The organism is Enterococcus sp. DIV0756 (assembly GCF_051710745.1).
Lineage (GTDB): Bacteria > Bacillota > Bacilli > Lactobacillales > Enterococcaceae > Enterococcus_A.
Genome location: NZ_JBIOLF010000002.1, coordinates 1 through 57,671, shown reverse-complemented (window position 1 = coordinate 57,671; position 57,671 = coordinate 1). Strand labels below are relative to the sequence as shown.

General features: G+C 39.6%; 50 protein-coding genes, 1 pseudogene and 2 other annotated features (1 of these 53 running past the window's edge). Of the genes and pseudogenes, 43 read left to right on the top strand and 8 right to left on the bottom strand.

Annotated elements, in window-relative coordinates; translation table 11 throughout:
- Window positions 1–615, bottom strand: the beginning of a protein-coding gene (locus IGI44_RS16640) for a M3 family oligoendopeptidase (protein WP_438789061.1). It extends 1,086 nt beyond the left edge of the window; only the first 615 of its 1,701 coding nucleotides appear in the window; the start codon lies at window positions 613–615; its stop codon lies beyond the left edge, outside the window.
- A gap of 79 nt (window positions 616–694) precedes the next feature.
- Entirely contained in the window at window positions 695–1,831 is a 1,137-nt protein-coding gene (ald, locus tag IGI44_RS16635; RefSeq protein WP_438789060.1) for an alanine dehydrogenase, read from the bottom strand.
- Between the two features lie 297 nt (window positions 1,832–2,128).
- Between ald and IGI44_RS16630 the strand changes: the two genes are divergently transcribed.
- Window positions 2,129–2,521, top strand: a complete 393-nt coding sequence (locus tag IGI44_RS16630) for a hypothetical protein (protein WP_438789059.1) — start codon at window positions 2,129–2,131, stop codon at window positions 2,519–2,521.
- Between the two features lie 20 nt (window positions 2,522–2,541).
- Here the strand turns inward: IGI44_RS16630 and IGI44_RS16625 are convergent, their stop codons facing one another.
- Entirely contained in the window at window positions 2,542–4,056 is a 1,515-nt protein-coding gene (locus IGI44_RS16625; protein WP_438789058.1) for a helix-turn-helix domain-containing protein, read from the bottom strand.
- The gene (locus tag IGI44_RS16620) at window positions 4,034–5,557 is read right to left on the bottom strand and encodes a helix-turn-helix domain-containing protein (protein ID WP_438789057.1); all 1,524 of its coding nucleotides are present in this window, start codon (window positions 5,555–5,557) and stop codon (window positions 4,034–4,036) included. The genes IGI44_RS16625 and IGI44_RS16620 overlap by 23 nt, the downstream gene beginning before the upstream one ends.
- A 324-nt stretch (window positions 5,558–5,881) precedes the next feature.
- Here IGI44_RS16620 and IGI44_RS16615 point away from each other — a divergent pair, with 324 nt between their 5' ends.
- The 7 genes from IGI44_RS16615 to IGI44_RS16585 all read left to right on the top strand — a co-directional run bounded on the left by IGI44_RS16615 (window position 5,882) and on the right by IGI44_RS16585 (window position 12,811).
- Window positions 5,882–6,157 (top strand): HU family DNA-binding protein, encoded by a 276-nt coding sequence (locus IGI44_RS16615; protein WP_316401541.1) that lies wholly within the window; start codon window positions 5,882–5,884, stop codon window positions 6,155–6,157.
- Window positions 6,158–6,311: 154 nt separating this feature from the next.
- Window positions 6,312–7,208 (top strand): permease, encoded by an 897-nt coding sequence (locus IGI44_RS16610; protein WP_438789056.1) that lies wholly within the window; start codon window positions 6,312–6,314, stop codon window positions 7,206–7,208.
- Between the two features lie 11 nt (window positions 7,209–7,219).
- Window positions 7,220–8,068 carry a TIGR03943 family putative permease subunit gene (locus tag IGI44_RS16605; protein ID WP_438789055.1) on the top strand — a complete coding sequence of 283 codons (849 nt, stop codon included), beginning with the start codon at window positions 7,220–7,222 and terminating at the stop codon, window positions 8,066–8,068.
- Between the two features lie 177 nt (window positions 8,069–8,245).
- Window positions 8,246–8,926, top strand: a complete 681-nt coding sequence (locus IGI44_RS16600; RefSeq protein ID WP_438789054.1) for a response regulator transcription factor — start codon at window positions 8,246–8,248, stop codon at window positions 8,924–8,926.
- Entirely contained in the window at window positions 8,923–9,912 is a 990-nt protein-coding gene (locus tag IGI44_RS16595) for a sensor histidine kinase (RefSeq protein ID WP_438789053.1), read from the top strand. Before IGI44_RS16600 ends, IGI44_RS16595 begins: the two co-directional genes overlap by 4 nt.
- Window positions 9,913–10,057: 145 nt before the next feature.
- On the top strand, window positions 10,058–10,819 hold the full coding sequence (locus IGI44_RS16590; RefSeq protein ID WP_438789052.1) for an ABC transporter ATP-binding protein: 762 nt from the start codon (window positions 10,058–10,060) through the stop codon (window positions 10,817–10,819).
- A gap of 3 nt (window positions 10,820–10,822) precedes the next feature.
- Window positions 10,823–12,811 carry an FtsX-like permease family protein gene (locus IGI44_RS16585; protein ID WP_438789051.1) on the top strand — a complete coding sequence of 663 codons (1,989 nt, stop codon included), beginning with the start codon at window positions 10,823–10,825 and terminating at the stop codon, window positions 12,809–12,811.
- A 36-nt stretch (window positions 12,812–12,847) separates the two neighbouring features.
- Here the strand turns inward: IGI44_RS16585 and IGI44_RS16580 are convergent, their stop codons facing one another.
- Window positions 12,848–14,008 carry a cation diffusion facilitator family transporter gene (locus IGI44_RS16580; protein ID WP_438789050.1) on the bottom strand — a complete coding sequence of 387 codons (1,161 nt, stop codon included), beginning with the start codon at window positions 14,006–14,008 and terminating at the stop codon, window positions 12,848–12,850.
- 230 nt (window positions 14,009–14,238) lie between these two features.
- On the opposite strand from IGI44_RS16580, the gene IGI44_RS16575 reads away from it, so the two are divergent.
- The 9 genes from IGI44_RS16575 to IGI44_RS16535 all read left to right on the top strand — a co-directional run bounded on the left by IGI44_RS16575 (window position 14,239) and on the right by IGI44_RS16535 (window position 24,247).
- On the top strand, window positions 14,239–14,592 hold the full coding sequence (locus IGI44_RS16575; protein ID WP_438789049.1) for a hypothetical protein: 354 nt from the start codon (window positions 14,239–14,241) through the stop codon (window positions 14,590–14,592).
- 598 nt (window positions 14,593–15,190) lie between these two features.
- A complete protein-coding gene (locus tag IGI44_RS16570; RefSeq protein ID WP_438789048.1) occupies window positions 15,191–17,125 on the top strand; it encodes a glucosaminidase domain-containing protein in 1,935 nt (644 codons plus the stop codon).
- Between the two features lie 139 nt (window positions 17,126–17,264).
- A complete protein-coding gene (locus IGI44_RS16565; protein WP_438789047.1) occupies window positions 17,265–17,927 on the top strand; it encodes a TetR/AcrR family transcriptional regulator in 663 nt (220 codons plus the stop codon).
- A gap of 142 nt (window positions 17,928–18,069) precedes the next feature.
- Window positions 18,070–19,410: an aldehyde dehydrogenase family protein gene (locus IGI44_RS16560; RefSeq protein ID WP_438789046.1), complete on the top strand. Its 1,341-nt coding sequence runs from the start codon at window positions 18,070–18,072 to the stop codon at window positions 19,408–19,410.
- 9 nt (window positions 19,411–19,419) lie between these two features.
- Window positions 19,420–20,310, top strand: a complete 891-nt coding sequence (locus IGI44_RS16555) for a phosphate acyltransferase (protein WP_438789045.1) — start codon at window positions 19,420–19,422, stop codon at window positions 20,308–20,310.
- Window positions 20,311–20,316: 6 nt separating this feature from the next.
- Window positions 20,317–21,387, top strand: coding sequence for a butyrate kinase (gene buk / locus IGI44_RS16550; protein ID WP_438789044.1), 1,071 nt, complete (start codon window positions 20,317–20,319; stop codon window positions 21,385–21,387).
- A 54-nt stretch (window positions 21,388–21,441) separates the two neighbouring features.
- Window positions 21,442–22,560 carry an NAD(P)-dependent alcohol dehydrogenase gene (locus IGI44_RS16545; RefSeq protein WP_438789043.1) on the top strand — a complete coding sequence of 373 codons (1,119 nt, stop codon included), beginning with the start codon at window positions 21,442–21,444 and terminating at the stop codon, window positions 22,558–22,560.
- A 15-nt stretch (window positions 22,561–22,575) separates the two neighbouring features.
- Window positions 22,576–23,250, top strand: a complete 675-nt coding sequence (locus IGI44_RS16540; protein ID WP_438789042.1) for a hypothetical protein — start codon at window positions 22,576–22,578, stop codon at window positions 23,248–23,250.
- Window positions 23,251–23,410: 160 nt separating this feature from the next.
- Window positions 23,411–24,247, top strand: a complete 837-nt coding sequence (locus IGI44_RS16535) for a GNAT family N-acetyltransferase (RefSeq protein WP_438789041.1) — start codon at window positions 23,411–23,413, stop codon at window positions 24,245–24,247.
- A gap of 120 nt (window positions 24,248–24,367) precedes the next feature.
- Here IGI44_RS16535 and IGI44_RS16530 read toward each other — a convergent pair whose 3' ends face one another.
- Complete coding sequence (locus tag IGI44_RS16530) at window positions 24,368–24,802, bottom strand: OsmC family protein (RefSeq protein ID WP_438789040.1); 435 nt, start codon at window positions 24,800–24,802, stop codon at window positions 24,368–24,370.
- 171 nt (window positions 24,803–24,973) lie between these two features.
- On the opposite strand from IGI44_RS16530, the gene IGI44_RS16525 reads away from it, so the two are divergent.
- A complete protein-coding gene (locus IGI44_RS16525; RefSeq protein WP_438789039.1) occupies window positions 24,974–25,831 on the top strand; it encodes a formate/nitrite transporter family protein in 858 nt (285 codons plus the stop codon).
- 95 nt (window positions 25,832–25,926) lie between these two features.
- Window positions 25,927–26,640, top strand: coding sequence for a nitroreductase family protein (locus tag IGI44_RS16520; protein ID WP_438789038.1), 714 nt, complete (start codon window positions 25,927–25,929; stop codon window positions 26,638–26,640).
- A 103-nt stretch (window positions 26,641–26,743) separates the two neighbouring features.
- On the opposite strand, the gene IGI44_RS16515 is transcribed toward IGI44_RS16520, so the two are convergent.
- The gene (locus IGI44_RS16515) at window positions 26,744–27,724 is read right to left on the bottom strand and encodes a YncE family protein (RefSeq protein WP_438789037.1); all 981 of its coding nucleotides are present in this window, start codon (window positions 27,722–27,724) and stop codon (window positions 26,744–26,746) included.
- A gap of 130 nt (window positions 27,725–27,854) precedes the next feature.
- Window positions 27,855–28,084, top strand: a binding site (T-box leader).
- A 223-nt stretch (window positions 28,085–28,307) separates the two neighbouring features.
- Window positions 28,308–28,534 (top strand) — a binding site (T-box leader).
- A gap of 92 nt (window positions 28,535–28,626) precedes the next feature.
- Here IGI44_RS16515 and trpE point away from each other — a divergent pair.
- From trpE to IGI44_RS16405, 22 genes and pseudogenes are all read left to right on the top strand, one after another.
- Entirely contained in the window at window positions 28,627–29,976 is a 1,350-nt protein-coding gene (gene trpE / locus IGI44_RS16510) for an anthranilate synthase component I (RefSeq protein WP_438789036.1), read from the top strand.
- Window positions 29,973–30,503 (top strand): anthranilate synthase component II, encoded by a 531-nt coding sequence (locus tag IGI44_RS16505; RefSeq protein ID WP_438789035.1) that lies wholly within the window; start codon window positions 29,973–29,975, stop codon window positions 30,501–30,503. Before trpE ends, IGI44_RS16505 begins: the two co-directional genes overlap by 4 nt.
- A complete protein-coding gene (trpD, locus tag IGI44_RS16500; protein ID WP_438789034.1) occupies window positions 30,504–31,517 on the top strand; it encodes an anthranilate phosphoribosyltransferase in 1,014 nt (337 codons plus the stop codon).
- Window positions 31,518–32,276: an indole-3-glycerol phosphate synthase TrpC gene (trpC, locus tag IGI44_RS16495; protein ID WP_438789033.1), complete on the top strand. Its 759-nt coding sequence runs from the start codon at window positions 31,518–31,520 to the stop codon at window positions 32,274–32,276. It abuts the gene before it with no gap.
- A complete protein-coding gene (locus IGI44_RS16490) occupies window positions 32,273–32,893 on the top strand; it encodes a phosphoribosylanthranilate isomerase (protein WP_438789032.1) in 621 nt (206 codons plus the stop codon). The genes trpC and IGI44_RS16490 overlap by 4 nt, the downstream gene beginning before the upstream one ends.
- 22 nt (window positions 32,894–32,915) lie before the next feature.
- Window positions 32,916–34,109, top strand: a complete 1,194-nt coding sequence (trpB, locus tag IGI44_RS16485; RefSeq protein ID WP_438789031.1) for a tryptophan synthase subunit beta — start codon at window positions 32,916–32,918, stop codon at window positions 34,107–34,109.
- Window positions 34,106–34,861, top strand: coding sequence for a tryptophan synthase subunit alpha (trpA, locus tag IGI44_RS16480; RefSeq protein ID WP_438789030.1), 756 nt, complete (start codon window positions 34,106–34,108; stop codon window positions 34,859–34,861). Before trpB ends, trpA begins: the two co-directional genes overlap by 4 nt.
- Before the next feature lie 70 nt (window positions 34,862–34,931).
- Entirely contained in the window at window positions 34,932–36,338 is a 1,407-nt protein-coding gene (locus IGI44_RS16475) for a C69 family dipeptidase (protein WP_438789029.1), read from the top strand.
- Between the two features lie 224 nt (window positions 36,339–36,562).
- Entirely contained in the window at window positions 36,563–37,510 is a 948-nt protein-coding gene (locus IGI44_RS16470) for a diacylglycerol/lipid kinase family protein (protein ID WP_438789028.1), read from the top strand.
- A gap of 117 nt (window positions 37,511–37,627) precedes the next feature.
- Window positions 37,628–39,068 (top strand): annotated as a pseudogene (locus IGI44_RS16465) (IS1182 family transposase).
- A gap of 302 nt (window positions 39,069–39,370) precedes the next feature.
- Window positions 39,371–40,786: a cytochrome ubiquinol oxidase subunit I gene (locus tag IGI44_RS16460; RefSeq protein WP_438789027.1), complete on the top strand. Its 1,416-nt coding sequence runs from the start codon at window positions 39,371–39,373 to the stop codon at window positions 40,784–40,786.
- Window positions 40,779–41,801, top strand: a complete 1,023-nt coding sequence (cydB, locus tag IGI44_RS16455) for a cytochrome d ubiquinol oxidase subunit II (protein ID WP_438789026.1) — start codon at window positions 40,779–40,781, stop codon at window positions 41,799–41,801. Before IGI44_RS16460 ends, cydB begins: the two co-directional genes overlap by 8 nt.
- Window positions 41,802–41,868: 67 nt before the next feature.
- On the top strand, window positions 41,869–43,581 hold the full coding sequence (gene cydD / locus IGI44_RS16450; RefSeq protein ID WP_438789025.1) for a thiol reductant ABC exporter subunit CydD: 1,713 nt from the start codon (window positions 41,869–41,871) through the stop codon (window positions 43,579–43,581).
- Window positions 43,578–45,326 (top strand): thiol reductant ABC exporter subunit CydC, encoded by a 1,749-nt coding sequence (gene cydC, locus IGI44_RS16445; RefSeq protein WP_438789024.1) that lies wholly within the window; start codon window positions 43,578–43,580, stop codon window positions 45,324–45,326. The genes cydD and cydC overlap by 4 nt, the downstream gene beginning before the upstream one ends.
- Before the next feature lie 201 nt (window positions 45,327–45,527).
- Window positions 45,528–46,058 carry a ClbS/DfsB family four-helix bundle protein gene (locus IGI44_RS16440; RefSeq protein WP_438789023.1) on the top strand — a complete coding sequence of 177 codons (531 nt, stop codon included), beginning with the start codon at window positions 45,528–45,530 and terminating at the stop codon, window positions 46,056–46,058.
- A gap of 160 nt (window positions 46,059–46,218) precedes the next feature.
- Entirely contained in the window at window positions 46,219–47,256 is a 1,038-nt protein-coding gene (locus IGI44_RS16435) for a peptidylprolyl isomerase (RefSeq protein WP_438789022.1), read from the top strand.
- 121 nt (window positions 47,257–47,377) lie between these two features.
- Complete coding sequence (locus IGI44_RS16430; RefSeq protein WP_438789021.1) at window positions 47,378–48,079, top strand: MurR/RpiR family transcriptional regulator; 702 nt, start codon at window positions 47,378–47,380, stop codon at window positions 48,077–48,079.
- 92 nt (window positions 48,080–48,171) lie between these two features.
- Entirely contained in the window at window positions 48,172–49,551 is a 1,380-nt protein-coding gene (locus IGI44_RS16425; protein WP_438789020.1) for a PTS transporter subunit EIIC, read from the top strand.
- A gap of 1 nt (window position 49,552) precedes the next feature.
- Window positions 49,553–51,013 (top strand): glycoside hydrolase family 1 protein, encoded by a 1,461-nt coding sequence (locus IGI44_RS16420; RefSeq protein ID WP_438789019.1) that lies wholly within the window; start codon window positions 49,553–49,555, stop codon window positions 51,011–51,013.
- Between the two features lie 228 nt (window positions 51,014–51,241).
- Entirely contained in the window at window positions 51,242–51,679 is a 438-nt protein-coding gene (locus tag IGI44_RS16415; RefSeq protein WP_438789018.1) for a DUF6323 family protein, read from the top strand.
- Window positions 51,676–52,866 carry a DUF6179 domain-containing protein gene (locus IGI44_RS16410; protein ID WP_438789017.1) on the top strand — a complete coding sequence of 397 codons (1,191 nt, stop codon included), beginning with the start codon at window positions 51,676–51,678 and terminating at the stop codon, window positions 52,864–52,866. Before IGI44_RS16415 ends, IGI44_RS16410 begins: the two co-directional genes overlap by 4 nt.
- 226 nt (window positions 52,867–53,092) lie before the next feature.
- Entirely contained in the window at window positions 53,093–53,923 is an 831-nt protein-coding gene (locus IGI44_RS16405; protein WP_438789016.1) for a sortase domain-containing protein, read from the top strand.
- 57 nt (window positions 53,924–53,980) lie between these two features.
- On the opposite strand, the gene IGI44_RS16400 is transcribed toward IGI44_RS16405, so the two are convergent.
- The gene (locus tag IGI44_RS16400; protein WP_438789015.1) at window positions 53,981–55,534 is read right to left on the bottom strand and encodes a helix-turn-helix domain-containing protein; all 1,554 of its coding nucleotides are present in this window, start codon (window positions 55,532–55,534) and stop codon (window positions 53,981–53,983) included.
- Window positions 55,535–55,655: 121 nt separating this feature from the next.
- Between IGI44_RS16400 and IGI44_RS16395 the strand changes: the two genes are divergently transcribed.
- Entirely contained in the window at window positions 55,656–57,029 is a 1,374-nt protein-coding gene (locus IGI44_RS16395) for a M24 family metallopeptidase (RefSeq protein WP_438789014.1), read from the top strand.
- A gap of 177 nt (window positions 57,030–57,206) precedes the next feature.
- On the top strand, window positions 57,207–57,671 hold a 465-nt coding region (locus tag IGI44_RS16390; RefSeq protein WP_438789013.1), incomplete at its 3' end, for a TetR/AcrR family transcriptional regulator.

The following is a 57,671-nucleotide window of genomic DNA, read 5'->3' as shown; positions in this document are numbered from 1 at the left end:
CTGATGACGTAGTTGCACCAGACGATCAAAAATTTCGTCAAATTCTCGTTCATGTTCGACAAAAAAGCCCTCGTAGACTTCTTGAGCTTCTTTCCGTATTTCCCGATCTGGATCAGTGAAAAAGGCGGATAACTCGGATAGGTTCCGTATTTTACCGTCAAATGCTAATTCAGCAGAGGCAATAAGTTGTGTGTATTGGCTGATTGCTTCGTTTTCCTGCTGTTTCAGTTCAATAACCGAATCATTTAAAAGACGCAGCTGATCTTCTGCAAAAAGAAAAAGTGTCGCTGGGAAATCTTTTTCTAATTGTTTCCGGTAAGGGGATGACAATAGACTTTTGTAAAAATGATTATGAATCTGATCAACTAAAGGGCTATGGTGATCCCAAAAATCGTTTTCCTCGCGGTAGAAGTCGTCCTTTGTATCGATTGAATGTCGAATATAGGCTAATTTCATGTTTTTAGCCATTGTTCCTCGTAAGTGATTGAGTTTTTCTAAGGCCTCTTTAGCGGTAGAATAATCTGATGCCTCAGCAAAGGCAAGATTAATTTGTTGGAAATGCTTTTCATATTGAGTGAGATCAGGTCGTTGATATGAAATTTCAGAAAAAAGCATAATGAACCTCCTAATTAAAAGAATCTCTCTTATTATAGCAAAAAACCTGCCAGCAGCATGCCGGCAGGTTCTTCCTGTTTTATGAATTCATCATTAATTCTTCGTTTAACAACTCATCAATTGGAGTGTATTCCATACTCAGATCATTAGCTACTGGTTCAATCGTTAGCTTGCCGTTGTAGGTATTGACGCCACGGCGAAGAGCCAAATTGTTCTTCAAGATTTCTTCTAGCGGGTTATTCGCTAATAGATTTGCATAGGCCATTGTGCTATTGCTTAAAGCATAAGTCGCTGTTTGTGGAACGGCACCAGGCATGTTGGCTACTGCATAATGAACGACCCCTTCAGTCACGTAAGTAGGATCATCATGAGTGGTTACACGATCTTCTGTTTCAAAGATTCCCCCTTGGTCAATTGCCACATCGACGATCACTCCATGATCCGGCATTTGAGCGACCATTTCTTTAGTAACTAATGTCGGCGCCTTGTGTCCAGGAATCAATACTGCACCGATAACCAAATCAGCAGTCTTTAAGGCTTCTTGAATATTGTAGCTGTTAGACATCATGGTTTGTACACTGTTGCCGAAGATGATATCTAATTCTTTCAAACGAGGAACACTAACATCCAGTAAGGTTACATTGGCTCCTAAACCTACAGCTAATTTTGCGGCGTTCAAACCAACGACTCCGCCGCCGATCACTACAACGTTTCCGCGACGCACACCAGGAACGCCAGATAGCAGGATACCTTTCCCGCCGTTAACGCGTTCTAAATAATTTGCGCCGATTTGTGCGGCCATACGGCCTGCAATCTCGCTCATCGGAGCAAGCAATGGCAGGGTGTTATCTGCTGGTTGGACATTTTCATAAGCGATCGCATTGACACCGCTTTCGACTAACGCTTCAGTCAATGGTTTGTTTGCTGCTAAATGCAAATAGGTAAATAGTAGTAACCCTTTGCGGAAATAGTGATATTCTTCAGGTAGCGGTTCTTTGACCTTCATAACCATTTCGGCCGCCCAAACGTCTGCTGCATTGTCGATGATCGTCGCACCTGCTGCAACGTATTCTTCGTCGGTAATGGCCGAACCTTTTCCAGCATCTTTTTCAACTAATACTTGATGACCACGATTGGTTAAATCAAATACTCCAGATGGGGGAAGGGCAACACGGTTTTCATTGTTCTTGATTTCTTTAGGAATTCCTATAATCATTTGACACACTCCTTCTTAACTATTCGTATACGAAGTGGATTCGCTTACAAAAACAATTGTACAGGAATTTCGAACAATTTCAAATAAGAATTTGCAAAGTTTTTACGCTCATTGAACTATTATGACCGAATGAAATCCTTTACATTTTCTAATCTTTTATCGAAAGTCCTTAGCTAGCTCTTAACAATAAGGGAAGCCTGATAAAAAGTTATTATTTCTATAATAAGAAATAAAATATTTGCGAAAATAGAGTCTACTAGTGATAATAGAATAAGGAGATTAAGGAGCGAAGTCATTATGCCAGATAAACAACGTATTGATCAATTAAAAGAGCAGGTTAGCTTTTTAGAAGCTCGTCTGACTCGTTATGAAGAATTATTGAATGGTTCAATTTTAAAACGAATGGTGTTCGGTGGAGGGAGACGAGCAAAACTCAGTATTGCTGAAATCGTAATTAGCATCATTGTATTACTATACACAGCCTTCAAAATGGAGTTAACTGCTATCTCCGCAGTGATTATCGTTTTGGCATTAATCGTTATTCTATTTTCAGCGCTCCAACTAAATGTGTTGCGAAAAAAGAATGGAATCGATAAATATCAACGGATGATTAATAGTTTATCCGCGGAAAAAGCGTCAATGGAAAAGGAATTAGCACGGTTAGTTAACAAAAAAAATGGACTTGAGTAAGGATACTCAAGTCCATTTTTTTATGAAAGTGCGAGTTGGCTGTTTTTTTCACTGATTTGATCGACCAGCGTTTGAATCTTGTTAAGAGAATGAAGACTAGGGCAAAGTTCCACAGCAATGATCGGTGTTTGACAATCAGGAACATCGAAGGTGGAGGTACTGATAACAATATCATGTTCTTCAAAAACTTCTAAATAACTCTTATTATGTAATTTTGTGACGTTTATTTGATGAATCGTATAATTTCCTCGAAGTGAAAAGCGCAAAAGTTCTGTAAGTAAGCTTTCCTGCATCACTGAATCAGTTGAAACAACTAAAAGATTAACAGGTTGATCAGATTGCTTCATTCCGTTTAAACAACTAGGAATAGTAGCCACTATCTGATAAATATAGTTATCAATAAACTCACTCGATTTAAACAGATGATAGTTGTCAGTGAACTCTATGACGAGCTTGCGCAATTGGTAAACACAATGTGCATGAAAAGTTTCCAGCAGTCGCAAGCAGTCTTTTTTTCGGTCTTGAAGGACGCTGATCAATTCCTTTGTTTCTGCATGAAAGAGATGCTGATTGATTAAGATGGTTGCCAGCTGGTCCTTTTGTTGTTCCGTTAAGGGCTCAGTAAGCATTTGACTCAACTTTCCTGCCAGTTCATAGTGTGTTTCATAATGATAGGCTAACGAAAAATTACTTTTCAATGCTTTTTTCTTTTGTTTACTACCTAGTAAGAATAAATCAGAGTAAAGCAACCAAAAACTATCTTTCATAACATCTACGGAATAGAGAATCTCTAGTTCTTCTTGCAGGTAGGGAGCAAAATTATTGATAGCCTCTTGTTTAGGAGGCTTAATTGCGGTGGATCTTAATTTTCGTGAAGCAATATAGTGCCCTCTTGAGACGCGTACAAGACTGATAAAAAAAGTTAAAGACAGACGATTATACTGAGCCAGAGAGACAGAGAGTTCATTTTCCTCAATCATGGAACGCACAATTTCATCACCAAAATGAAAAAATTCCAAGCTAAAACGCGTGTTTTCACGAGCCAATTTTTTTTCAGTGTAGTACAAGAAAAGTAAATGGCGAATGGCCACTTCATCTCCTGTTAAGCGAAAGGGACGACGCTGGATAGACATCTTCCAGCGTCCTAAGGTTTTTTGTAATTTCGTCATAGCAGCTTGAACAGCTGTTAAGCTACAAAACAGTCTTTTTGATAGCTCAACTAAAGTTAAACATTCTTCAAATAAGATGACTTCTAACAATCTAAAAGCCAAGGAATTAGTGATTAGTGTAGAATAAAGAACATCGATTGTGGCGTTGTCCTTGAGTTCTAGTTGATACAGACTATTTTCACGTACTATTTTATAATAATCACTTTGGTTGTTAATGGTAGTAATATCACTTAAAAATGCAGGCGTCGTACATTTAGTAATTGCTGATAATTCTTCGCTTGAACGAGGATATTGTGAATAGTAGAGTGTCTCGACCAAATGTAATTGGCGTTGACTGTCTCGTTTAAGCAGACGGCGTAAGTTCATGGTGGAGTTCCTTTCTTAATGGAAGTGAATCAAATTGATTAATACATTGTTGAATCCGATCAAAATCTTTTGCTGTTGGAAAGGCATTGATGGCAATCAATGGACAGGCCGATACTAAACCGATCATCGTGACATTCGTAACGATCAGATCGTATTGACGAGTTAAGGCTGTCAATTGTTCTTGAATAATAAAGGGTGTTTCAAAATATTCATATTGAACAGAGCCTTTAATGAAATCAGGAAAAACGGAATGCCAAAACCGTTCATGAGTCGTGGAAGTATCCGACAGTAGCAGAACTTTGATAGGTCTGACTGAATCTACCAAACGCTGCAACAGATCATCAATCATGGTTATCAAATGACTAATATAAAGCGGCATAAATTCTTTCTGTTGTGAGGAAGCAATAAATTTAGTGACGACATTTTCAAGTTTTTTAATTTCGCGATAATATTTTTTGTCAATCAAATTTAGCATGGTTTTCTCTGTTTCCTGAAGTATTTCGATTGAGTGTTTCCTAGACAAATGGCAAAATAACTCATTTCCTAACAATCGAACCGTTTCATCTACTTCACTTTTTGATAAAGGGACAGTCAGTAAGTCGCTGACTGCTTCTAATAGTGAATAATGAGTATCGTAAAATTTTGCTAGATGCCGATTTTTCTTTTGAGCAAACAACTGCTGTTGCTGATTCAATATTAATTGATGCGAGAATAACGGCCATAGGCATTCTCTTAATTTACTATTTGTAAATACGATTGAGGTTTCTCGTTTGATTGCATGGGCTAAGGAATCTAGTTCTTTCACATCGGGAATGAGTAATCCACTAGCCTTGGAAAGGCTTTGCATGCTATGGCCTTTCTTTTGACGATAAAGCCCAATCAAAAAGCAGTGCATCAACTGAAAGTGAACAGTCATATTGTTTTTAATCTGATTTTCTTTCAAGATACGTCGAATGAGTTCGTCAACAGAATTTACCAGTCGTTGTGAAAATTCATAGTCAGCAAACCTCATACGAGATTCCTTAAAGAAAAGATAGTATAAGTGACGGATCGCACCTTCATCGCCTTCCATTTGCAATGGGCGGTGAGTGACGGTGATCCCCCATTTCGTTACTTCCTTCTTAATGCTTATTAAATAGCGCTGCATGTTTGAAAAACTACAATTCAATCGATCAGCAATCGGCTGAATTCTGTGACTTTTTTCAAAGAAAAGACTGTTAATGGCTTGGTACTCCAAGCTAGTCCGTAAAACGTAAGCATAAAAAACATCAATCGTTGCGTTAAAATCAAAATCAATCGTGTATAGTCCTTTAATTTTAGTAATTCTAAATGGCAAGTTTTCTCCATTAAGAAATTTTATATCCGTGATTAATATCGGTAGTGAGCAATTCAAAAGCTCCAACAATTGTTCAGATGATAAGAAATCTTTTGCATAATATAACTCTTCAACTAACTGTAAACGACGAATTGTTTCTTTTTTCATTAAACTTCTCAAATTCATATTAAAACCCCTTGGATATTTTTTTATTTAATATAATCTCAAAAAACTTGTTAAAACAAGCGTGGGAGTCCTAATTATTTGTTATTTGCGTTATTTAACAAATTATCAATATAGAATATTATAATTTAGAATACCAATTTAGTAAGGAAAAACACAAATAATTTAAAAAAACTTCGAATAATTTTTTTAATTTTTAATTTCTAATAAATAAAAAAAGAAAAATCTAAAAAAGGAGAAAAAGGAGTGTTAACTGTTGCCTTTCCCCGCAAGAACGAATAGAATTATCTTTGGAATACATTAAAAAGATAGTGGAGGCTATACATTATGATCAATAAACAAAGTTTAGTTGAACAAGTAGCAGAAAAAACTGGATTGACCAAAAAGGACGCAACAGCAGCTGTAGACGCTTTATTTGACGGCATTCAATCTTCATTGAAAGACGGCGAGAAGGTTCAAGTAATCGGCTTTGGTAACTTTGAAGTACGTGAACGTGCAGCACGTAAAGGCCGTAACCCTCAAACAGGTGAAGAAATTACCATTGCAGCTAGCAAATCACCTGCTTTTAAAGCTGGTAAACAATTAAAAGACGCTGTAAAATAGTTAATGAACGCCCGCTCATATGAGTGGGCTTTTTTTGTTTGTCGTACGAAAACTATAAAAAAAGTGTAAAAAAAAGTTTGTGAATTGAAAATTTCTTGTGTCTTTTGGCGAAAAAGAGTATATCTTAAAACAGTAAAAAAGTTGGAGGAGTCACATGTTTAATTTTCTACCACATTCGATTCTGCAAATGGGCACGATTTTCCTGTCGATCATCATCGAAGCGATTCCTTTTGTTTTATTAGGATGTCTTATTTCCGGTGCCTTACAAGTTTTCTTAACACCTGAACGGGTACAGAGGATTTTGCCTAAAAATAAATTTTTAGCGATTCTAGTGGGTTCCTTCTTAGGATTCTTTTTTCCTTCTTGTGAATGTGGGATTGTGCCAATTGTCACGCAATTTATACGAAAGGGAGTCCCAGAACACACCGCGTTTGCTTTTATGGTAACCGCACCGATTATTAATCCGATCGTCCTGTTCTCGACGTATATCGCTTTTGGAAATAGCACGCACTTTGCGTTGTTGAGGGCTCTTGGCAGCTTTGTTGTTGCGTTAATTGTCGGATCGTGGATTGCTTACCTTAATCACTCACCGATTCTTAAAATGGAATTAACCGAGCAATTAGACCATCAACATGAAACAAAAATAAAGAAAAGTATTAAAAATGATAGTTGGTCAGTATTAGTTCACGGAATTGATGAATTCTTTGATACGGGAAGATACCTCATTATTGGCGCTTTGATTGCCAGCGGTATGCAAGTGTTTTTACCCACACAATTTATGCTGCAACTAACCTCATCAAAAATTGTCGGTATTCTAGTAATGCTGTTACTAGCCTTTACCATGTCCCTTTGTTCTGAGGCTGACGCTTTTGTTGGTTCGTCTTTATTGAGTCTATTTGGTATGAATGCGGTCGTCGCCTTTCTCGTTTTTGGTCCAATGGTGGACATTAAAAATTTAATGATGATGAAGCGCAGTTTCCACGGTAAGTTTATTTTACAGCTGATTGTTTTGATTAGTGTGATTGTAACGATCTATGCGCTAGTAATATAGGAGGAAGACGAATGATACGCTTTTTAATTTTATCTGGCTACTTTGAGTTAATGATGTATTTGCAGGTTTCCGGCAGATTGGATCAATATATCAATGTTCATTATCGGTATCTCATTTTCCTGACGATGGCGTTATCACTACTACTTGCTTTAGTTCAGTTGAAAATTTGGGCTGACGGCGGGAAAAAGGGCAGTCATGATCATGACCACGACCAGCATCATGACCATGATCATGGCTTGACGAAGCCGTACCAACGAGGGATTGCCTATGTCTTACTTGTTTTGCCTTTAGTAGTGGGTACGTTGTTTCCAACGATCAGTTTGGACACAACGATCGTTGAGGCAAAGGGATTTAGCTTTCCAGTCAGTAAAGAATCAGTGGGAGATCCCGAGATGAATACACAGTATCTTAAGCCTGATACGAGTATCTACTATAACCAGAGTGACTATAACGAACAAATGACGAAGCTGATGAAGAAATATGAGACCGATCAAAAGTTAACAGTTACAGATGAAAATTATTTAGAAGTGATGGAATTAATCTATAATTATCCGAATTCTTTTGTTGGGAAAAAGATTTCTTTTACAGGCTTTGTTTATGAAGCTAATAAAGAAAATCAGAAATACGATTTTCTATTCCGCTTCGGAATCATTCACTGCGTAGCCGATTCTGGTGTATTTGGTCTCATGGCGAAGCTACCTGACCTTTTAATGGTTAAAAATAATCAATGGCTTCATGTTGAAGGAACCATCACATTGGATTTCTTTGAACCCTTTGACCGTCAAATACCATCAGTAGAAGTCAACGATGTGCAAACGGTGAGCTCCCCTAAAAATCAATATGTCTATCGAGCGTTTTAATTCGAGAAATCAGACTGTAGTTGACATCTAAATTTTAGATGTTCACTACAGTTTTTTTATATAAAGTAGTTCAGATTGGGGAAAAAGGTGCATTTGAAAATTTCTAGCGGTTCAAGATAGTTTCCGAAATGCTGCAAATTTCTAGTATAATAAAAAGAAAAAGTAGAAGGAACGCTAATGACAAATAAAATATTTCTTGTAGAAGATGATTCAACGATTGTTTCTGTAATCCAGCAACACCTAACTCAGTGGGGTCTAGTTTGTGAAGTGGCTACGGATTTTCAACATGTTTTTGAGGAATACCAAATTGCACAGCCAGATTTAGTCATTTTGGATATCTCACTTCCATACTTTAATGGTTTCTATTGGTGTCAAGAGATTCGTAAGGTCTCAGAAGTACCGATTATTTTTCTTTCTTCTGCTAAGGATCAGATGAATCAGGTAATGGCTCTGAATATGGGCGCAGATGAATTTATTGAAAAGCCGTTTGAGTTGACCATTCTATTGGCAAAAATTCAAGCGATGTTGAGACGTAGCTATAAATACGGTCAACAGTTGACCTATTCCTTTGGGGAGTATCAATTCAAGCCAGCGATCAATCAGATCCAATCACCGAAAGACCATCTACCATTGACCCCAAATGAATCTCGAATTTTAAGTGTGCTATTTGCTACGCGGGGGCAAATTGTGCCGAGAGAGCAAATTATTGAGACACTTTGGCAAAGTGACGATTTTATCGACAATAATACCTTAGCAGTCAATTTGACACGCTTACGTAAAAAGCTAAAGGATTTTGGAATTGATAGTTTAATTCAAACAGTCAAAAATAAAGGGTATTTAATTGAGGAAAAACAATGAGACGTCTAGGCAGCTTTCTTTATGAACGTCGGATGATTTACGGAATGTCCATGCTATTTTGGGGGATAATTTTTCTGACCTTCTATCTTTACGAGCTAAGTCTCGCACCGTTTTGGGACGGTTTCTTATTTACAGTATTTGCTTTAACTGTATATTCAATCATTGCTTACTATCGCTATTTTAGGAAACAGCAGCAGTTAGAACTATTAGCAACGAAGGATTTACAGTTAAATAGTCTAGTTTTTCTGCCTAAAGCAGAAACCTTGCCTGAAAAGACATATCAAGCAGTTCTGCGAATGGTTTTAGAAGCTAAAAACCAGCAGCAGGAGGCTTTACAGCAGAATCAAAAAGAAATGCTGGATGATTTTGGATTGTGGTTGCATCAGATTAAGACACCGGTAGCCGCCTTAGATCTTCTGATTCAATCCGGTCAGCTGGATTCTCGCACAATGAAAAATGAACTTTTTAAAATCAATGAATATTTGCAAATGATCTTAAACTATATGCGGCAAAATTTAGAGCAGTCAGATTTGGTTTTTCAGCAGCTCTCGATCGAGAAAATCATTAAAACAGTAGTAAAGAAATACGCGACTTTTTTCTCTCAAAAAAACCTAAGCCTACAGCTTAAGAACTTAACTGGAACAGTGTATTCAGATCAGAAATGGTTGATTTTTATTTTAGAGCAGGTCATTTTTAACGCAATCAAGTATTCAGAAAATGCAGCAATCACTATTTCCTTTGAGAACAATCGATTGATGATTCAAGACGGCGGAATGGGAATTCGATCAGAGGATTTGCCGCGAGTTTTTGAGAAGGGCTATACCGGCATGAACGGTCGGGAACAACAAAGAGCGAGTGGTCTAGGGCTCTATCTTAGTCAGCAGGCTGCGAACAGACTAGGTTGTCGTTTATATCTTGAATCACAGATAAAAAAAGGAACAACGGTGACCATCGTTTTTCCTGAAGAAATAGCAGCATTTGAATAAATCCAAACTTTCATAAATGTAAGTTTGGATTTATTTTCGTAAGTGGTGTTTCCACAGGCAAGATCCTATGATGGAATAGAGGGCTAACCGATTAATAATAGTGTTAGCTCAATTACCCTTTCAAAGGAACTAGGAGGAACGTATAATGAATGAACTTTTAAAAGTGGAAAATATTAAGAAGATCTATCAAACCCAGTTTAAGGGAATGCCTGTTGAAGCCTTGAGAAAAATTGATCTGTCCGTTGACAAGGGTGACTATGTCGCAATCATGGGAGAGTCGGGATCAGGGAAAAGTACGCTATTGAACTTAATCGCAACCTTGGATAAGCCATCTTCAGGGACTATTTTATTAGACGGAATGGACTTAAATACGATCAAGGAGAAAAATGCGGCCGCTTTTCGCCGCGACCATCTAGGCTTTGTTTTTCAAGATTTTAACTTGTTAGACACATTCTCAGTTAAAGATAACATTCTATTGCCGTTAGTTTTGTCTCGCATGCCCGTCAAGCAATTGATGGGAGAATTAAAACCAGTTGTTAAAGCTTTAGGTATTGAAAAATTATTAGAAAAATATCCTTATGAACTTTCAGGCGGACAAAAACAGCGAGTAGCCGTAGCACGGGCAATTATCACTAATCCAGATTTACTGTTGGCGGATGAGCCAACGGGGGCCTTGGACTCAAAAACTTCTGAGCAGCTGCTAAAGATATTTCAACGCTTGAATGATAATGGGCAAACAATTCTAATGGTGACCCACAGCTCAATCGCAGCTAGTCACGCGAAGCGAGTTCTTTTTATCAAGGATGGTCAAGTCTATCACCAGCTGTACCGGGGGAATAAGGACAATTATGAATTTTTAGAAACGATTAATGAAACATTGACTGCCTTGCTATCAAAGGAGGTGTAGCAGATGTTTTATGCAAAATTAGCTGCTACAAATTTACGTAAGAACCATCGTGGTTATTTGCCTTTCCTAATTTCGATGCTGTTTTTAGTCGCCATCAACACGATAACTCAGATGATCGTAAATAACGAGGGGATGGATTCATTACCTAGCAGCGCATCTGCCAGAGCAATGTTTGGGTTAGGCCACATTGTCATTATGATCTTTACAATAATTTTTTCCTTCTATACGAATAGTTTTCTATTGAAACAACGAAAAAAAGAATTAGGTTTATACAATATCTTAGGCTTAGGGAAACGTGAATTGTATTTGTTAATGATTTGGGAGTCGTTGTGTAGCTTTCTTGTTGTAATTATTACTGGTTTGATTACCGGGATCGTGCTATCGAAGTTTTCCTTTTTAGTGTTACATCGTTTGATCGGGGTGGGAGATGATTTTGTTTTTAAACCAATGCCAATTAGTTTAGTCTTTGTCTCCCTTTTATTCGCAGGAATTTTCTTTCTGCTCTTTTTAATTAATTGTTGGCAGATCAAACGAACGAACCCTATTACTCTTTTACATGGAAGTAAGAAAGGAGAGCAGGAGCCGAAAGCTCGCTGGGTGATTGCTATTTTAGGATTGGTGTGTCTAGGGGCGGGGTATGGCATTGCGGTGACTATTAAATCACCAATAGATGCCTTATCATTGTTTTTTGTGGCGATCGTATTGGTGATTCTAGGAACGTACAGCTTGTTCATTACAGGAAGCATCGCCTTGTTGAAGCTTCTTAAGAAAAATCAACGCTTCTATTATACAACGAATCATTTTATTTCTGTTTCTAGTATGATGTACCGAATGAAGCAGAATGCGGCAGGTTTAGCTAGTATATGTATTCTCTCGACCATGGTTTTGGTTACAGTAGCGACCACTGCGAGTCTCTTTTTCGGTTCCAAAGATGTACAGGCGACACGCTATCCAAGAGAGGTATTGACCTCAACAAAACTTCAGCCTGATAAAGTAGAAGCGATCATCCATTCGGTGAGCACTGAGAAACAGGCGACAGTCACGGATAGCGTCTATTTAAAATCAACCCAAAGCTTTCTTTTTGAACCGAAAAATGGCTCTTATCAGCTGTTAGATCTAAACTATTTTTACGAATCTTCTTCCTCAGAGTTTGCGACAATGCGCATGATGACAGCAGAGGAATATCAAAAACATACACAAATTGCGCCTAAGTTGGGGGAGAATGAAATTTATTTTTATCCAGTCAGCGGTAAATATGAACGAAAAACGATCGAGTTTCAAGGACAAACGTTTAAGATAAAAAAAGTAATCAATGACTTTCCAGGTATTAAGCAACAAGAAGATATCGCAGATGCCTTTATCGTGGTCGTGTCGAATCAATCTGTCATTGATAAATGTTTAAAACAATGGTACCCAAAGGACTCTGATAAGACGCGCACCACTCCAGAGTACAATTTTATGTTCAATTTTAAGCTTGATGGAGAAAAGAAACGGCTAGATTTTGTCCAATCATTGAGGCAGCAACTACAGCAGCAGCTAGGAGAGGGACAATATACGTTTGATGATGAAGAAACCTTTGTAAAAGAGAATCAAGTGTTTACTGGAGGATTCTTTTTCATGGGAATTATTTTTGGTGCAACCTTTATTTTGGCAACAGCCCTGATTATTTACTATAAACAAATTTCTGAAGGGGTGGATGATCGAGAGCGCTTCGAAATTTTACAAAAGGTTGGAATGAGTCATCACGAAGTCAGAAAAGTGATTCGCAGCCAAATTATGATGGTCTTTTCTTTTCCATTAGTAGTGGCAGTGATTCATTTAAGCTTTGCTTTTCCATTAATTCGGAAGTTGCTCATTTTATTTGGTTTGGTAAATTGGCAATTGTTCTTGTTAGTCTGTGGAATTGTCACCATTATTTTCGCGATTCTTTATTTTGTGGTTTACCGATTGACAGCTCGTAGTTATTATCAATTGGTTGAACGAAGAAGTTAAAAGAAACAGCACTGGCGTAAATCCAGTGCTGTTTCTTTATAGTAGATAGGTTCGATCGAAAGTAATTGTTAATTTGGCAGGCTCATTTTGGCTGACAAAGCATTGACTGATCTGATCCTGTAACTGTGAATTGCTCATTTTTTTAAGGTCTTCTGGAACGACTAAATCAAAATAAATGGTTTCAGGAGTGGTAGATTTATCCACTCGCAGATCATGAAAACGTAGATGCTGATGAATATCCTTTAGAATCTTTTTAAGTTCCGGAGCGATTCGCTTAAAGTCAGGATCATCAATTGGATAGGGATCTAGATGGCAAACTAGATCAACTCCTAGGTTCTGTTTTACATCATATTCGATTGCATCAATTACCTCATGAGCATGAGGTAAACTCCAATCTTGATTCACTTCAATATGAACTGAGGCGAAAACACTGTTTGGTCCATAACTATGAATCAGCAAATCGTGATAGCCGATAATATCAGGGTAATTGTCCAAGTGTTTGCGAATAGCCAGTACTTCCTCTTCTCGTGGGCGAACCCCCATTAGATCATTAATAAAGCCCATAATCATTTTGATTCCAGAGTAAATAATATACAAAGCGATCAAAAATCCAATATAGCCATCGATACGCCAACCGCTGATCCATTCGATAATTGCTGAGATTAATACGGCAATAGTGGTGTAAACATCATTGATACTATCCTGAGCAGTGGCTTTTAACGTGTCTGAATTAATTTCACGACTTAATCTGCGGTACATAAAAGATTGCCAAAACTTCATCAAAATGGAGAAGACTAGAACAATGTACACGATCGGTGAAAGTAATACACTACTAGGATGAATAATTTTGACAAAAGAACTGTCTAAGAAACGAATACCGACGTAAGTGGCTAATATCGAAATGACAAAGCCGCTGATATATTCAAATCGTTCGTGACCGTAGGGGTGGTCTTCGTCGGCGGGTTTTCCAGCAATTTTAAAACCGGCAAGAGTAATGAAAGAAGAAGCAGTATCTGAAAGATTGTTCATCGCATCGGCCATGATTGAGACACTGCCTGAAAGTGAACCGATAAAAAACTTGGCAAGGAAAAGGAGAAGATTTGAAAAGAGTCCCAAAATTCCTGCTAGGATACCGACACTGGTTCGCTTGTTTCCTTTCCACCGATTTGTAATTTTATTTATTAAAAAATTTAGCATAACACTCATCCTTATCAATCAATTACTAATAGTATAACCGAAAAAACGAGCATTAAGAAGCCAAATCAATTGAAGACTAAAAAGGTAAACCTCAAATGATTAAAGTTTACCTTTTATAAAAATGAGTAATTTGCTTTTTTAATAAAAATTTTTCAGATATCTCAGCTAATTAAAAGATAAACCCTTTATAATTGATTATGTAAGAGGATTCAATAATGGGAGGTATGAGTATGGAGAACCAAGTAGACATAACTTTATGGAAGATTCAAACAAGTAATGTCGTCACTGCATTAGAAGACTTTATTGAAGATTGGAAAGCTTCGAGAAATAGTGATCTTGATGAATATCTAAGGAGCTACCCAGGCTATTTTCAAAGTGACGAAGCTACCCGCGAAGCCATTCGTTTAGTGCTTGGTTACGCAAAGGAATTGATGGACGGTAAACGTGACACCGTCGGATTTTATGAAAATAAAATTTGGCGGACAGAAACTGGTGAAAGTGTACGAATGACTCATTTTCATGAACGTTCGATTTCGAAGTTGATGCAAAAAATTGTCAAGGATAAAGAAAAAGCGAATGCTTAATAAAAAGGGCCTGCTATATAGGCCCTTTTTTCTATATAAAAGATAGAAGGGATCGGTTTCTCAATCTAAGCATATTCAAATTGAAGAAGAGGACTCATTAATATCAATCTCAGTATTTTTGCGCACTCATAAGGATGAACGCGACTTATCGTCTAACTCAAATCAAAAAATACTAATAATGATGGAAAAATCTGTGGTTATCATTTTTTTGCTAATGATCCGAGATTTTTTTGTTTTTTGGCGTATGTTAAATTAATAAATAGTTTATTTTTCGAAATTTAAAAACAATCTATTTTTTTAAAGTTCATAAAAAAAGAATAAATCATCTGAATATACATAGTTGATTTGGTTTTCTCTCATCCAGTTTAAGTCTGCATTTTATATTTTTTATTAATGATTAAGGCTGATTTATCAAGCTTTAAACAAAATGAAGGATATAAAAAAGAATTATTTTTTTCATGAATTTTGATAATCTTGAAGATTTTGTGAACAATGACCTTGTCTTTAGACAGGTCTTCAAATTAATGATATTATAGTAAGTAATTAAGGAAAATAATTATATGTGAAAATATATTTATATTAGAAATGAGGAATAGGGATGAAGTACAATAAAATTGTTAGTCTTTTAGCGTTAGGCAGTCTTTTTGGTCCGACTCTATTGACTTCACAACAAGCTTTTGCCGATGAAAGCAGTACTGTTTCCAGCAATCCTGCTGCAACTTCATCAAGTCAACAAACATCTGAAAGTTCAAGTACTGAAAGTACGGAAAGCTCTGAAACGCCAAATCCTGGTCCAACCGATCCTACGCCTGAACCAGCAAAACAATATAGCTTACTAGCAAATGGTAGTCCAATCGTTAATAATACAATTACTGATGCAAACGGCAATCAGATTAACTTTCAATATACATCAAATGAAGGATTAGTCGCTAATACGGCTGTTCATTATGTGGTCTCATTGGCGAAAGGATATGAGTTAAAGGAAGTTAAAATTGTCAATAATGCGACACAAACTGCTGTTTTTTCAAGCGGAAGCGTCAACGGACAATTTTTAATGCCTGAATCGGATGTTTCAGTCCAATTTGAAGTCACACCTGTGAAGGCGGAGGAAAAACCAACGCCTACGCCAACACCGAAACCAACTGAAAAACCAGGCGGCAGTACTGGAAATTCAAACAGTGGAAATAAAGATAAGCCGGCAGGCAGCTCATCAAATGGAACCAGCACTACTGGTGGACAAGCAGCAGCTCGTCAGCCAGAAGAGAGTTCGGTAGCTGATGTTCGTGTCCCTTCAAATCAAAATGCGCCAACCTTCAGTAATGAGGTTCAAACAGCGATCGTTCAAGAAGCCTATCGTCATTTGGGTAAACCTTACGTATGGGGAGCTAAAGGGCCAAATGCTTTTGACTGCTCAGGACTTGCTTATGTTGTTTATGCGAATGCGACTGGTCATAATATTGGCGGATGGACAGGCGATCAACAATACGCAGGAACTCAAATTCCAGTGAGTGAAGCGCAACCTGGAGATTTATTATTCTGGGGAGCACCCACAAGTGTGACCACTCACGTAGCGATCTACATCGGCAATGGTCAATATATCCATGCGCCACAGCCTGGTGATGTGGTGAAAATTGGCAATATCAGTGACTTTGCTCCAACATTCGCTCTTCGTGTGAATGTTGCAGGTTTACCAAAAGCAACAGGTTCTTTGTCAAACGCCTTTGGACAATATAGTACGAATCAACCATTTATTTTCAATAAGAATCAAACAACAGACCAGTTTATTAAGAAAATCGGTGAAACCTCTCGCGAAATTGGACAAAAGAATGGAATTTATTCTTCTGTTATGATTGCTCAAGCCATTTTAGAGAGTGGTTCAGGAAATAGTTCATTGGCAAGTGAACCAAACTATAATTTGTTTGGTATCAAGGGCAAGTTCAAGGATCAAGGAGTAACCTTCCAAACTTTGGAACAGGATAAAGATGGAGCCAGCTTCCAAATCACTTCTGAGTTTAGAAAGTATCCTTCCTATAAAGAATCATTGGAAGATTATGCGAAGCTAATCAAAAAAGGAATTTCAGGCAACGCAGATTTTTATAAGGCAACTTGGAAAGATCAAACAGAATCTTATAAAGATGCAACTGAGCATTTACAAGGGCGCTATGCGACAGATAAGCAATATGCGGAAAAACTAAATGCAATTATCAAAGCCTACGATCTAACTGAGTTTGATCATGCGAAAGAAACGAAAGAAAAACCGACTGGACCAGAAAAAATTGCATCAGAAACGAAATTTGATGTAAATGATCAAATTCAATCGAAATTGATTGCTAGCATCGTGAACAACCCAAGGATTCCACAGGTGATGTCAACCAAACATTTTGTTAATCTTTTTCGAGGAGAAAGCTTAATTGCACTGGCTGCAACGGCTTTACCAACGAAGAAGATTCAATCGGAGGTTATCCCTACGGTTTCATCTATTTATATCAGCTTGAGTAATGGTTTTTTGGCGGTAATCCCACCAATGAAATAGCACATTAGGCAAAAAAGCAGCCAAGTTTTACTTGGTTGCTTTTTTGCTTTTACTCAATCCCAACATATGAGAAAATGGAACCGTATTCTTTTTACACGAACAAAAAGATAAAGAGTAAGTTCACAAGCGGAATAATTTTGTGAAAATTATTAGCAAATCTGAAAAAGATAGAAATTGGAGAAAAAAGACCAATAATTGTTTTTTTATAGTAGGAGAGATGACAATGAAACGGAAGCAAGATAGTTTGATAACGAAGCAGCGTTTGCTGGAAACTGCATTTCAAAATTTTTATGAGGTAGGATTTGAAAATACTTCTTTAGACAAAATATCAAAAGATGCGAATGTTAGCCGTGGAGCTGCGTATTGGCATTTTAAGAATAAGTCAGAGATTTTCGGTGAAGTTGTTTTGATGACGATTGAAAAAATCAAATCTGAAAAGCGTGAAATTATGGTATCTGAAGAATTGAGTTTTCAAGAGAAAGTCGTGAGAATCCTAGTAGTTCCGTCAAAAAACCAGATGGGATTTAAGTTTATGCAGCAATCCTTAAAAACACTAGAGGTTTACCCAGAATTTAATGAGTTGCTGGAAACATTTCGTGAAACACGGGGAAGGCTTTATAAATTCTTTTTAGCTGGATTGAGAGAAGAAGGTTTAAATGAGAATGATGCCGCGGCTGTTTCAAGCATGCTGTATAATTATTTTGAAGGCATGTATGGTTCGGGAACCCCTGATGAAGTTACAAAAAATTACACACCCGAAGCTATCACCCGCAGTATTTCGATTATTTTTAAAAACGCTTAAAAAAAAGAAGAACTTGTTTGCATCAGCATTTTGCAAACAAGTTCTTTTTTTCACTAATTTGACAGCGCTTTCATCTATTGGGTATATTGAGGTTGCAAGAAACATACACTAGTGTATGTAAAAATGAAAGGGGCTCAAGAAAATGACAATTGAGGAAATGGTACAGCGGGCACGTGTCGCAATGGAGGAAATCAGCGGATATGATCAAGAGCGAGTGGACAAGATGCTTTATGTGATTTCAAAAGCGGTTTTTGAACAAGCGGAGCCATTAGCCAAATTAGCGGTGGAAGAGACCAGATTAGGACGTTTGGATCATAAAATCGGTAAAAACCAAGGGATGGCAACCAATATTTTTGCGAGTTTGAAGAACAAGGCTTCTGTTGGTGTGATCAGAGAGATTCCTGAAGAGGGATTGGTAGAAATTGCTCATCCTAGAGGAGTCATTGGTTCTGTTACACCAACGACTAATCCGACAATAACTCCTTTAGGCAACGGCTTGATGGCACTTAAAGGAAAAAATGCCATGATTGTATCTCCACATCCTCGTTCAAAAAAGACAACAAAGGAAACCATTGAATTGATGCGTGAAGCACTTGTGAGTGTAGGTGCTCCAAGAGATTTATTACAAGTCATCGAAGAGCCTAGTATCGAATTGTCACAGGAATTAATGAAGGCTGTTGACTTGATCGTTGCAACCGGTGGACCAGGATTAGTAAAATCCGCTTATTCTAGTGGACACCCGGCGTATGGGGTAGGGCCAGGAAATGTTCAAGCGATTTTGGATCGTGATTTCGATGTGGAGGCTGCTGCAGAGCTTTCAGTCATTGGTCGCTCTTTTGATAACGGAATTGTTTGTGCTTGTCAACAAAGTCTGATTTATCCGCAAGAAAAAGAGGAAGAAGTCTTTGAAGCGCTGCGCGGTAAACACGCTGCTGTGGTGACTGATAAAGCAGATTTGGAGAAATTACGGGATACTTTATTCCTTGATGGCAAAGCCAATCCAGCGATGATTGGTCAGGACCCACAAGTCATTGCAGATGAAGCAGGGGTTCAAATTTCGGCAGATAGTCAGATCATTGCCGTAAAGGTTGAGGCAGTTGGTAGTGAAGAATTGTTCTGTAAAGAAAAAATGGCACCAGTATTAGCGTTGAAAAGCTATGATGATTTTGAAGAGGCCGTGGCTTTTGCCCAAGAAAATCTCATGCTAGAAGGTTCTGGACATTCTGCGGGTCTATTCAGCCACAGTAAAGAACATCAACTCTATGCAGGACAAGTCTTGCCAGTCAGCCGATTAGTAGTTAATCAGCCAACGATTGATGCTGGCGGATCACCAGCGAATGGCTTAAGTCCAACTGTCTCACTTGGCTGCGGATCATGGGGCAACAATATTATCTCAGAAAATCTGAATTACACTCACCTGATTAATATTTCAAGAGTTGCATTGCCAATCCCACCAAAACATGATGGCAATCCTTGGGATTAGGTGAATAGTATGAAAAAATTTGACGAGTTACTGACAAACTTTTCCAGCGATCAAAAAATCCGTATCGGTGTGGTTTGCGCGAACGACGAGGTTACAATTCAATCCGTTTTTAACGAAAAAGTTAGAGATTATTTGGAACCAATCTTGATTGGTGACGAAGAGAAAATGATTCCTATTTTAGCGAAAAATGGGTTTTCGGCACGTCTCGTTTCTGCAGTGACAGAAGAGGACTGTGCAGCGATTGGTGTGGAGATGGTTAAAAAAAAGGAAATCGATTTTCTCATGAAGGGACATATTCAAACGCGGACCTTTTTGAAGGCAGTAGTCGATCGTGAAAAAGGTATTGCTATCAGCGATTTATTAAGTCATGTGGCACTGAATGAAATTCCTGCTTACCACAAGCTGTTATTAACCACTGATGGTGGCATGGTGACGGCTCCCAGCAAAGAGGATAAAAAAATTTTAATCAAGCACGGGATTGAAGTCATGAATAAAATTGGGATTGAAAAACCAAAAGTTGGCTTGTTAGCTGCTGCTGAAAAGGTCAATCCCAAAATTGCTTCTAGTGTGGAAGCGGAAGAAATCATGCAGGAACTGCAGGCAGAAGCGCCAGACAGTTGTTGGATCGATGGACCAATCTCATTAGATCTTTCATTAAGCAAAGCGGTTGCGAAAATCAAACACTATGAAAGCCCAGTCGCAGGAGACGCAGATATTGTAGTAGGACCAGATATAACTACGATGAATGTCTTAGGCAAGAGCTTGACGATTTTAGCAGGGGCAAAGATGGCTGGCTTGATTATGGGCGCCAGCGTACCAATCGTAATGGTATCACGGGGATCTACGGAAGAAGAAAAAACATACTCGATTTTAGTCGCAATGTATTGCAGCAAGAGGTGATAGCAAATGAAAATTTTAGCAATTAACCCCGGCTCGACATCAACAAAGGTTTCTTATTACGTGGACGGCGAGATCATTAAGGAGCAAGGAATTTCACATTCCACTGACGAACTGCGGAAATTCCAGAATGTCATAGATCAAATGGAGTTTCGCCGCGATATTTTATTGGCATTTATGCAGACAGAAGGCATCAATCCCAAAGAGCTAGATGCTGTGGCTGGTCGCGGAGGAAGCTTGCCACCTGTTTCATCAGGTGCGTATGAAGTGAATGATGAGATGATTCATTATTTAAAAAATGTCACACAAATTGAACACCCTTCTAATTTGGGAGCAATTTTAGCCAATGAAATAAAAGAACAGGGTAGCAAAAAGACGATTGCGTTGATTTACGACCCTGTCTCGGTTGATGAATTCGAAGATGTGGCTCGTATCTCAGGATTAAAAGGGATTGAACGCAAAAGTATTGGTCATGCTTTGAATATGCGTGCGGTGGCAATGAAGGTTGCACGGGAAGAAGGATTTGACTATCAAAAAGCCACACTGATTGTTGCTCATCTAGGTGGCGGAAATACTATCAGTATCCATCATAACGGTAAAATGATCGATCTGATCTCTGATGATGAAGGGCCTTTTTCAACCGAACGGACCGGTGGGTTACCATTGAAATATTTGATGCCGCTGTGTTATGAGCATTCTTTAAAGGACATGCTGCGGCTTTATAAGAGAGAAGGCGGACTAAAATCTTATGCCGGAACTAGTAATGCTAAAGAAATTGAAGAACGTATTCTGGTAGGGGATAAGGAGCTAAAAATCGTTTATGACGGTTATATTTATCAGATTGCCAAAGGGATTGGCGGCTTAGCAACGGTTACTTGTGGTGCTGTCGATCGAATCGCCCTGACCGGTGGGGTGGCCTATTCAAAAATGGTGGTGGCAGAATTAAAGAAACGAGTCGGTTTTATCGCACCAATCATTGCTGTACCAGGGGAACATGAGATGATTGCCTTGTCAAAAGGGGCAGAGCGTGTGGTACTTGGAGAAGAAGAGATGAAGGCATTTGTTCGTCCGAACGACTAAATGATCGATCAACTATTTAACAACTACTTTTTAAATAAGAAAGGGGCAGTACGAATGAAAATCAAAGCGGCATTAGTAAAAGAAAAAGGGGCGCCATACGAAATCACTGAATTGGACTTAGCGGAGGTAGGATCAAAGGATGTTTTGGTGAAAGTCGTTGCGTCAGGATTATGTCGTTCAGATTATGGAGAGAGGAATGGGAATAGTATTAACTTCCCAAATGTCTTAGGTCATGAGGGAGCAGGAATCGTTGAAAAAGTCGGGAGTGCAGTAACTTCTGTAAAACCAGGAGATCATGTCATTCTATCTTATGCATATTGCGGTGAATGCAAGCATTGTGTCGAAGGACACCCATCCTCTTGTGAAAAATGGTTTACGGTTAATAATCTTGGAAAAAATCCGCGAGGAGAATTTATCTTGCATACGGAGGATGGTACGGAGGTCAATAACTTCTTTAATCAATCGTCCTTTTCCACGTATAGTTTGACGGAAGAGTCAAATGTCGTAAAAGTGGGTAAGGATGTCGACCTACGATTACTTGGTCCGTTAGGTTGTGGGCTTGGAACAGGGAGTGGTGCAGTTCTAAGCGTTTTGCAACCAAAAGTGGGTGAAGGAATTGCTGTTTTTGGAACTGGAGCCGTCGGATTTGCCGCAGTTATGGCTGCAAAAATCGCTGGCTGTTATCCAATCGTAGCGATTGATATCAATGACCAGCGTTTGGAAAAAGCCAAGGAATTAGGTGCGAGCCATGTCTTTAATAGTAAGGAGGCTGATCCAGAAAAATTCATCAAGGATTTAACCGATGGACGCGGCTTAGACTATGTGATTGATTCGACTGGTGTTGGGCCTGTCATGACCAAGGCACTCCACTCAGTGAGCAATTCAGGGACCTTCGTACCATTGGCTGTGACTCAGAAAAATTTTGAAGTGAATACCTTCTTTGATTTAGTCTTCGGTAATAAGAAGGTTCGTGGTGTCCTGATTGGAGACACAATCGCGAAATACCACTTACCGAATTTGATCGATTTTTATAAACGTGGCGAATTTCCGTTTGATCAGTTTATCAAATTCTATGATTTTGAAAACATCAATCAAGCGGAAGCAGATTCCATTAGCGGTGAAGTCATTAAAGCAGTTGTCGTGATGGATAAAGACTATCAACCACCAAAATGATAGGAGGAGGATGATATGAAGAAAGGGGATATTATTTGGGGTATTTTGTTAGCAAGTCTGCTGGCCTTGTTCCTAATACCATCCACAAGAGATCCGATTTTAATTGCCAGTGAGGCGCATCCTTATATTGGGGGCTTCATCAAGTTTGCGATTTTGGCGACGATGGGGGATATTCTAGGTAAGCGGATTGCTTCTGGAGAGTATCAATTATCCGTACAGGTCATCATGCGCGCCATTGTTTGGGGGATCATCGGCTGTATGGTCACACTTGTTTTTCCAGTTTTCATGGGAGGGGCCGGTGCCGCACAGGCAGGTGGACTACTTCCGTTTGCAGGAATTTCATTTGTTCAGGCATTTTGTGGAAGTAGTATCATGAACCTAACCTTTGCTCCTGCTATGAATACCTTCCATCGAGTGTTAGATATGTGGATTGAAGCTTCTGCGAATAAAGAATCGGTGAATTTAAGAAAAATCATCAGCCAGATTGACTGGGTGAACTTTGTGACCTTTAATTGGTTGAAGGTGGGCATCTTTTTCTGGATTCCCGTTCACACAATCGTTTTTCTCCTTCCGGAAAATCTTCGTGTGATTGTCGCGGCATTCTGTTCTATCGCCTTAGGAATTATCTTATCCTTCGCGTCAAAAAAGAGCAGTTCGTCACCTGAAATAGCGAATAATGAAGGTGTTTGATCCATTTTAAAATGAAGACTGTCTCATTTATTGAGACGGTCTTTTTGAAAGCAATAAAGGCTTTAATTGGGTAAAATAGATACATAGTCTATTGAAGATAGGTGATATAGAGGCAAAATGATTGATAGAGCTTTGATTATCGTGAGAAAGGAGGAAACTTATGTATGAAGTGAGAGACTTATCAGAAATTGCGTTTGCGAAAATAGCTGAATGTATGCAAAAAGCTTTTTCTGATTATTATGTAGAAATGGAATTGGAAGAGGAGGCACTTGCTCAACGTTTTCGAAGCGAGAATGTTCGTTACGATTTCTCTTGCGGGGTATTTGATGGGGATGAGTTGATCGCGCTTTTGTTGAATGCAGTTGGTGAATACAATGGAAAGAAGGTCGCATTTGATGCGGCAACGGGAGTGGTTCCGGAACATCGTCGTAAAGGGCTCTATTCTAAAATGATGGACTTCTGTATGTCTTTATTGAAACAGGATGATTTTGCCTATTATGGACTGGAAGTGATTCAAACCAATGCACCGGCCGTTGCAACGTATCGTAAAATGGGATTAGAAGTTGTGAAAGAATATGCGTGTTTTCGTGGAAACGCTCGAAAATCAGCACAAGGGACTAGTAGTTTTCGCGAACAGCCAGTGTCGGATTTTCCACTAGAACAATTGAAGCCATTGGTATATGATGCGCCATCGTTTGAAAATCGAAGTGAGATTATCCAAGCATTTCCTGAAGAGTACTGTGTGATGTATTCAGGAACCCTTAAGAATTGTGAAGCCTTTATTCTTTATCAAAAGAACAATGGACATGTGAAACAATGGGGCAGAACAGAAGGAAACTTAGTTAAATTAGGCCAATTGATAGTCAATCACAGTCGCCGTTTCCCTGAGATTCGGTTGCACAATATCAACTTCACGGATGCGGCATTAATTGAGCATTTAGAAGAACTAGGCTTCAATCATTTCTGTGATCAATATGAAATGAACATGACATTATAGAGGTTGTGACAGAAGTGGTCAGCTTCAAGAAATTTCGGCATATTTCCGAAGAAGCTACTTCTGGAACACCGTTTATTCGGAAAAAGGTGCTATGACAAGACTTTTGTCATAGCCCCTTTTTTATGGATTAATATGAAGCTCCATTTCTGGAGGATTGACGAGTGTATCCTTGACCGGACAGGTTCTTTCAATAAAAGCGACTAAATCCTTGATTTCCTCTTCCGTATTGTCTGCCTCAATGTAATAATTTGTAATGATTTTGGAAAATCCTACTTTTATATCTGGCTTGCCCTTTAGCCGATCTGAGTCAATTTCTCCTAAGATTTCTACGCGCATCGATTTCAAATTGATTTTCTTAGCTTGATAAAAGAAACGCACCACCATCATTTTACAGGCGCCTAAAGAGCAGAGGAGAGCCTCCAGTGGATTCATTGCTTCGTTCGTGCCGCCAACGTTTTCTGGTTCATCAATAATGAATTCAAAGCCGCGAGCTGAACATTTCAGTTGCATGCCACCTAAAGATTCTACTTCTGCTTTTAAGATTTGTTTGACCATAAAAATCCCTCCTAAGCTTTTCCTTAATCATACGAGTTTTGGATCAAAAATTAAATAACTTGTGCAATTTTTCTCAATATTTCAACTTTTTCCAAATTTTTATTGAAAATAGTGTGAAATTCTTGTATGATACCTGTACATTATGGCTTTGGCCAAGAAGGAAGGAACCTTATGAAATCGGATTTATTTATGGAAATTGAAGAAACACCTGCGGCTGAAAACGAAAAGCATGTGAAAACTAACTCAACTTTGATGTCTCAGCTGGAGTATTCAATTAGTAAAAAAATGGATTTGTTTAATTCGAGTTTGCCTCGTTATGCAGTACGTTCTATGTACGCTTGTCTATTTTTAGCGTTAGGAACGGCTATTGCTTTTTATATTGCCATTCGCATGCAAGAAGCGATTCCAGGTTTGGAAAAAATGGCTTATGCCTTCATGTTTAGCTGGTCGTTAGTCATGATCCTATTCATGAATGCAGAATTAGGAACATCAAACATGTTGTATACGACTATCGGTGTTTATAAGAAAAAAATGACTGTGTCATTTGCGTTTAAATTATTGTTTACCTGTATCTTGTTCAATCTGATCGGTGGAGTGCTCTGTGGGTACCTGTTATCGTTAACTGCACCATTTGGCCATTTGGAACCAGATAATTATATGTTTACCGGGATTGCCTCGAAGTTGACAAAATCAACGAGTCAGATCTTGGTAGAAGGCATGTTTGCCAATATTGTTGTTAACACTGCTGTATTAGTGAGTTTACGAATGAAGGATGATGCTGCAAAAGTTATGGCAATTATCTTTATCATTTTCATCTTTGCTTTTTTAGGCTTTGAACACGTAATCGCCAACTTCCCAGCGTTCTCTCTAGCATATTTTGCTTCTCACGGGACAATCGCTGAAATGACTGCTGGTAATGTGGCTCATAACTTATTCTTCACGTTGATCGGAAACTTCATCGGTGGTGGATTAGTCATGGGGTTAGGGTATGCATGGTTAAATAAAACTGATTCAAAATATGTTGATTAATAAACGTTAGGGATTTCTCCCTAGCGTTTTTTCTTGCGCTTACGGAAAAGTACCCCTATAGTTAAGAGAAAGAACCTGATCAAGGAGGGGATTGCATGGATTTGTACTCAACCATTTTTTCTCGAAAATCGACCCGTAATTTTAAAAAGGAAGCATTGCAAGAAACAAAGTTAATGGAGATTGAAGACTTTATTAGATCTATTTCACCACTTTTACCAAATGCAGAGATTACGTATAAACTCGTAGGACCAGAAGGAGTCAAAGGGGTGGGCGTACCCAAAGCCCCGCATTATCTTTTGGTTTATGGAAAAGAACAACCATTACGTGATGCTTGTGCAGGCTTTTTGTTTCAACATGTCGATCTGTTCTTATTTTCTCAAGGATATGCGTCTCGATGGGTGGGGATGATGAAGCCGACAGAATCTGACGAAGATTACATTATCGGATTGGCTTTTGGTGAACCAGTGGAACCTGAGGTGCGAAGGAGGGGAGATTTTGAGCGGAAATCGCTAAAGGAAATATCAGAAGGAACAGATCCACGGATTGAAGCGGCAAGAGTTGCACCATCTGGTTTAAATGGGCAGCCGTGGTATTTTATCGCAAACAACGGAGCCATTTATGTATATCGCAAGAAAAAAATCAACGGACTCCCTGGAATAATGTATAAGCTGACAGAATTGGATGTTGGGATTGCTCTTTGTCATCTAGCAGTCGCAACGGAACATAGTGGAAAGGAGTTTGAATTCGTGAATAGTAAGGGAGCACCGTCTGTTTCGGACGGATATTTTTATATTGGAACAGTGAAGTAGAGAAATAGGAGCTGAGCCCAAGGTCTTTTAGACTTTCGGCTCAGCTCCTATTCACGAATAAACAGCGACTCATATTTGAGTTTTTTACTATACAGTTAGTTGGTTACTTGGCAGCATAACCAAACAGCTCCTTGAATAGTTTTACGAGGTCTATCTGCAAGACATCTTTCATAATATAGGGGGCCTTTTTATGATAGGCGGCTGCAGCACTTTCAAACAAAGCATACAGCTGATCACCCTCGACATAGATTTGCTCAAGATATGGCGGTGTTTCGATAATTTTTATCGCTTCATCAAGATTCGAAAAATCAGCTGTTTCATTAATATCAAACACAAAGATTTTACCTGGTTGTTTGCCCCACGATTGGGAGAGCAGCAATAAATTTTTGTAAATCGTTACTCCTTGAATCTTTTGCGGAATTGCTAAGGTGTCAAAAGGAGATTTCACAACGGAATCGTCCACGATCAATTCTAGGTTTCCCTGCTCATCAAGGGGGTAACAACAGAATTTTCCATGATTATCCAAAGTAAATAATGCAACATACAGGTAACCTTGGTCGTAGGTTATGGCTGATGCCCGCGGAAGTTCTTTTAAAATGATTTTCTGCTGATAAGCGATAGTTATTGGATCTTTCTCGTATTTTTCGATATCCGATAGTTGAATTGCAGCTACTGCCGCATGTTTTTCTGAAGTGTTGCTGATCCAAATTTTTTTATGAATCGGATCATAGGCTAATCCGCCAGCATGAGGTAAATCAGGCAGAATCACCGTTTTGATTCGCACACCAGTTATTCGGTCCAAGACATAAATGACAGAACGATGCTGATGATCGTGGCAATAGGCTGAGATCAGTAAATAGTTTTCAGTTAAGGTCAATCCTTGAGGTGTCATGGAGTGACAGCTTTCTCGTTCATTTCTATAGTTAAGCGAGATTGTCTTTTTTAAACCGGGAATAGGGTAGGTAAGTTCTGCTCTTGCTTCGAAAAGAACAGGAAAAGCTTGCCAAACTTTTTTATGATTATAAAAGCTCCCTACTAGAAAATGGCGTAACCAAGTAATTAATTTAAGAAAAGTAGTTTTCATCGATTTCGCCTCCAATGTCTTCATTTTAGCAATTTATCAGCCGTTCGAATAGTCAAAGGAACGCACTTAACTACATTTTTTTACCAAAAAATGTTGACAAGTTGAAAAAAAACGAGTAGTATTCAAAAAAATAAGAGTCATACAAAAGAGAAGTAACATAAATGAGCCTTTTCAGAGAGCTGATGGTGCTGTGAATCAGTAGGGATTGTTATGCGAATGGACTTTTGGACGAAGCTTTGAACAATAGTAGGAGCTTCCGGGAACTCCCGATACAGAGTAAGGTCGTTGTTGGACGACTGATTGAGAAATGCCTTGTTTGGCATACCATTGAGGTGGCACCGTGGATTAACCGCCCTCAAACCAAAGTTTATTTGGTTTGAGGGCTTTTTTTTTGTGAGTTCCACTTGGTACTTTAGTGCCTTAGTGGAATCGTATGCGCGATGAGAATCAAAATCATTTTTCGTGGTCTTAGAAAAATGACCTCCTTACACCGAAGCAGCTGTCAGTTTTTCTTCGCACTTTAGTGCGATTAGAAAAATGATATGCGTACAAAAAACAGAGAATTTTTCCAAATAAAAAACAATCAAAATCATAAACAAGAGAAGTAACTAAGATAGAAAAAATCACAGAAAGTTTCGGTTGATGAGAAGAAACATTTTTTCCTTAGTGAATGGACTTGTTGGAGCGTTCTTGAACCATAGTAGGGAACGACGGGAGCTCCCGTTACAGAGTACGATCGTTGCTGGACGATTAGAGTTGCTGTTTGCGAACAGTAAAAAGAGGTGGTACCGTGCTACTTGCGCCCTCAAACCAAAGCTTATTTTGGTTTGAGGGCTTTTTTGTGATTTTTGAGAAATGAATTTACTTGAGCTAGCTGAAAAATTCTTAAAAGGGGCGAGATGATGAGAAAAACGAAAGTATTAGTCAATAAGGATTTAAATCCACTAACGATTTATTACTGTCTGAGGGATCGCGGGACATGTTTATTTGAACGAAAATCTGAAACAAAGGATTATGCGATTATCGCTTTTGATCCAGTCAACCATCTGAGTTTCAAAGATGGCGTGTTTCATATCGATGACACTAACTATCCTTGTAGTGATCCACTGAAGGAACTAGAAAAATTTGTGTTAATTGAGGAAGAGAATCAAGAAGAGTTGGTTTTTCAAGGCGGTGCGCTTGGGTATGTTGGTTATGATGTGGCGGCCTGTTACGAACAGATCGGAGACATTCCAGAAGATGAACTGGATGTGCCGGACCTGCAATTTTATTTATATGAATCTTACGTGATCTATGACAGGCAAAAAGAATCTAGCACATTAGTAATTGGGAATAGCTACAGTAAAGACACCGAAGAGCAAATAGATAAGCGATTGACTACGCTTGAGCAGTTGCTGCTAAAAAAAATCAATTTGCCGGAGTTGAAAATGGCGACGTTAAATTTTACGAGTAATTTTTCGCAGTCAGAGTTTGAAGCGATCGTAAAACGGGCGAAAGAACGAATTGCAGAAGGTGATCTATTTCAGGTTGTGCCTTCTCAACGTTTGACAGCCGAATTTAACATGGACCCATTTACCTACTATCGACAATTACGAGAAAGCAACCCATCAGCTTACTTATATTACCTTGATTTTGCGGATGTAAAAGTTATTGGTAGTTCCCCAGAAAGTTTAGTAACCGTGGCTGGGCAAGTAGTGTCGACAAATCCAATTGCTGGTACGCGAAAACGAGGAGCGAATGAACAGGAAGACCAAGCGTTAGCGAAAGAATTACAGAATGATCCAAAGGAAATTGCAGAACATCGGATGCTGGTAGATCTTGGCAGAAATGATTTAGGTAAAGTGGCCGTTCATGGATCAGTAACGGTGCCAACCTATTTGACAATTGAGCGCTATCGATTTGTTATGCATCTTGTATCCGTCGTTACTGGAAAATTAAAACCGCATTTCACAGCGATGGATGCCTTGAAAGCTACTTTACCAGCGGGAACAGTTAGCGGTGCACCAAAGATTCGAGCAATGACTCGCATTTACCAATGGGAAACAGTGAAGCGGTCGATTTATGCAGGCGCCGTGGGTTTTTTAAGTCAAAACGATCAAGCGGATTTTGCCATTGCAATTCGTACAATGGTCATTAAAGACAATCGAGCGCATGTTCAAGCTGGAGCGGGAATCGTCTATGACTCTGAACCAACCAGTGAATACCAAGAAACATTACAAAAAGCGAAAGCATTAATGGAGGTAGGACAATGATTTTACTTGTCGATAATTATGATTCTTTTACCTATAATCTGGTCCAACTTTTGCCAGAGAATATCCGGATTCTACGCAATGATGATCCAGAATTATTCATGGCAGCTGAAGAGGCTTCTGCGATTGTTCTCTCGCCAGGACCAGGTCGACCGGCGGAGGCTGGAATGATGGAAATGTTGATTCGACGATTCTATCGCAGGAAACCAATCTTAGGTATCTGCCTTGGACATCAGGCCATCGGAGAAGTGTTCGGTGGAAAGATCGTTAACGCTCCAACCGTTATGCACGGTAAACAGTCGTTTCTACAGGGAAATACCAAACGGCAAGTCATGCGTTACCATTCACTGATGATTGATCCTGAAGAGGTTCCGCAGGATTTAGAAGTTATCGAAAAAGCAGAGGATTGCATTATGGCTATTCGGCATAGACGTTACCCCGTATATGGCCTGCAATTTCACCCAGAATCAATCGGAACGGAAGATGGCGCTAGCTACCTTCAGCAATTTTTACAGAAAGTAGGGGTTTAAATGCAAGAATTATTTGAAAAAGTCTATCGTGGCAACGATTTATCAACGATTGAAATGCGACAAATTGGCAAGGCGATTTTTGAACGACAATTAACGGATAGTCAGATCAGTGCGTTACTGGTGGGCTTGAAGGTCAAAGGAGTAGCGGCTGAGGAATTGACAGGATTAGCCCAAGTCATGCAAGGAAAAGGTACACCGATGATGGCGGCTCCTGCTGGAGTAATGGACAATTGCGGTACTGGCGGCGATCATTCTCATAGTTTCAACATCAGTACGACAGCGGCGTTTGTATTGGCCGGTGGGGGTATTCTAATGGCCAAACACGGCAATCGGAGTATTTCCAGCAAGTCTGGTAGCGCGGATATTCTAGAAGCTTTAGGAATCTCGTTAACTGTCAGTCCAGAAAAAATTGATTATCTATTGAAGGAAGTAGGGATCGCTTTTTTATTCGCACCTACACTACACCCTGCGATGGGAGCAGTAATGCATATTCGCAAAGAGTTAGCCACTCCGACCATTTTTAATTTGCTAGGTCCTATCATCAATCCTTATCCATTAGAGCATCAATTGATGGGCACGTACGCAGGAGATTCTATTGTCGAGACCGCAAAAACTTTGGGGCAATTAGGACGAGAGCGAGCAATTGTCGTTCACGGATATGGCGGCATGGACGAGGCAAATCTAGCAGGAACAACCCATTGCGCGTTTTACCAAAACGGCGCAGTCGAAGAATTCTCCTTCGATCCTGAAGAAGCTGGTTTTAAACGTGTGCCATTAGAGGGAATTATTGGCGGTTCTGTCGAAAAAAATAAAGAAATTTTACTTTCTGTTTTACGTGGTGTGCCATCTGCCCATTATGAAACGGTTCTATTGAATGCAGGATTAGGCTTTTTGGCTAGCGGACGGGTGAAAACATTATCTGCTGGGATTGCTGAGGCCGAACAGTCGATTCTTTCTGGAGCAGCCTATGATCGTCTGCAGCAACTAATTGCAAAACAACAGGAGGTGGCGTAGTTGGATTTCTTGACTCGGATTTTATTAGAAAAGGAAAAAGAAGTTGAAAACTTGACGGCTGTTCAAGCAGTAAATGCTAAAACACGTCCGTCCTTTTACCAAACGGTCAAAGATCATCCTGAAAAAATGCATGTGATCGGCGAAATCAAGCGTGCCTCACCTTCGAAAGGAACGATTAATGAGCATGTAGACATTTTAAAACAAGCGAAAGAGTATGAGAGAGCTGGAGTAAGTGCTATTTCAGTCTTAACCGATCCAATATTTTTCAAGGGTCGGATCAATGATCTGGCGGCGATTACTCAAGTAGTGGATGTTCCGGTTTTATGTAAGGATTTTATTATTGATGAGCGGCAGCTTGATCGGGCAAAGCAGGCTGGAGCAAGCATCGTATTATTGATCGTCGCAGCGCTCCCCGTTACGCGATTATCTGAGCTCTATCAAGGAGCCAAAGAGCGGGGATTAGAAGTTTTGGTAGAGGTTCACGACGAAAATGAATTGCGGCAGGCACAAGCAATCGGAGCTAAAATCATCGGTGTCAACAATCGCAACTTAAAAACCTTTAAAGTTTCACTACAAACGAGTGTTAATTTGGCACAACCAGTAGATGAAACAGTCTACATTAGTGAATCGGGTTTCAAAACAGCTGAAGACGTTGAAAAAGTAAAACATGCTTATCATGGCATTCTAGTAGGGGAAACATTGATGCGTGCAAAGGACCCGGCAATAACAATCGCTGAACTGCAGGTGAATAGACAATGACTCAAATCAAAATTTGTGGCTTGAAAAACCGTTTGTCCATTGAAGCGGCAATATCTGCTGGCGCTAATTATCTGGGATTTGTCTTCGCAGAAAGTCCGCGACAGATGTTGCCAGAGGAGGTTCGTAAACTAACCAGTGATTTGCCGGATGAAGTTAAAAAAGTTGGTGTTTTTGTTTCACCATCAAAAGAGGAAGCGGAAGAAAAAGCAGCTATCGCTGGTCTGGACCTAATCCAAATTCATGGTAAGACCGAGCTAACCGAGCTTTCTTGTCCGATCATTCGTGCCTTCAGCATCAAAGAACAAGAGTCTTTCTATTTTTATCAATACCCACATCTTTTGCTAGATGCGCCACCAGCGAAACTAATGGGGGGGAACGGCCGTACGTTTGATTGGCGTTTAGTTGATCAACGGCACCTGCCGAAGGAAAAACTATGGTTGGCTGGAGGCTTGACTAGTGAGAATGTTGGCGAAGCGATCCACTATTTTCACCCTCGAGTGGTGGACGTCTCTAGTGGCGTTGAATCTGGAGGAGAAAAAGACATCACTAAAATCTATGCCTTTTGTCAAGCAGTAAAAGCAACGGATACTCACATGAATGTTAAAGATCAAAAATAGACGAATAAAGAGGAGCGATTATATGTATCAAGAACCCAATAAAGCAGGTTTTTACGGTGAATATGGTGGAAAGTTTGTCCCAGAGACGTTGATGTACGCCGTTCAAGAATTAGAAAAAACGTACGAAGAATCGAAAAAGGACCCAGAATTTCAAGAAGAGCTGAACTATTATTTGAAACAATATGTCGGACGAGAAAATCCCCTTTACTTCGCGGAACGTTTAACCAACGAATTAGGTGGGGCTAAGATTTATTTAAAACGTGAGGATTTAAACCATACGGGGGCTCATAAAATTAACAACGCCTTAGGACAAGTATTACTGGCAAAGAAAATGGGCAAACGTAAAGTGGTGGCTGAAACAGGTGCAGGTCAACATGGTGTGGCAACAGCCACAGCAGCGGCACTATTCGGAATGGAATGCACAATTTTCATGGGAGAGATCGATGTGAAACGTCAAGCATTGAATGTTTTTCGGATGGAGCTTCTAGGCGCCAAAGTTGAGAGTGTTACTTCTGGTAGTAAAACCTTAAAGGATGCGGTAAATGAGGCGCTGCGCTATTGGGTCGCGACGGTGGAGGACACCCACTATGTAATGGGATCTGTCTTAGGTCCCCATCCATTTCCTGAAATTGTGCGAGATTATCAAAGTATCATTGGAATCGAAACACGACGTCAAATTTTAGAAGCAGAAGGGCGTTTGCCTGATTTAGTAATGGCTTGTGTTGGTGGGGGAAGCAATGCAATGGGGATGTTTTATCCTTTTATTGAAGACAAAGAAGTTCGTTTAATGGGTGTGGAAGCTTCAGGTAGTGGATTGGATACAGAAGAACACGCGGCATCTATTAACAAGGGCAGCGTGGGAATTTTGCACGGGGCTAAGATGCACTTGCTGCAGGATGACGACGGACAAGTAATTGAAGCCTTTTCGATATCAGCTGGGTTGGATTATCCCGGAATTGGTCCAGAACATTCCTTCTTGCATGATATTGGACGTGCGAAATATGCGGCGATTAATGATGAAGAGGCCGTTGAAGCTTTTCACTACTTATCTAGATTAGAAGGGATTATTCCAGCTCTGGAAAGCTCGCATGCTTTGGCACAAGTCGTGAAAGTAGCACCGACAATGGCAAAGGATCAGATTCTTGTGATGAATCTCTCTGGTCGCGGTGATAAGGATGTCCAACAAATTAAAGAACGAATGGAGGCAACAAAATGAAGCCATTAACGGAAACATTAAAAAGCAGATCCGAGACGGAAAAATTATTTGTTCCTTATATCATGGCAGGAGCACAGGGATTAGATAAATTAGAAGAAGAAATAGCCATGCTGGTGGAGCAAGGGGCGGCAGCGATCGAATTGGGCGTACCGTTTTCTGACCCAGTCGCCGACGGACCGACGATTCAGGCTGCTGGATTACGCGCCTTTGCTCAACAGGTGACGTTGAAGAAGTTGGTTGAAAAGCTTCAGGAAATTCGTTCGGGAGCGCCGCTGATTTTAATGGGCTATAGCAATTCCTTTTTTCATTATGGAATCAAAGAGCTGGTAGAAGATCTGGAAGAAACGGATGTGCAAGGACTGATTATTCCAGATTTGCCTTATGAGCATCGTGATTTAGTTCAGCCTGATTTAGGAAATATGGCTTTATTGACATTGGTTTCACTAACCAGTCCCACTGAGCGCATTGAGGAATTAGTCGCTGATGCCGAAGGATTCATTTACGCTGTAACAGTCAATGGAATTACTGGAACAAATCAAAATTTCCGAGACGATTTAATGGCACATTTAGCGAAGGTGAAAGCATTTAGCAAAATTCCAGTTTTGGCAGGATTCGGTATCTCAACCAACGAGCAGGTAAAAAACTTTCAACAGGTCTGTGATGGTGTGGTAATCGGCTCTAAAATTGTTCGTTCTCTAGAGCAAGAGGGCACCGAAAAAACGGGTGAAATGTTAAAGGAGATTTTACAATAGGATTTCATTTGGTGTTTAATTTTTTTAGCGTTATACTTGAGTTACCATGAAAAGGGAGAGTGTTTCAAGTATGACAAAAAGAGTAAAAGGTTCATGTACCACTGTACTAGTCGGAAAGAAAGCATCAATTGATGGCTCAACTATTATTTCAAGGAACGATGATGGGCATGAAGCGTTAGACCCACAACGTTTTGTGGTAGTTCAACCAGAAGATCAACCAAAACATTATCAAGCAGTGATTAGCGGCGTGAAAGTTGAATTGCCTGACAATCCAATGCGCTATACCTCAATGCCAAACTCGATTTTAACCAACGGTATTTGGCCGGCGGCGGGAATCAACAGTGAAAATGTCGCGATGTCTGCAACTGAAACAATTACGACGAACCCAAGAATTCAAGGACTTGATCCATATGTCGAAGGGGGCATTGGTGAAGAAGATATTGTTACCTTGGTTTTACCGTATATTCACAGCGCCAAAGAAGGGGTAGAACGTCTTGGTGCTTTATTGAAGGAATACGGAACTTATGAACCAAACGGCATTGCTTTTTCTGATCAAGACGAAGTTTGGTGGTTGGAAACCATCGGCGGACACCATTGGGCCGCAGTTCGCATCCCAGATGACGCTTATGTTGTTGCACCAAATCGCATGAATATTGATGACTTTGATTTTGATTCTGAGGACACGCTTTGTTCAGACGATTTAAAAGCGTTGATCGAAGACAATCACTTGAATCCAGACTATGAAGGCTATAACTTGCGTCATATTTTCGGAAGCTCTTCCATTAAAGATACCGTTTATAACAACCCACGTGCTTGGTACGGTCAAAAATATTTCACTCCTGAAGTAGAACAAGATCCGATGGATCAAGACTTGCCATTCATTTGTCGAGCAAATCGAAAAATCACGATTGAAGACGTAAAATTCGTTTTAAGTTCTCACTTCGAAAATACAAAATACGATCCTTACGGAGATGGTACGGAAGCAGAAAAAACCTTGATCCGTCCAATCGGGATCAACCGTAACCACAATGTACACATTTTACAAATTCGCAACCATGTTCCCGCTGAAATTGCTGGCGTGCATTGGTTAGCTTATGGTGCCAATACCTTTAATACTGTTGTGCCGTTCTATTCAAATGTGAGTGACACACCAGCTTGCTATAAAAATGCGACAGGTACCTTTGATTTGAATAATATGTACTGGTTAAGCTGTGCGACTGCTCTTCTAGGGGATACGGATTATAATTTCTATGTGGACTTCCGTAACACCTTCGAATTAGAAGCAATGTCAACGTATCGCGGCATTCAAAATGAAACAGATAAGGCGATTGCTGATCAATCCGATGTTCAAGCATTTCTAGAAACTGCGAACGAAAAATTAGCAGACGAATCATTGAAACGTCAAACGAAACTATTTGGCGATATGGTGATCTCAGGATCAGAACATATGAAATTACGTTACAATTTAAATGACTAAAGGACAGCATAAAGGAATCCTCCGAAAAAACGGAAGGATTCCTTTTTTTGAAGATTTATGTCATTTTTGCCACGAAAAGATTCGGATATCAAAGTAGAAATTTCTTGAAGCGTTGGTGTCAGACCTTTTTAGCTGAACCGAATCCTTATGGACAATTTTGCAAAGCATACTCAATAAAGAATTGACGATTGCCTGTTATACTGATTATGAAATAGAGAACGGATATGCAGCAACTATTTTTCAGACAAGAGGAAAGGGAGCGTGTAATGATGAAAAAAGCAATCTTGATCGTCAATCCCAGTTCTGGGAATGAAGAAGCAAAAGAATATGCCGGACAAGCACAGGAAAAATTGGAACAGTTTTTTGATGATGTCCAAGTAAAAGAAACCGAAAAAGAAGGCGACGCTACAGAATTTGCTCGCAAAGCAGCTGAAGAAAAAATCGATAGTGTCTTTGCAATGGGGGGTGATGGAACAGTCAACGAAGCGATCAGTGGATTGGCTGAACAAGCATACCGACCGAAATTTGGCTTCTTTCCATTAGGAACAGTCAATGATTTAGGGCGTTCTTTAAAAATTCCGATGGACCCTAAAGAAGCCATTGAGTCCTTTACGACCGAACGCACCACCTCGTTAGACATTGGCAAGATCAATGACGATTACTTTATGAATATCGTTTCCGTTGGCAGCATTCCTGAGGCCATTAGTGATGTTGATGTAGAAGAGAAGACGAAATTTGGTAAATTAGCTTATTTTGTCAATGGCGTTAAAGAAGTTTTTAACGATGAAAATTATCACTTCATGCTTGAAATTGATGGTGAAAAGACCGAGATCGAAAGCAGCGCAGTGGTGATTGTCCTGACTCGGACTATCGGCGGATTTACCCATATTGTTCCCGAAGCAAAGATTAATGACGGTCAGCTTTATCTACTGTATTTGAAGGATCAAAGCATCACAGATCGATTGAAAAGTGTACCGGATATTATCAAGGGTGTGGATCAATCCACCGAGAATATTGGATATACTGCCTTTAAAGAAGGTCATTTGACGGTGAAAGAAGAGGTTGAGCTTCATCCAAGTGTTGACGGAGATGAAGGACCGGAGCTGCCATTAAGTGTTAAAGTATTGCCGCAGCATTTGGAAGTCTATTATGGAGCTGACCAAGAGAGCTAAGCAAGACCACCAGTGATGGTGGTCTCAGACTGTAGACAAAGTCCAATTTATGGATGATGTCTACAGTCTTTTCTTTTATAATAGATTTATGAAAACGAATACAAGGAGTGGTGTTTTATGATGTCTAAAAACAATACGAACGGCAGAAATCAATTTGCGATGCTCACGATTGATGATCTGGTTCCGCAAGATCATCTCGTTCGAAAGATTGATGCCGCGCTTGATTTTGACTTTATTTATCCAATCGTCGAAGCCACTTACTCCAATTTAGGTCGACCAAGTATCGATCCAGTGATTCTGATCAAATTGGTGTTTATCCAGTATTTATTCGGCATCCGTTCCATGCGACAAACCATTAAGGAAGTCGACACCAATGTCGCTTACCGCTGGTTTTTAGGCTATTCCTTCGAGGAGAAAATCCCCCATTTCTCAACTTTTGGAAAGAATTATGTCCGCCGATTTAGAGAAACGACGTTGTTTGAGGATATCTTTGCCTATATTTTAGAACAAGCAGTTAAAGCAGGTTTCGTAACAGAGGATAATTTGTATCTGGATTCTACCCACATCAAAGCCAACGCCAATAAACATAAGTTTACGAAGGAAATGACCCATGATGAAGCGAAAGCCTATCAAGATGAATTAGAAGATGAGATCAATCGTCAACGAATAGAGGCCGGAAAACGCCCTTTTACTTTGGGCCTAGAAAAGGAAGTGAAGCTGAAAGAAAAATAAGTAAAGCTGATCCGGAAAGTGGCTACTACGTCAAAGGTGAACGAGAAAAACAATTTGCGTATTCTGCCCACACGGCTTGTGAGGATAATGGCTTCATTATCAGTACGATTGTGACACCAGGAAACATTCATGATAGCCAAGTTGCTCATCAATTAGTGAAACGTTCAAAACGGTTGTTCCCAGAAATGACGTGTGTTGTTGCGGATGCTGGATACAAGACACCTAAGTTTGTTCATTTTTTGACCCGTTGGAACTTGCGTCCATGTTTTCCTTATACACGGATTAAAGGGAAAAAAGGACTATTATCAAAAAACGAGTTTCTCTATGACGAGTATTATGATTGTTACATTTGTCCGCAGGATCAAATGCTCGCTTTTTCAACAGTCACTCGAGACGGATATCGTGAATACAAATCCAATTCAAAAGAGTGTGTGCACTGCCCTCTGCTAAACCAATGTACCAAAAGTAAAAATCATCAACGAGTCATCACGAGACATGTTTGGGGAGACTTAATGGATGAAGCGGAACATCTTCGTTTAACGGATCGGAATAAATCGATTTATAAAAAACGAAAACAAACGATTGAACGAATATTTGCGGATGCAAAAGAGAAGCATGGGATGCGTTGGACCAAGTATCGAGGCTTGGAAAAAGTCGCGACGCATACGATGCTAGTATTTGCTGCAATGAATTTAAAGAAATTAGCCACATGGCTATGGAAAGGCAAGGAGCCTTTATTTTTTTGTCCTGAATGTCGAAAGAAATCAGTAAAAGGACGTTCCAAACTCAAATTTCGAGTTTGGAACGTCCTTTGTCTACAGTCTGAGACCACCAGTGATGGTGGTCTTTTTGTTTATCCTTCTTAAGAGAAAATTCTCATTCAAAAATGAAGAACATAAACAAGCTCTAAGTGAGCGCTTTATCAAGCAAGGTAAATTAAAATAGAATATTTTTGGCAAAAATCATCACCTTTTTGTTTAAAAATAGTTATTTACCTTTTTGGTCATTTCTCATGAATAAGAAGCGCTTAAGCTGAACATTTGGCAATTTATTTCTTAAGGATTATAGTATTTATAGAATTAGATTTATTTTAGTTCTGTTATTCACAATACAGGGGAGGAAATAAAAATGGATATAGTGACGTTGGCCCGTTTTCAGTTCGCCATGACGACGGTTTTTCACTTTTTCTTCGTACCATTCTCGATTGGGATGGTTTTGGTTGTTGCCATTATGGAAACGTTATATGTTAAAACGAAAAATGAAAAATATCGTCAATTGGCGAAATTTTGGGGAAACATTTTCCTATTGAGTTTTGCGGTGGGCGTCGTGACTGGGATCATTCAAGAGTTTCAATTTGGAATGAACTGGTCGGATTATTCTCGGTTCGTCGGTGATATTTTTGGCGCGCCATTAGCAGTGGAGGCTTTACTAGCGTTCTTTATGGAGTCAACGTTCTTAGGACTCTGGATTTTCACATGGGATCGAGTAAAACCAGGCTTACATGTCTTCTTTATTTGGTTAGTGACGATTGCGTCGATGCTATCTGCGTTCTGGATTTTAGCCGCAAACAGCTTTATGCAGCATCCAGTTGGATATGTGCTTCGCAATGGTCGTGCGGAAATGTCTGATTTTGGTGCGGTAATCGCCAATCCAAAAGTGTGGTATGAATTCGGTCACGTAATTGCAGCGGCGATTACAATGGGCGGAATGATCGCTGCTGGACTTGCTGCGTTCCAATTATTGAAACGGAAAGATAAAAAAATGCGGGAATTTTTCATGAAATCCATGCGGATTGGATTGGTGGTTACACTATTCGGCTCCGTCCTAGTTTTAGGTGCAGGAGATGCGCAGATGAAGGCATTGATTGAAACGAATCCTATGAAGTTCGCGGCAATGGAAGGAACCTATGAAGATACCGGAGATCCGGCGGCTTGGACTTTAATTGCGTGGGACAATGAGCGGGAGCATAAACAAGTGTTTGGCGTTCAAATTCCATATATGTTGAGTATTCTATCTTATAATAAACCTTCTGGTTCAATTAAAGGAATGGATACGGTTAACAAAGAATTAGTTAAAAAATATGGAGATCGGAACTATTATCCGCCAGTTAACGCATTATTCTGGAATTTCCGGATCATGGCAGGCTTTGGTATGCTCATGTTGCTGGTGGCAATATTCGGTTTGTTCTTTACTCGGAAGAAGAAACCAATTTTATACGAGAAACGCTGGATGCTTTGGGTGATGGGACTTTGTACCTTCGCACCATTTTTAGCAAACACAGCAGGGTGGTTAGTCACAGAATTGGGACGCTATCCTTGGACGGTTTATGGTTTATTTACTATCGAAGACAGTGTCTCACCAAATGTTTCAGTAACTTCTCTATTGATTTCAAATATCATTTACTTCCTTTTATTTTCAGGTTTGGCAGTAACGATGATTTATTTAGTCAAACGTGAATTAAACAAAGGACCCGGACTTGATCAAATGAATCAGGATACTGACTCAACTGATCCTTTCGATAAGGGGGCGTTTACTCATGAGTAGTTTACAATTATTATGGTTTATATTGATCGGTGTCCTGTTTTCCGGCTTCTTCTTTCTAGAAGGGTTTGACTTTGGTGTCGGTATGTCGGTACAAACCTTAGCACACGATGAACATGAAAAGGATCAAATCGTAGAAACAATCGGGCCGGTTTGGGATGGAAATGAAGTTTGGCTCTTGACGGCTGGCGGGGCAATGTTTGCCTCATTTCCTTATTGGTATGCCTCATTATTCAGTGGCTACTATTTAATTTTGTTCATCATACTATTTGGTTTAATCATTCGCGGAGTTTCCTTCGAATTTCGCAGTCACATGCCGAAGGAACATAAACAGATTTGGAATTGGACACTGACGATTGGTAGTTTTATTGTCCCATTTTTCTTTGGCGTTCTATTTATTAGCATGATTCAAGGCATGCCATTGGATGCCAATCACAATATGATGGCGACGTTTAGTGATTACATTAATCTGTATTCATTGGTAGGTGGCGTAGCTTTAACCTTACTGTGCTATTTGCACGGCTTAAACTACATTGCTTTACGTACCGAAGGACCTGTTCGTTATCGGGCAAAAAATTATGCGCAATTGTTATATGGTGTGTTGTATTTTGGCTTAGTCGCATTTGCTATCTTGATGTACTTTAAGACAGATTTCTTCCAAAATAACTTTGCAGTAACCTTAAGCTTATTGGCAGTGATTGTGCTGCTAACGGTGATCGCAAACATTTCTGTCTTTAGAAATAAGGAAATGCTGGCCTTTATCACTAGTGGACTAACTTTGATCGCCTTAGTGGTGTTATTGTTCAGCGGGTTGTTTCCAAGAGTATTGATCAGCTCAATTCCAGGAAATGATTTGCTGATCGAACATGCTTCTTCAAGTCCATATACTCTGAAAGTCATGTCCTATATCTCATTGACGATCTTACCATTTGTCCTAGGATATACCGCTTGGACCTATTACATTTTCCGTAAACGGATCAAACACCCTCATGAGGTTGGAGTAGAATCGAATTATTAATAGTGATACGAAAAAGTTATTAGGATAAAACTTAGTTAAAAACGAATACTTTAGTAGGAGTTCAATTATGATCGACAAGAAGTTATTACAACTTCCCGGTATCAAAAAAATTCTGATGTTGCTTGCAGGATCTGCTATCCTGCAAGCAATCTTTATAATTGGACAAGCATATGGCTTGTCCATGACGATCACGCATTTATGGAACGGGGAAGAATTAAACAACCAAATAAATTGGCTATTGCTATTCTTCGTGTCTTTTGCGTTGCGTCATCTGATGACTTATTTGCGAGAGCATATGCTAGAAGAATATGCTTACCAACAGGCGAAAGATTTACGTAGTCAATTGTTGCGAAAAATCTTTCGGTTAGGTCCGCAGGTGGTGCAAAAGCAAGGAACGGGGAGTGTAGTCACCACTGCATTGGATGGAATTGATCAGGTGGAAGAGTATCTGCATTTGATCTTGCCTAAAATGCTGAATATGATGATCATTCCTTGGATTTTATTAGTGGCTATCTTTTTACTAGATTGGGAATCAGGCGTTGTCTTATTGATCGTTTTCCCTTTGATCATCATCTTTATGATTATCCTAGGCTATGCGGCTCAGAGTAAAGCGGATAAGCAATACAAAGTATTCCAAGTGTTGTCGAATCATTTTATTGATTCCCTTAGAGGGATTGACACCTTAAAATTCTTCGGAATCAGTAAACAATACAGTAAAGGTATCTTTTCTACCAGCGAGCGTTTCCGAAAAGCAACAATGAGTACGTTGAAGATCGCGATTCTATCGACCTTTGCATTAGATTTTTTTACGACCTTATCCGTAGCTGTCGTGGCGGTTTTGCTTGGGCTGCGTTTGATTAATGAAGGAATCTTCTTATTTCCGGCATTGACAGTCTTGATTTTAGCACCTGAGTATTTCTTGCCAATTCGTGATTTTTCTAGTGATTATCATGCAACCTTGGATGGAAAAAATGCGATGGCTGATGTGAATCAGATTTTAGAGTTGCCTGAGACTCAAGATGCGATGATCGGTTTATCCGCTTGGTCAAATGATAGTCAATTGAGCATCAAGATGCACTATAACTATGCCGAAAAGCTTGGAGCCGCAGTTGATTTTGAAGTAAAAGGGTACAAAAAAATCGGTATTATCGGGGTAAGCGGGTCTGGAAAATCAACATTGATTAATTTATTAAGTGGTTTTTTACGCCCGACTAATAGCCAGATACAGTTTGATGATCAAACCTTACCCGCTTTTGATCAGCCGCAATGGCAGGAGCAGTTGATTTACATTCCGCAAAATCCTTATATTTTTCAACGTTCGGTACGGGAAAATATTGCTTTTTATCATCCGCAGGCTAGCGATGAGGAAATTATGAAAGCAATCGAAGTCACTGGATTGACCGAGCTATTAAAGGAATTACCTGAAGGTTTGGAAACCAAGTTAGGTGAAGGTGCACGAACACTTAGTGGCGGACAGGCGCAACGAATTGCTTTAGCCCGTGCCTTTTTAGATCAGGAACGGAAGATTTTACTTTTTGATGAACCGACGGCTCACTTGGACATTGAAACAGAAGTTGAATTAAAGGAACGAATGCTGCCGTTGATGGAAAATCGTTTAGTCTTTTTTGCAACCCATCGACTCCATTGGTTGGCAGAAATGGACTATCTGTTAGTGATGGATCATGGCAGGCTCGTTGAACAGGGGACTGTCGCAGAACTGCAACAAAGAAACGGGGCCTTTACGAAACTGAGTCATGCATTGCGAGGTGAAGAGGGATGAAGCACATCGGATTATTGAATGTCTTTAAAACAGATGAATGGGTCAAACCTTTCTTTAAACAATATAAGAAATCCTTGATTCTTGCGTTGACACTAGGCTTCATCACGTTCTTCTGTGCAGGGGCTTTGATGTTTAATTCGGGTTATTTGATCAGTCGGGCAGCTTCATTGCCGGAAAACATATTAATGATCTATATTCCCATTGTATTGACGCGCGCTTTCGGCATCGGTCGTCCTGTTTTTCGTTATGTAGAGCGTTTGGTTAGCCACAATTGGGTCTTGAAGATGACTTCGAATTTGCGCGTAAAATTGTATGATTCGTTGGAGCAAGACGCGGTTTTCTTTAAACAAAACCATCGAACGGGGGATATTCTCGGTCTGCTTTCTGAGGATATCAATCATATCCAAAATCTGTATTTACGGACGATCTTTCCTACTATTATTGCCTGGCTGCTCTATGCCTTTGTAATTATCGGGATCGGTTACTTTTCACCTTTCTTCGCTTTAGGCATGTTGTTGCTATTAGGAGTCGTTGTATTTTTACTTCCCTTATGGTCAGTAATCATCAATGGTGCCCGCCAAGAACAGCAGAAACAGATGAAAAATCAGTTGTACAGTGATTTAACAGATAATGTGTTAGGGGTTTCAGATTGGATCTTTAGTCAACGAGGGCAGGATTATGTGAACCACCACGAAGAATCTGAAGAACCGTTGCGAGAGGTGAATCGAAAACTACAGAGCTTCCAACGCAAGCGCAATTTTATTTTACAGTTGATGTTTGGTGTGATTACGATTGCCTTGTTAGTATGGACTAGCCGCCAATTTCCTGGAAATCATGGGGGAGCAGCCAATTGGATCGCAGCTTTTGTCCTTTCAGTCTTTCCGTTGATTGATGCCTTTGCGCCGTTGCCAGCGGCAGCCCAAGAAACGAACAGTTACAAAGATTCGATCAAAAACTTGAATGATCTGCCAGCGATTCAGAAAATTGATGGACCGATCCCAACTGTTTCAGGGGCGTTGACTTTGAAAATCGACAATGTTCATTATCATTATCCCGAAAGTACCAAAAGTGTTTTATCGGGTATCAAGTTGACCTTGGAGCCCGGCGAAAAAATCGCGATTCTGGGACGCAGCGGGTCTGGCAAGAGCACGTTAGCAAATTTAATTCGCGGCGATTTACGGCCCACTGAAGGGGCAATTACGCTAAATGGGGAAGAGACCTATACATTCGGTGATGACATCAGCAATTACCTTGGTGTTATCCATCAGACACCTTATCTATTTCACACGACAATTGCGAATAATCTGCGAATTGGGAATGAAGCGGCGACTGACGAGGAGCTTTGGCAGGTGCTTGAACGAGTTGGCTTGAAGGAATTGGTGGAAACTTTGCCAGATGGCTTGATGACAATGGTGGATGAGGCCGGTTTGCGCTTTTCTGGTGGTGAGCGGCAGCGTTTGGCGCTGGCACGAATTCTGTTGCAGGAAGCCCCCATCATTTTATTGGATGAGCCAACTGTCGGCCTTGATCCGGTCACGGAGCAGGCCTTGATTCACACCTTTTTCAATGAGCTGAAAGATAAAACAGTTATTTGGATCACTCACCATCTTCAAGGGATTGAGGCGATGGACCAAGTCATCTTCATTGAAGATGGTCGGTTGAGCATGCAGGGCAGCCCATCAGAATTAGCACGAACGAATGCTCATTATAAAAAGCTGAAACAAATCGATCAGGGACTTATATAATTAAATCCTTAAAAATCAGATACCTTCTTAGAATTTAAGAAGGTATCTGATTTTTTTACTCCTAATTAGATGAATAAGCCGTTCCTTGAGTCCAAGGTATAATGAAAACGATACTTTGATTTCGATTAACATTTATAACTTGACTCCCACGTTACGTGTTGGTTCATACTAAGAATAAGAAAGACGAAGGAGGAAAAGATTATGGCAAGACCAACAACCAAAAATGAGTTGATACAAGCGGCAAATGATAACTATAAGAAAATGATCACGTTGTTAGAGACAATTCCTTCAAAACAGTTAAGCAGGCCATTTACTTTTGATGTGACGAAGGAAAAGCAAGCTCACTGGCAACGAGATAAAAATTTGCGAGACGTCTTGGTTCATCTTTATGAGTGGCACCAATTATTGTTGAATTGGGTAAAAGCAAACCAAGCAGGTGAGGAGAAACCGTTTTCGAAAGAAGGCTATAACTGGAAAAATTATGGGGCGATGAATCTTGAATTTTGGGAGAAACATCAACAAACAAATTATGAAACGGCACTTCAGCTTTTAATTGAAAGTCATAAGCAAGTAATGGCGTTAGCAAAGGAATTTTCAAATGAAGAGTTATTTTCAAAGGGGACGTTCTCTTGGGTTGGCGGCAGCACACTAGGTAGTTATTTTGTTTCTACCACAGCGAGTCATTATGACTGGGCGGCAAAGAAAATCAGAAAGTTCAAGAAATCCTTGTAGTAAAGGGGTAGATTTTTCTGCAATGCTTACTTCTTTGAAAGAACGGACTAAAAATATCGCAAACAAAATAATGAGTTAATTATAACTACCAGCTATTAGGTGAATGACTGACCTGCGCTCTTTCTGGTACAATGAAGAAAAAGTCGGTTGGAGGTAGGCTATGAAGAAAGGCAAAGTTGTTCTAGCAGCTGGCGTTCTCGGTGCCGCTGCGGTCATTATTAAAAAGAAACTGATTGATGAAACCATTACTACACATTTGATTCCTCGTCATTGGGATGAGGCGGAAATCAAGCAACGGTTGCAGGAGTTCACAGAAATCTTAGCAAGCGGAAGCGAGGAAGCATTTGCTTCGTTTATTTTAGGGAATGAGAATAAACACTTCAACTCATTAAAGGGAAAAGAATTGACCTTTTTGGAAGCTCATTTTGTTGATTTATTTAAGGTTAGAGGAAACAAATACAATAATCTACGCGGCTTAGTTTCTTATCGTGTTGCGACACCAGAGAAGGAATACACCTATTTGATCAAAGTAGCACGCTTAGGTGTTGAGCGTTTGGACTGGTATATTCAACAAGTCGTAGAACAGGATCATGGAATTAAGTATCCGAATCAGTACCTGCTTCAGCTAACACCAACACGGCCCAATGAAGAGCTTTGTCAAATCGAGACCGATGCAGGACTGATTACTATGAGACTCTTTTCGCAGGATGCTCCTAAAGCAGTCAAGAATTGGCGTGGCTTGGTAAAGCAAGGCTTCTATGACGGTACGCCATTTTCACGAGTAATCAAGGATTTTGTCATTCAAGGCGGTGCCCTAGATGGTTCTGGAGATGAAGCGCAATCAATATATGGAAGCTATTTTGAGGATGAGGTAGATGAAGGACTGTATCATTTTGACGGCGCAGTCTGCTTAGGCAATCATGGTCCGAATACTAACGGCAATCAGTTCTACATCGTGGAACGCAATCATGTAAATAGAGATCATTTGTATCGGATGAATCTACCGTTAAAAGTCCGTTCACATTATGAAGCAGTTGGTGGGATTCCCGAATTAGATGGCCGTTATACCGTCTTTGGTCAAGTCATTGATGGCATGTCTGTCGTGCGTGAGATTGCCAGTCAAGAAACGGATAAAGAGGATGCGCCGCTCAATCCGATAATGATCCGCAAAATTACCTTTAAAAAGTTCGGACACTAGCGTTTTATGTACTGACAGAATCTACCCAAAGAAGGTGAAGAGAATCAACGAGTTAAATAAATACGGACTTTTAAATTCGCTTTTAGGAATCCTCAATAATTATGATGAAGATGATTCAAAGGTGACAATTGCCAAGTATTTCTTAATCCATTTTGACAGACTAGATGACATCAACATTTTTGATGCAGCTGATGAATGTTTTGTAACACGCACATCAATTCGTCGCTTTGCGAAATTTATTGGGTTTGACAATTTCCGTCACTTAAAAAAAGATCACGAACAGTATGACTATTATTTACAATTCGATGATAGGGAAGACTATCCTGATTATTTAGCAGACCAGATTATTCAAATGGCAGCGAACCTTCGAAATGTCGTTGGAACTGACATTGATGAAATTGTTAGAACAATCATTGCCTCGCGAGAAATTATTTTTTTAGTTTCGGATATCTATGGAGCAAGATGTTTGGAGTTTCAAAAGGAAATGATTTTTTCGGGAAAAATGGTTCGAATCGTATCTTATAATTTTTCCGATAATAAGGTACTTAAACGGATTGTTCCTAGTGATCTTGTGATTGTTATTTCTGTTTTAGGCAGTTTTACTTATCAAATAGATGAGTTTATCAGTCAATTAAGCTGTAAAAAGGCCATCATGACTTCGATGGATGATCCCGACATGCTAGGTAATTATGATTTGGTTCTTCCAATGGGAGAAATTGGTCATCCATCCTCCAAAACTGTTTATCACACCCTAGCAATTGAGTACTATCTAGACGTAATTTACCATGAATATCAACGACAAGTGAGAAAAAAAGGGACATAATCTGTTCCTTTTTTTTATTTGGCATTTGTTACACTATAAATGAATTCGAATTCACTATCTGCAGATAAAAACCAAACAAGGGGGCTTTCCGAATGTCCAATAAAGAGTTAAGTGAAGAAATACTGTCAGGCTTTGGCGGTAAAGACAATATCTTAAATGCTACTCATTGTGCGACTAGACTACGTTTGACGATAAAAAATGAAGATGTGGTAAATGAAGAATCGGTAAAGGAAATAAAGGGGGTTTTAGGGCTAGTCAAAAATGAAAATGAATATCAAGTAATTATCGGTACAAGTGTCGGTGCTGTTTACCTAGAGTTTAGTAAGCTGGGGGATTTTGGAAGCGGTGACAAGGGTGGCGGAGATTCTGCTACAACTGTTGCCTCTCAAAATAAAGAGAAAAAGAATTATTATCTGATTGCTACTGACTTTATTGCCGGGACTGTATTACCAACGCTGCCAATTATCGTAGCTGGTGGAATGATGAGCGCGGTTTTGGTAATGTGTAAAACCTTCTTTAATTTATCAACAGAAACGGGAACTTATTCTGTATTAAATTCAATTTATACGGCAGCCTTTACTTTTCTCCCAATATTTGTCGGTTACAATGCCGCCAAAAAACTAACGATCAATCCCATGCTAGGTTCCTTATTAGGCGCAGTATTGGTCTCACCAGATATTAGCGGAGTGGAAAAGCTCGATTTTCTTGGTGTTCCAGTGACCACAGCAAATTATGGTAGTACAATTTTACCCGTCATCTTTGGTGTTCTCTTTATGGCGCTTGTTTATCGACCTTTGGATAAATATATTCCAAAGGAAGTGAAATTTTTCTTTGTGCCCTTATTGACTATGCTGATTACGGTTCCTGTAACTTTGGTGTGTTTAGCGCCAATTGGCACTTGGTTAGGTCAATGGATTGGTATTGGTCTACTCTGGATGAATACAAATCTTGGCTGGTTATCGGTAGGAGTGATCGGTGCTGCATCAGCTTTCTTAGTCTTTACAGGAACAGGGACAGGACTTTACGCGGCGATCTTCCTAGCTTTTTCGGAAAATGGCTTTGAAAATTTTATCATGCCAGGAATGTTAGCGGGAAATTTAGCAATTGGCGGTGCTGCAATTGCCGCAATGACACTTGTAAAAGACAAAGACACCAAAGCAATGGCCTTTTCATCAGGCTTAACCGCTGTTTTTGGAATTACTGAGCCAGCAATTTTCGGGGTGCTGATTCCCTATCAAAAACCCTTTATAAGTGCAGCAATCGGCGGTGGTATCGGTGGATTATTTGCCGGTTTAACCCATGTGGCGGAATATGCATTTGTTTCGCCTGGTGTTGCAAGTATCGTTGCCTTCATTAATCCAGATGGCACTCATAAAAACCTGATCATGGCGATCGGCACAATGGTGTTGGCATTTGCAGGTGCGTTTATTGCAACGAAAATAATCGGAATCAAAGAAGGAGTGGGTGAGTAATATGGAGAAAAAAAATTATGTATTTCCCAAAGACTTTTTATGGGGAGGCGCTACTGCGGCAACGCAATGTGAAGGTGCTTGGAATAAAGATGGAAAAGGAGCCTCTGTCCTCGATCATTGTACGAATGGGGATCGAGAACATCCGCGAAAAGTAACAGACATAATTGATACGGAAAAGCATTTTTATCCAAGCCATCAAGGTTGTTTGCAGTATGATCGTTTTGAAGAAGATATCGAATTGTTGGCTGAAATGGGCTTTAAAACGTATCGGCTGTCAATTAATTGGTCGCGTATTTTTCCAAACGGCGACGACGAGGAGCCAAACCAAGCAGGATTAGATTATTATCGTAGACTATTCGAAAAATGTCGTGAGCACGAGATTGAACCAACTGTTACCATGACTCACTATGATATCCCTTGGAATATCTGTGTAAAATATGGTGGCTGGACAAATCGTAAAGTGATTGATTTATTCTTGAAATACGCTGAAACAATTTTGACGGAATACAAAGGACTCGTTACTCGCTGGCTAACACATAATGAAATTAACTTTGGTACGATTTCTTATGGGGAATTGATCACCTCTGGTATTCTGCCTAAGCATCGAAAAATTGTGATGCACGACGCGGATGCGACGACCGAAGATATTAACAATCGTTTTCAAGCTCTGCATCATGAATTTATTGCTAGTGCTAAGGTAGTACAACTGGCGCATGAGATTGATCCGGCTAATGAAGTAGGCTGTATGATGTGCGGCTTTGCCTTTTACCCATTGTCTTGTAAACCCGGTGATGTGGCTGCAGCGCAGCGGGATATGGAAATTTGGAATTATTATTGTATGGATGTGATGTGCAAAGGGAAGTATTCTTATTGGGCGAAACGCTATTGGAAGGAAAACGAGATTAGTCTGGCAATTTCAGAAGAGGATTCCAAAATTCTGGAAAACGGTACTGTTGACTTTATTAGTTTTAGCTATTACCGTACGGATTGCTCCACCGATGAATTGGAAAAACATGAGGGATCCACCGATTTTGGGATGCAAAATCCACTACTGGAAGCTACTGAATGGGGGTGGACGATAGACCCGGCTGGTTTGAGATGGCTGCTTAACGAGTATTATGCACGCTATGAAAAGCCGTTGATGATCGTTGAAAATGGTATTGGTGCCTATGAAACGATGGAAACCGATGGAGCAATTCATGATACCCATCGTATCGAATACATGAGAGAACATTTTAAAGCGATGGCGCTAGCAATCGAGGACGGGGTAGAACTGATTGGTTACGCTTGCTGGAGTGCCATTGATATTGTTTCCGCGGGAACCGGAGAGTTCAAGAAGCGATACGGATTGATTTATGTCGACGCGGATGATTTGGGGAACGGAACCTATGACCGTCACAAAAAAGATTCCTTCTTCTGGTACAAAAAGGTTATCGCCTGCAATGGTGAGTGCTTAGACTAATTGCTACATTCATAAACCAGTGAGCGTGAACACATACCTCACTGGTTTATGTTATTTTACATAGATGAACGATGCGAAGAAAATCAAATTAGAGAACAAAAAAAGTTAAGGAATGCTTAAATTGCGCTTCCTTAACTTTCTTTATAATACCATGTTTTTAATTATTTTTCAAGATTGTCTTTTGCGTTAGCTTATGCTATTAGGTCTATGAAAGGAGTGGATAGAGCAATGACGAATTTCGATTTATCGTTATTTAACCAACTTTTAGCAGAGCAAAAGGAGGAAACAAGAACAACAATCAACCAAGCACTTCAAGCCAACCACAAGAGCTTTCAATTATCTGTAGCAGAGTTCACCGAGATTGCTGAGGAAAGAGCGCAGCTATTTAAGGATCATCATTTACTTGATTTCAGTTGGGAGAATTCAAAAACAGTCGCACGTTTCTTGGCAGAACAGCCAATCTATTACAAAAGCGAATACATGGAACATTACTCAATTTGTCAAGCGCTCTTCTATTATCTGCGAGCGTATCATCCCGGGCAGGTGTCGGATCAAGATATTCTCGAAGAAATCGAACAACGCTATCAAAAGTATCAAGGAGACTTGGATCTACTGCAGGGCTCCTTTGAGGATTTTCCAGACTTGGATTCGGAGGAAGACGAATGAAGAACGAAGTGTTAGATCCAGATTTTTATCCCTTTTTCATGAGGAAATTACAGGAGCACTTGAGCGGTTCAAGTGTTATAACGATTGATCAAGCTGAGAGAATTCAGCAATCGATAGAATTTGTTCTAGCCCAAGGTGGTGAAGGCAGCTTACCAGAGCGATTTGAGCAAGGCAAACATCAGTTAAAGCAGCGCTTGAAAAAATTGCAGCAGCTTTATGAAACGATTATGGCTAATTATCAAAGTTTTGAAATTGACTCCCTAAAAGAAAGTCTAATTGAAATTGGTCATTTTTTTAAGACCTATGATCTTGAATATGGGGCTGCTGAAAACGATCAAGCCTTTCTCGATTATCAACTCTCGGTAGCTGTTCCCAAAGATTTTGTTGGACTTGAATATTATGAACGTTACTTACAAAATCTAGCTGCTGAAGTATTCTTTCTTAAAAATATTCCTGAACATCAAATCTACGAGTTGTTAGATTGCTATCAGGAGAAGCTAGGCTTTGATTATCGTCAGGATGTTAATAATCTATTTGAGATTGTCTTTCGGCAAATCGTGGGGAAAATGCTCATCGCTAAAAAAGAAAATGACACTTTATTACTTAACCGAGTCGAAGCTCAATATGCAATGGTTCAGATCCAAAATGAAGATTTGCCGTCTAAGTTAACCCAATTAATTGAACTGAATCCCTATTATCGACATGTATTTGAACAATTTAAAGAAACTATTCGTCACTTACAAGAGCCTGAGCGTGCGTTTGAGTTCTTTTTGAGTATCACTGCAAAGAAGCGGCGTTTAGAATTACCACCTACGCTATCGGTTATGCGTTTCAATCAACTGCTCGAAGCCTATTCTGTAGCTGATCAACAAGAGAAAATCTGTCTGATTTCCCAAAATATTTCCGCTCCTAGTGACTTTGAAGAATTTCTCAAAATTACCTCAAATACACCAGAGTTTTATAAAAGACTTTTTAAAGAGCTAGAAAAAGACTTTATAATAACTTTGATACTATATGTAATGAAGAAATATAGATGTGAAAATTATCAAGCTATCATTGATTTAAAGGGAAAAAACAACTTTTTATACTTTTTAAAAGACTATTTAAAATCTTTATCAATCAATGATCAATCACAGCTTTTTTCTTCTCTAGAAGACTATCAACTAGTTTCGTATGACTTTTCATAGATAAAAAAGTCATGAGGTTTCCTATTCCTTCAAATTTTGCTCGACCAGTTTTGTCTCTAAAAAAGAAAGTTATGAAATTATTCAGCAAAAACTGATTATTGCTCACTTTATTTGGATTCTTATTATTTCAATAGTTATTTTTTAAGCAATATTCCAGTGGCAGGGCCCATTTTCCGTTAATTTGTAGGCAAATAGCAGAAAGCTTTTTGCTTAGGAGGAAACAGAAATGAGTACCTATTTTAAATTTATAGTAATCGCTGCACTTTTTCTATCAACAGGAGCAGCATCTGTATTGGGGCAATCGGTGAGTAGTTCTTCAAGTACGACCGATCAAAAGACTGTGGAGCAATCAACAAGTAAAAGTAAAGAAGTTGAGTCATCAATGGATGAAGACTCTGCCTCTACCACTAATTCAAGTCAAATACCTGAAAACAGTAGTCAGTCAACCAAGCAAAGCAATAGTGAAAAGTCAGAAGCTTCGACAGCTTCTGAAGAAGCAAGTCCAGCTGTTGCTCCTGTAGAGACATCGACGGAAGCAACGGATGAAACGACGCGACCAGCACCAACAATCAATGAGGCGGAACCAAACAACACGGCAACGCCTGAACCAGCGACGCAAAACGCGGCAACACCCGAACCTGTAGCCATGCAGGCAAACCAGTTAAAAATTGGCGGACAAATGATTTCCTATTTAAATGCAGGTCAAGGGAATGGGCAAGCAATCATTGATGCCAATCCCAATCTTGTAGCAACATGGGGTGGTGCGTCTGTACAATCAGGAAATGATGGTGCCAATACACACTTTATTGGACACAACCCTGGAATCTTTAACGTGTTGTTTTCAGTAGGTGTTGGGGAAACAATTGATATTTCTGACAGCTCAAATAACCTAACGACGTATACAGTTTCTCAAATTGTTACCGTAAACGATTCTGGAGTAGCAGCAGATGGCACAGATTACTGGGATCAAATCACCGGCTCTGGTGGCGGCGAACGGATTAGCTTGCAAACATGTATCAATGATGACTACAATTTGATTGTTTTTGCCAGTAAATAGAATAGTAAAAGAGGCGTCCCATCTTAAAGTCAGATCTTTAAGTGGGTACGCCTCTTTTTATTTATTGATTAGTTCCTCAGAGAAATAAAGCTCTTTGGCTGTTTTTGATTTAATATTCCCGAGGGCTTTCAAATGCTTTCGTGCTTCTCTTTTTTGATGAGCTACAATAAAGTTCCAAAGATTTTCTCGATCAGATGCAGAAAAGAAATTATTGACGATCAAGACATTCTCGTTTTCATAGCCTCTAATTGGATTATTGCTTAAGACAATGTCGTAAGTGGCAAAGTTTTCAAAATCATCAGGTCCAGCTGAAATGACGGGTTCGTTAAATGTATCAACGGTAATCCAATTACTATAATTGGCGATTAGAAAATCACGCAGCATTTCTGCATGTTTACGGCCCAAATCACTCACTACATGAATCGTAACCTTTTGTCTTAGTTTTTCCAGATGAATAGGAAGTTGAGACCATTCCTTCATTAACAGGAAAAAGATATTATTGATGCGTATATCGGTCCATAATTCAGGTGATTTTTTTTCAATATCTTGCAAATGAATCTTTACAAGCGTTGAAAAAATCGGGTATACGAGCTGGATTTCTCGCGCAAATTTACGGTGTTTATCAAAGAGCATGACTTGTCGGTAAGGGTAGAAATTATATTCTACATACCAAGACATCATCTCCTGCATGATTTTCCGTTTATCATCTTGATTCAGCGGATACTCGATGCCTTGAGAGAGATTTTTCAAAAAAGTATCAATTTTACTGTTGATTCGAACGATTTGCTCAGGATTGTCCCAATTGTAGAATTCATGGAAAACCGTACGGCTGACCTCTCGGTACCATTTCTTTGGCAGTGTAAAATCGGTATGAGCCAGCAGATGTTCTGCGAAAGGTCGACTGAAATCCATCACTTTGTCGATCGTGTCATCTTCTTCGGCATAAATATTTTCGGGTAAATAGAAGCCTTGATGCATACGATTTAAAGTCACCAAAAACAAATAGGCCGCTTCCTGAATTTCACGATCGTCCAAAGAAACGTCAAAGTCTGTGGATGTCCGCATAATAAAGCAAGTAGTTTCTTCATGATCTAAAGTAAAGGGCCATTCATTCGCCCCATAGGCTTCAGTAAAGTATTGCTGATAAAAGAAACGCACCCAGCGTTCATCTGGTCCAGTAATCCGAAAAGGAGACCGCTCAAGTTGGAGACCACGTCGTTTTAGGAAATCTTCTAAAGCATTAACCATCCGGTAAAACGAAGCCTCACTCATAAATAATTCGTTGATCCAATATTCTGCATCCTGATTGGACTCATACAGCATTTTTTCAACGAATTGAAATTCATTGGATTCACTATAGATCAATCCATAAACATTCCCCAGTTTATTTGAGGTGATATTGTTCAGACGTACACCTTGAAATTTAGAGTATTCAATATAGATGTAGTCGCCCCAAAATTCATTGATATAATCAATATCGGATAAAAGTGTTTTAGCTGAACAATCAATTTTGCGGGCAGCCTCTTTGATGTCACACCAAGCCGGCAGCTGATCCAAAAATTCCACAAATTGAATTCGGCGGTAAGTAGAGGAGTTAAGTAATTGTTTCATATTGACTCCTTTCGAAAATAATTATTTATAATCATAAGTTTACCGATTTTCTTAAAAAAAAGCGAGTATTTTCAAGCTAAATGTTATGGTATGATTAAAAAAAACAAAGGAGTACATAATCGTGATCAAATTAGAGAAAGTTATTGCCCCAAAATTAGATGGAAATGTATTGCCTGTTCAACTAACCGATGAAACAATGGCTGCTCGTAAAGCCAATCTCTTAAAAAAAATGCAGGAAGCAAACTATGAGGCTGTTGTGATTTACGCTGATTTGGAGCATGGTGGAAATTTCGAATATTTCACTGGTTTTGTCCCTCGTTTTGAAGAAGCGTTACTGGTGATCCATCAAAGCGGAGAAGCTTATTTAGTGTTAGGAAATGAGAACCTTAATAAGGTGCCTTTTGCGCGGATAGAGGCAGAAGCGGTTCATATGCCGCATTTTTCATTACCGAATCAGCCAATGGAAACGACATTAAGTGTGTCGGAGATTTTAAAACAAACCAAACTGGAAAAAGCGGAAAATATTGGTTTGATTGGCTGGAAAAACTTTACCAGTCGACAGGAGGACAATGCGGTCCTGTATGATCTGCCTTATTTTCTAGTAGATGGCTTAAAGCAAGCTGCGCCAGAAGCAAGTTTAAAAAACGCAACTAATTTGATGATCGGAGAAAACGGTCTGCGCACGACGAACAATGCCAATGAAATCGCGCATTATGAGTTTGGTGCCATGGTTGCTGGGAATTGTATTTTGCAAGCTATGGATCAGTTAGAGCTCGGAAAAAGTGAAATGACCATTGGCGCTTACTTAAATGATTTAGGGCAAAGCCCAAGTGTCGTGACGATTATGGCAACGGGTGCGCGCTTTGAAAAGGCAAATCTTTATCCAAGCGCGAAGAAAATCCAGCTTGGCGATCGAATTTCTATGACTACGGGCTACAAAGGTGGTCTGCAAAGTCGCGGCGGATATGCCGTTCACTCAAGCAACGAGCTGCCCGAAGGAGAAAGGGATTATTTGGATCGCGTAGCAAAACCTTATTTTAATGCTGTTAAAACGTGGTTTGAGACGATTACAATCAACATGCTGGGTTCATCATTATACGATAAAATCGAAGAAGTCTTGCCAAAACAGCAATATGGCTGGCATTTGAATCCAGGACATCTTTGTGCCGATGAAGAATGGCTGGCCTCTCCTGTTTATCCAGACTCGAAAGAAACAATTAAAAGCGGCATGATTTTTCAATTTGATATCATTCCTTCTGTCCCTGGCTATTCTGGCGCCAGTTGTGAAGGTGGTGTTGTACTGGCAGATGAAACATTGAGAGCAACTATTCAAAAAGAATACCCAGAAATGTGGGAGCGGATGCAGGCACGCCGTAAGTATTTAATAGAAGAAATTGGAATCAAATTAAGTGAAGAGGTTTTACCAATGTGTAATGCTACAGCGTATTATCGGCCATTCTTCTTAAATAAAGAGACTGCTTTGACAGCTAAATAAACAACGAAAAAACACTTGAATAAACATTTGAGTGTTTTTTCGTTGCTTTATTTTCTATAAATCATGGATTAAGTAAAGAAATAAACGTTATTGAAAATATTCAGTAGCAGATTATTAGATAAAACGTTATACTTATTATAGACAGGCAGTCGGTCGCGAAAAAAGGGAATGAGAAGAATGCGGATATCAAAAAATCCTGTTGTACGAAAAAATGAAATTTTGGACGTTGCCGGAAAGCTTTTTGCAGAGAAAGGATTTGATCAAACAAGTACAGGTGAAATCATCGCAGAAGTAGGAATTGCCCGTGGAACCTTGTACTATCACTTTAAATCGAAGGAAGAAATTATGAATGCGTTAGTTCAACGAACAACAGAGCAGCTATCAATTGCGGCCAAGCAAGCTGCAGATAATCAAGAGATTCCGGTTTTTCAACGGTTTGTTCAAACTGTATTAGCGCTACGAGTAGATACTTCAGAGGATGAATTATTGATGGACTATGTTCATAAGCCGCAAAATGCTCTAATGCATCAAAAGGTTCAAACTGCTTTAGTCCAGGAAATTACTCCAGTGTTAACTAACATTGTTGAGGATGGAATCAGGCAACAGCTATTTCAGACAGACTATCCATACGAGTCGGTAGAA

Coding starts and splice junctions, on each gene's coding strand:
- trpE (WP_438789036.1), top strand. CDS start 28,627: ATGAGAAAAACGAAAGTATTAGTCAATAAGGATTTAAATCCACTAACG.
- IGI44_RS16470 (WP_438789028.1), top strand. CDS start 36,563: ATGCAGCAACTATTTTTCAGACAAGAGGAAAGGGAGCGTGTAATGATG.
- IGI44_RS16620 (WP_438789057.1), bottom strand. CDS start 5,557: ATGAATTTGAGAAGTTTAATGAAAAAAGAAACAATTCGTCGTTTACAG.
- IGI44_RS16605 (WP_438789055.1), top strand. CDS start 7,220: ATGATACGCTTTTTAATTTTATCTGGCTACTTTGAGTTAATGATGTAT.
- IGI44_RS16525 (WP_438789039.1), top strand. CDS start 24,974: ATGAAATCGGATTTATTTATGGAAATTGAAGAAACACCTGCGGCTGAA.
- IGI44_RS16460 (WP_438789027.1), top strand. CDS start 39,371: ATGGATATAGTGACGTTGGCCCGTTTTCAGTTCGCCATGACGACGGTT.
- IGI44_RS16515 (WP_438789037.1), bottom strand. CDS start 27,724: ATGAAAACTACTTTTCTTAAATTAATTACTTGGTTACGCCATTTTCTA.
- IGI44_RS16600 (WP_438789054.1), top strand. CDS start 8,246: ATGACAAATAAAATATTTCTTGTAGAAGATGATTCAACGATTGTTTCT.
- trpD (WP_438789034.1), top strand. CDS start 30,504: ATGCAAGAATTATTTGAAAAAGTCTATCGTGGCAACGATTTATCAACG.
- IGI44_RS16530 (WP_438789040.1), bottom strand. CDS start 24,802: ATGGTCAAACAAATCTTAAAAGCAGAAGTAGAATCTTTAGGTGGCATG.
- IGI44_RS16545 (WP_438789043.1), top strand. CDS start 21,442: ATGAAAATCAAAGCGGCATTAGTAAAAGAAAAAGGGGCGCCATACGAA.
- trpB (WP_438789031.1), top strand. CDS start 32,916: ATGTATCAAGAACCCAATAAAGCAGGTTTTTACGGTGAATATGGTGGA.
- cydC (WP_438789024.1), top strand. CDS start 43,578: ATGAAGCACATCGGATTATTGAATGTCTTTAAAACAGATGAATGGGTC.
- IGI44_RS16415 (WP_438789018.1), top strand. CDS start 51,242: ATGACGAATTTCGATTTATCGTTATTTAACCAACTTTTAGCAGAGCAA.
- IGI44_RS16555 (WP_438789045.1), top strand. CDS start 19,420: ATGAAAAAATTTGACGAGTTACTGACAAACTTTTCCAGCGATCAAAAA.
- IGI44_RS16595 (WP_438789053.1), top strand. CDS start 8,923: ATGAGACGTCTAGGCAGCTTTCTTTATGAACGTCGGATGATTTACGGA.
- IGI44_RS16400 (WP_438789015.1), bottom strand. CDS start 55,534: ATGAAACAATTACTTAACTCCTCTACTTACCGCCGAATTCAATTTGTG.
- cydD (WP_438789025.1), top strand. CDS start 41,869: ATGATCGACAAGAAGTTATTACAACTTCCCGGTATCAAAAAAATTCTG.
- IGI44_RS16505 (WP_438789035.1), top strand. CDS start 29,973: ATGATTTTACTTGTCGATAATTATGATTCTTTTACCTATAATCTGGTC.
- IGI44_RS16540 (WP_438789042.1), top strand. CDS start 22,576: ATGAAGAAAGGGGATATTATTTGGGGTATTTTGTTAGCAAGTCTGCTG.
- IGI44_RS16610 (WP_438789056.1), top strand. CDS start 6,312: ATGTTTAATTTTCTACCACATTCGATTCTGCAAATGGGCACGATTTTC.
- IGI44_RS16615 (WP_316401541.1), top strand. CDS start 5,882: ATGATCAATAAACAAAGTTTAGTTGAACAAGTAGCAGAAAAAACTGGA.
- IGI44_RS16575 (WP_438789049.1), top strand. CDS start 14,239: ATGGAGAACCAAGTAGACATAACTTTATGGAAGATTCAAACAAGTAAT.
- IGI44_RS16405 (WP_438789016.1), top strand. CDS start 53,093: ATGAGTACCTATTTTAAATTTATAGTAATCGCTGCACTTTTTCTATCA.
- cydB (WP_438789026.1), top strand. CDS start 40,779: ATGAGTAGTTTACAATTATTATGGTTTATATTGATCGGTGTCCTGTTT.
- IGI44_RS16535 (WP_438789041.1), top strand. CDS start 23,411: ATGTATGAAGTGAGAGACTTATCAGAAATTGCGTTTGCGAAAATAGCT.
- IGI44_RS16560 (WP_438789046.1), top strand. CDS start 18,070: ATGACAATTGAGGAAATGGTACAGCGGGCACGTGTCGCAATGGAGGAA.
- buk (WP_438789044.1), top strand. CDS start 20,317: ATGAAAATTTTAGCAATTAACCCCGGCTCGACATCAACAAAGGTTTCT.
- IGI44_RS16425 (WP_438789020.1), top strand. CDS start 48,172: ATGTCCAATAAAGAGTTAAGTGAAGAAATACTGTCAGGCTTTGGCGGT.
- IGI44_RS16585 (WP_438789051.1), top strand. CDS start 10,823: ATGTTTTATGCAAAATTAGCTGCTACAAATTTACGTAAGAACCATCGT.
- IGI44_RS16630 (WP_438789059.1), top strand. CDS start 2,129: ATGCCAGATAAACAACGTATTGATCAATTAAAAGAGCAGGTTAGCTTT.
- IGI44_RS16410 (WP_438789017.1), top strand. CDS start 51,676: ATGAAGAACGAAGTGTTAGATCCAGATTTTTATCCCTTTTTCATGAGG.
- IGI44_RS16420 (WP_438789019.1), top strand. CDS start 49,553: ATGGAGAAAAAAAATTATGTATTTCCCAAAGACTTTTTATGGGGAGGC.
- IGI44_RS16490 (WP_438789032.1), top strand. CDS start 32,273: ATGACTCAAATCAAAATTTGTGGCTTGAAAAACCGTTTGTCCATTGAA.
- trpA (WP_438789030.1), top strand. CDS start 34,106: ATGAAGCCATTAACGGAAACATTAAAAAGCAGATCCGAGACGGAAAAA.
- IGI44_RS16580 (WP_438789050.1), bottom strand. CDS start 14,008: ATGCTAAATTTTTTAATAAATAAAATTACAAATCGGTGGAAAGGAAAC.
- IGI44_RS16625 (WP_438789058.1), bottom strand. CDS start 4,056: ATGAACTTACGCCGTCTGCTTAAACGAGACAGTCAACGCCAATTACAT.
- IGI44_RS16440 (WP_438789023.1), top strand. CDS start 45,528: ATGGCAAGACCAACAACCAAAAATGAGTTGATACAAGCGGCAAATGAT.
- IGI44_RS16520 (WP_438789038.1), top strand. CDS start 25,927: ATGGATTTGTACTCAACCATTTTTTCTCGAAAATCGACCCGTAATTTT.
- ald (WP_438789060.1), bottom strand. CDS start 1,831: ATGATTATAGGAATTCCTAAAGAAATCAAGAACAATGAAAACCGTGTT.
- IGI44_RS16435 (WP_438789022.1), top strand. CDS start 46,219: ATGAAGAAAGGCAAAGTTGTTCTAGCAGCTGGCGTTCTCGGTGCCGCT.
- IGI44_RS16590 (WP_438789052.1), top strand. CDS start 10,058: ATGAATGAACTTTTAAAAGTGGAAAATATTAAGAAGATCTATCAAACC.
- IGI44_RS16475 (WP_438789029.1), top strand. CDS start 34,932: ATGACAAAAAGAGTAAAAGGTTCATGTACCACTGTACTAGTCGGAAAG.
- IGI44_RS16570 (WP_438789048.1), top strand. CDS start 15,191: ATGAAGTACAATAAAATTGTTAGTCTTTTAGCGTTAGGCAGTCTTTTT.